46 protein-coding genes (2 of these 46 cut by a window edge) are annotated in these 57,671 nt (G+C 67.7%); 13 read left to right on the top strand and 33 right to left on the bottom strand.

Annotation, left to right across the window (positions count from 1 at the left end; translation table 11 throughout):
• On the top strand, positions 1-727 hold the 3' portion of the coding sequence (locus BST13_RS04240) for a thioesterase II family protein (RefSeq protein WP_245839329.1). 119 nt of this gene lie to the left of the window's left edge; only the last 727 of its 846 coding nucleotides appear in the window; its start codon lies beyond the left edge, outside the window; it ends in the stop codon at positions 725-727.
• 109 nt (positions 728-836) lie between these two features.
• Positions 837-1,721 carry an SDR family oxidoreductase gene (locus BST13_RS04235; RefSeq protein WP_083161367.1) on the top strand — a complete coding sequence of 295 codons (885 nt, stop codon included), beginning with the start codon at positions 837-839 and terminating at the stop codon, positions 1,719-1,721.
• Here the strand turns inward: BST13_RS04235 and BST13_RS04230 are convergent.
• Genes BST13_RS04230 through lspA form a run of 5 tightly spaced genes read right to left on the bottom strand, consistent with a single transcriptional unit; the run spans position 1,714 to position 5,923 of the window.
• Entirely contained in the window at positions 1,714-2,898 is a 1,185-nt protein-coding gene (locus BST13_RS04230) for an RNA polymerase sigma factor (protein WP_425436974.1), read from the bottom strand. The genes BST13_RS04235 and BST13_RS04230 overlap by 8 nt on opposite strands.
• 26 nt (positions 2,899-2,924) lie before the next feature.
• Positions 2,925-3,302, bottom strand: a complete 378-nt coding sequence (locus BST13_RS04225) for a YciI family protein (RefSeq protein ID WP_083160966.1) — start codon at positions 3,300-3,302, stop codon at positions 2,925-2,927.
• A gap of 31 nt (positions 3,303-3,333) precedes the next feature.
• Positions 3,334-4,233 carry an EamA family transporter RarD gene (gene rarD, locus BST13_RS04220; RefSeq protein ID WP_083161365.1) on the bottom strand — a complete coding sequence of 300 codons (900 nt, stop codon included), beginning with the start codon at positions 4,231-4,233 and terminating at the stop codon, positions 3,334-3,336.
• A gap of 53 nt (positions 4,234-4,286) precedes the next feature.
• Positions 4,287-5,210, bottom strand: a complete 924-nt coding sequence (locus BST13_RS04215; RefSeq protein WP_083160964.1) for an RluA family pseudouridine synthase — start codon at positions 5,208-5,210, stop codon at positions 4,287-4,289.
• Positions 5,210-5,923, bottom strand: a complete 714-nt coding sequence (gene lspA / locus BST13_RS04210) for a signal peptidase II (protein ID WP_083160962.1) — start codon at positions 5,921-5,923, stop codon at positions 5,210-5,212. Before lspA ends, BST13_RS04215 begins: the two co-directional genes overlap by 1 nt.
• Before the next feature lie 43 nt (positions 5,924-5,966).
• Here lspA and BST13_RS04205 point away from each other — a divergent pair, with 43 nt between their 5' ends.
• Positions 5,967-6,914, top strand: a complete 948-nt coding sequence (locus BST13_RS04205) for an asparaginase (protein ID WP_095533397.1) — start codon at positions 5,967-5,969, stop codon at positions 6,912-6,914.
• Positions 6,915-6,936: 22 nt separating this feature from the next.
• Complete coding sequence (locus tag BST13_RS04200; protein ID WP_425436973.1) at positions 6,937-7,404, top strand: hypothetical protein; 468 nt, start codon at positions 6,937-6,939, stop codon at positions 7,402-7,404.
• Positions 7,405-7,413: 9 nt separating this feature from the next.
• Here the strand turns inward: BST13_RS04200 and BST13_RS04195 are convergent, their stop codons facing one another.
• Positions 7,414-8,778 carry a DNA polymerase IV gene (locus BST13_RS04195; RefSeq protein ID WP_083160958.1) on the bottom strand — a complete coding sequence of 455 codons (1,365 nt, stop codon included), beginning with the start codon at positions 8,776-8,778 and terminating at the stop codon, positions 7,414-7,416.
• 33 nt (positions 8,779-8,811) lie between these two features.
• Here BST13_RS04195 and BST13_RS04190 point away from each other — a divergent pair, with 33 nt between their 5' ends.
• Positions 8,812-9,030, top strand: coding sequence for an RNA-binding S4 domain-containing protein (locus BST13_RS04190; protein WP_083160956.1), 219 nt, complete (start codon positions 8,812-8,814; stop codon positions 9,028-9,030).
• A gap of 89 nt (positions 9,031-9,119) precedes the next feature.
• On the opposite strand, the gene ileS is transcribed toward BST13_RS04190, so the two are convergent.
• Both ileS and BST13_RS04180 read right to left on the bottom strand, forming a co-directional pair.
• The gene (gene ileS / locus BST13_RS04185) at positions 9,120-12,293 is read right to left on the bottom strand and encodes an isoleucine--tRNA ligase (protein WP_211296003.1); all 3,174 of its coding nucleotides are present in this window, start codon (positions 12,291-12,293) and stop codon (positions 9,120-9,122) included.
• Positions 12,294-12,523: 230 nt separating this feature from the next.
• Positions 12,524-13,081, bottom strand: a complete 558-nt coding sequence (locus BST13_RS04180; RefSeq protein WP_245839327.1) for a hypothetical protein — start codon at positions 13,079-13,081, stop codon at positions 12,524-12,526.
• A 136-nt stretch (positions 13,082-13,217) separates the two neighbouring features.
• Here BST13_RS04180 and BST13_RS04175 point away from each other — a divergent pair, with 136 nt between their 5' ends.
• Together BST13_RS04175 and BST13_RS04170 are read left to right on the top strand one after the other, a co-directional pair.
• Positions 13,218-13,574, top strand: coding sequence for a transcriptional regulator (locus BST13_RS04175; protein WP_064944329.1), 357 nt, complete (start codon positions 13,218-13,220; stop codon positions 13,572-13,574).
• A 45-nt stretch (positions 13,575-13,619) separates the two neighbouring features.
• Positions 13,620-14,357: a hypothetical protein gene (locus BST13_RS04170; protein ID WP_083160950.1), complete on the top strand. Its 738-nt coding sequence runs from the start codon at positions 13,620-13,622 to the stop codon at positions 14,355-14,357.
• A 17-nt stretch (positions 14,358-14,374) separates the two neighbouring features.
• Here BST13_RS04170 and BST13_RS04165 read toward each other — a convergent pair whose 3' ends face one another.
• The 11 genes from BST13_RS04165 to mutA form a co-directional block, all read right to left on the bottom strand.
• Positions 14,375-17,467 carry an MMPL/RND family transporter gene (locus BST13_RS04165; RefSeq protein WP_211296002.1) on the bottom strand — a complete coding sequence of 1,031 codons (3,093 nt, stop codon included), beginning with the start codon at positions 17,465-17,467 and terminating at the stop codon, positions 14,375-14,377.
• A gap of 18 nt (positions 17,468-17,485) precedes the next feature.
• Entirely contained in the window at positions 17,486-19,231 is a 1,746-nt protein-coding gene (locus tag BST13_RS04160) for an AMP-binding protein (RefSeq protein WP_083160948.1), read from the bottom strand.
• Between the two features lie 15 nt (positions 19,232-19,246).
• Positions 19,247-20,614, bottom strand: a complete 1,368-nt coding sequence (locus BST13_RS04155) for a WS/DGAT/MGAT family O-acyltransferase (RefSeq protein ID WP_083160946.1) — start codon at positions 20,612-20,614, stop codon at positions 19,247-19,249.
• A gap of 6 nt (positions 20,615-20,620) precedes the next feature.
• The gene (locus tag BST13_RS04150) at positions 20,621-21,961 is read right to left on the bottom strand and encodes a hypothetical protein (protein WP_083160944.1); all 1,341 of its coding nucleotides are present in this window, start codon (positions 21,959-21,961) and stop codon (positions 20,621-20,623) included.
• A 2-nt stretch (positions 21,962-21,963) separates the two neighbouring features.
• Positions 21,964-23,403, bottom strand: a complete 1,440-nt coding sequence (locus BST13_RS04145; protein WP_083160942.1) for a condensation domain-containing protein — start codon at positions 23,401-23,403, stop codon at positions 21,964-21,966.
• 49 nt (positions 23,404-23,452) lie between these two features.
• The gene (gene pks2, locus BST13_RS04140) at positions 23,453-29,725 is read right to left on the bottom strand and encodes a sulfolipid-1 biosynthesis phthioceranic/hydroxyphthioceranic acid synthase (RefSeq protein WP_083160940.1); all 6,273 of its coding nucleotides are present in this window, start codon (positions 29,723-29,725) and stop codon (positions 23,453-23,455) included.
• 1,081 nt (positions 29,726-30,806) lie between these two features.
• Entirely contained in the window at positions 30,807-32,075 is a 1,269-nt protein-coding gene (gene lipL / locus BST13_RS04135) for an esterase/beta-lactamase LipL (RefSeq protein WP_083160938.1), read from the bottom strand.
• Between the two features lie 74 nt (positions 32,076-32,149).
• On the bottom strand, positions 32,150-32,479 hold the full coding sequence (locus BST13_RS04130; protein WP_083160936.1) for a DUF4333 domain-containing protein: 330 nt from the start codon (positions 32,477-32,479) through the stop codon (positions 32,150-32,152).
• 37 nt (positions 32,480-32,516) lie between these two features.
• A complete protein-coding gene (gene meaB / locus BST13_RS04125; RefSeq protein WP_083160934.1) occupies positions 32,517-33,491 on the bottom strand; it encodes a methylmalonyl Co-A mutase-associated GTPase MeaB in 975 nt (324 codons plus the stop codon).
• Positions 33,491-35,749 carry a methylmalonyl-CoA mutase gene (scpA, locus tag BST13_RS04120; RefSeq protein WP_083160932.1) on the bottom strand — a complete coding sequence of 753 codons (2,259 nt, stop codon included), beginning with the start codon at positions 35,747-35,749 and terminating at the stop codon, positions 33,491-33,493. The genes meaB and scpA overlap by 1 nt, the downstream gene beginning before the upstream one ends.
• A gap of 1 nt (position 35,750) precedes the next feature.
• Positions 35,751-37,607 (bottom strand): methylmalonyl-CoA mutase small subunit, encoded by a 1,857-nt coding sequence (gene mutA / locus BST13_RS04115; protein WP_083160930.1) that lies wholly within the window; start codon positions 37,605-37,607, stop codon positions 35,751-35,753.
• Between the two features lie 137 nt (positions 37,608-37,744).
• Here mutA and BST13_RS04110 point away from each other — a divergent pair, with 137 nt between their 5' ends.
• The 3 genes from BST13_RS04110 to BST13_RS04100 all read left to right on the top strand — a co-directional run bounded on the left by BST13_RS04110 (position 37,745) and on the right by BST13_RS04100 (position 39,677).
• Positions 37,745-38,491: a TVP38/TMEM64 family protein gene (locus tag BST13_RS04110; RefSeq protein ID WP_083160928.1), complete on the top strand. Its 747-nt coding sequence runs from the start codon at positions 37,745-37,747 to the stop codon at positions 38,489-38,491.
• A gap of 71 nt (positions 38,492-38,562) precedes the next feature.
• Positions 38,563-39,198 (top strand): TetR/AcrR family transcriptional regulator, encoded by a 636-nt coding sequence (locus BST13_RS04105; RefSeq protein WP_083160926.1) that lies wholly within the window; start codon positions 38,563-38,565, stop codon positions 39,196-39,198.
• Positions 39,195-39,677 carry a nitroreductase family deazaflavin-dependent oxidoreductase gene (locus BST13_RS04100; RefSeq protein WP_083160924.1) on the top strand — a complete coding sequence of 161 codons (483 nt, stop codon included), beginning with the start codon at positions 39,195-39,197 and terminating at the stop codon, positions 39,675-39,677. Before BST13_RS04105 ends, BST13_RS04100 begins: the two co-directional genes overlap by 4 nt.
• A gap of 9 nt (positions 39,678-39,686) precedes the next feature.
• On the opposite strand, the gene BST13_RS04095 is transcribed toward BST13_RS04100, so the two are convergent.
• Together BST13_RS04095 and BST13_RS04090 are read right to left on the bottom strand one after the other, a co-directional pair.
• Positions 39,687-40,886: an SPFH domain-containing protein gene (locus BST13_RS04095; RefSeq protein WP_083160922.1), complete on the bottom strand. Its 1,200-nt coding sequence runs from the start codon at positions 40,884-40,886 to the stop codon at positions 39,687-39,689.
• Positions 40,887-40,907: 21 nt separating this feature from the next.
• Complete coding sequence (locus BST13_RS04090; protein ID WP_083160920.1) at positions 40,908-41,342, bottom strand: NfeD family protein; 435 nt, start codon at positions 41,340-41,342, stop codon at positions 40,908-40,910.
• Between the two features lie 57 nt (positions 41,343-41,399).
• On the opposite strand from BST13_RS04090, the gene BST13_RS04085 reads away from it, so the two are divergent.
• Positions 41,400-42,254, top strand: coding sequence for a hypothetical protein (locus BST13_RS04085; protein ID WP_083160918.1), 855 nt, complete (start codon positions 41,400-41,402; stop codon positions 42,252-42,254).
• 14 nt (positions 42,255-42,268) lie between these two features.
• On the opposite strand, the gene BST13_RS04080 is transcribed toward BST13_RS04085, so the two are convergent.
• The 9 genes from BST13_RS04080 to BST13_RS04040 form a co-directional block, all read right to left on the bottom strand.
• Positions 42,269-43,276: a ferrochelatase gene (locus BST13_RS04080; protein WP_083160916.1), complete on the bottom strand. Its 1,008-nt coding sequence runs from the start codon at positions 43,274-43,276 to the stop codon at positions 42,269-42,271.
• A 10-nt stretch (positions 43,277-43,286) separates the two neighbouring features.
• Entirely contained in the window at positions 43,287-44,096 is an 810-nt protein-coding gene (gene inhA, locus BST13_RS04075) for an NADH-dependent enoyl-ACP reductase InhA (RefSeq protein ID WP_083160914.1), read from the bottom strand.
• A 58-nt stretch (positions 44,097-44,154) separates the two neighbouring features.
• Positions 44,155-44,919 carry a 3-oxoacyl-ACP reductase FabG1 gene (fabG1, locus tag BST13_RS04070; protein ID WP_083160912.1) on the bottom strand — a complete coding sequence of 255 codons (765 nt, stop codon included), beginning with the start codon at positions 44,917-44,919 and terminating at the stop codon, positions 44,155-44,157.
• Between the two features lie 98 nt (positions 44,920-45,017).
• Positions 45,018-46,025, bottom strand: coding sequence for a VWA domain-containing protein (locus BST13_RS04065; protein WP_083160910.1), 1,008 nt, complete (start codon positions 46,023-46,025; stop codon positions 45,018-45,020).
• A 53-nt stretch (positions 46,026-46,078) separates the two neighbouring features.
• On the bottom strand, positions 46,079-47,026 hold the full coding sequence (locus BST13_RS04060) for a DUF58 domain-containing protein (protein WP_083160908.1): 948 nt from the start codon (positions 47,024-47,026) through the stop codon (positions 46,079-46,081).
• Positions 47,023-48,198 (bottom strand): chaperone MoxR1, encoded by a 1,176-nt coding sequence (gene moxR1, locus BST13_RS04055; RefSeq protein ID WP_083160906.1) that lies wholly within the window; start codon positions 48,196-48,198, stop codon positions 47,023-47,025. The genes BST13_RS04060 and moxR1 overlap by 4 nt, the downstream gene beginning before the upstream one ends.
• A gap of 128 nt (positions 48,199-48,326) precedes the next feature.
• Positions 48,327-49,034: an NlpC/P60 family peptidoglycan endopeptidase RipB gene (ripB, locus tag BST13_RS04050; RefSeq protein WP_083160904.1), complete on the bottom strand. Its 708-nt coding sequence runs from the start codon at positions 49,032-49,034 to the stop codon at positions 48,327-48,329.
• 15 nt (positions 49,035-49,049) lie between these two features.
• Entirely contained in the window at positions 49,050-50,468 is a 1,419-nt protein-coding gene (ripA, locus tag BST13_RS04045; RefSeq protein ID WP_083160902.1) for an NlpC/P60 family peptidoglycan endopeptidase RipA, read from the bottom strand.
• A gap of 200 nt (positions 50,469-50,668) precedes the next feature.
• A complete protein-coding gene (locus tag BST13_RS04040) occupies positions 50,669-51,277 on the bottom strand; it encodes an Rv1476 family membrane protein (RefSeq protein WP_211296001.1) in 609 nt (202 codons plus the stop codon).
• A gap of 271 nt (positions 51,278-51,548) precedes the next feature.
• Between BST13_RS04040 and acnA the strand changes: the two genes are divergently transcribed.
• The gene (gene acnA / locus BST13_RS04035) at positions 51,549-54,377 is read left to right on the top strand and encodes an aconitate hydratase AcnA (protein WP_083160900.1); all 2,829 of its coding nucleotides are present in this window, start codon (positions 51,549-51,551) and stop codon (positions 54,375-54,377) included.
• A gap of 65 nt (positions 54,378-54,442) precedes the next feature.
• Entirely contained in the window at positions 54,443-55,027 is a 585-nt protein-coding gene (locus BST13_RS04030) for a TetR/AcrR family transcriptional regulator (RefSeq protein WP_083160898.1), read from the top strand.
• A gap of 28 nt (positions 55,028-55,055) precedes the next feature.
• Here BST13_RS04030 and BST13_RS04025 read toward each other — a convergent pair whose 3' ends face one another.
• From BST13_RS04025 to BST13_RS04015, 3 genes are all read right to left on the bottom strand, one after another.
• Positions 55,056-55,250 carry a helix-turn-helix domain-containing protein gene (locus tag BST13_RS04025; protein ID WP_083161359.1) on the bottom strand — a complete coding sequence of 65 codons (195 nt, stop codon included), beginning with the start codon at positions 55,248-55,250 and terminating at the stop codon, positions 55,056-55,058.
• 124 nt (positions 55,251-55,374) lie between these two features.
• Positions 55,375-57,003, bottom strand: coding sequence for an ABC-F family ATP-binding cassette domain-containing protein (locus tag BST13_RS04020; RefSeq protein WP_083160896.1), 1,629 nt, complete (start codon positions 57,001-57,003; stop codon positions 55,375-55,377).
• 25 nt (positions 57,004-57,028) lie between these two features.
• Positions 57,029-57,671 carry the 3' portion of an enoyl-CoA hydratase gene (locus tag BST13_RS04015; RefSeq protein ID WP_083160885.1) on the bottom strand. Its footprint extends 188 nt past the window's final position, so only the last 643 of its 831 coding nucleotides appear in the window; its start codon lies off the right edge, out of view — the gene reads right to left on this strand; the stop codon is at positions 57,029-57,031.

Below are 57,671 nucleotides of genomic sequence, written 5' to 3'. Positions count from 1 at the left end.
TCAAGGTGATCAGGGACCGGATGCGGTCGAGACGCTGTACATATTTCCGCACGCCGGTGGCTCGGCGCGGGCCTACGTACCGTTCGCACGTGCGTTCACGTCATCGGTTCGGCGCGTAGCAGTGCAGTATCCCGGCCATGCGGACCGGCACGATGTGCCCGACATCGGTAGTATCCCAACGCTTGCCGGCGACGTGTACGACCTACTCGCAGCCGGAATCACATCAGCGGCACCGCTCGCGTTCTTCGGCCACAGCATGGGCGGCCTGATCGCCTTCGAAGTGGCGCGCAAGTTCGAAGCCAGCGGGAAAACCGTTGCGGCGCTGTTCTTGTCTGCCTCGCCCGCACCTGGGCACGGCGGTTATCAAGAGCTGCACCAGAGCAGTGATGGTGAGCTGCTGAAGATGGTGGCCGACATGACCGGGACCGACACCGAATTCATCGGAGACCGCTTCGGCGCGACGATCCTGCGGACCCTGCGCAATTACGGTGCGATCACCGAATACAACTGCCCGCCCGGCACAACCGTTGCGTGTCCGATCTACGCCTACGCCGCCGCCGACGACACCGCGGTCAGCTACGAGCGGGTGGCGGCCTGGTCGGCTTTCACGACCGCTGCCTTCGACATTCAGGTGGTGGCAGGCGACCACTTCTTCATCACCGATACCGTCGGCGAGGTGGTCGGCGACATCGAGCGCCGGCTGGCATCCGACGGCAACGGTCGATGACGGCCGGCCGGTCGCTCGTGGCTGCCCATGCGCGCAGATGCGCGAATTTCAGCTACCAGTCGTGCAATTCGATCGGCACGCCTGCTGCACCGAGGGTACCTTTCGGCACATGGTGTCGCTGAGTTCGCAAGTCGTTGTCATCACCGGTGGCGCCCGCGGCATCGGCGCCGCAGTCGCGCGCCTGCTGCACAAGCGCGGCGCCACACTGGTGCTCGTCGACGTCGATGCGCAACCCTTGGCAGCCCTGGCGGCAGAACTCGCCGATGATGCGAGAGTCATGACGATGACCGCCGACGTGCGTGACCTGTCCGCGATGCAGGGCGTCATCGACAAGGCCGTCGGACGTTTCGGCGGCATCGATGTGGTCGTGGCCAACGCAGGCGTGGCCAGTTACGGCTCCCTGCTCCAGGTTGATCCCGAGGCGTTCAAACGGGTGATGGACGTCAACGTGCTCGGAGTCTTCAACACCGTGCGCGCCGCCCTGCCGTCGGTGATCGACCGCCAGGGTTATGTGCTGATCGTCTCGTCGATGGCCGCGTTCGCCGCCGCTCCCGGGATGGCCCCGTACAGCACCTCCAAGGCCGGAGCCGAACATCTCGCCAACGCCTTGCGGCTGGAGGTTGCCTACCGCGGCGTGAAGGTGGGCTCGGCTCACATGTCGTGGATCGACACCGACCTGATTCGCGACACCAAGGCCGATCTACCCGTGTTCGGCGAGATGCTGGCCATGGCTCCGTGGTGGCCGGTGAACTGGACCACCTCGGCCGACAAGTGCGCCAGGGCCTTCGTCAAGGGCATCGAAGGCCGCAAGACCCGCGTGTACTGCCCAAGCTGGGTGGGTCTGTTCCGGTGGCTCAAACCGGTGCTGACGAGTTACGTCGGCGAGACCGCGATGCGGCAATCCGCACCGGCGCTGCTGCCCAGGATGGACGCCGAGGTGGCCGCACTGGGCCGCTCGGTCAGCGCGCGCACCGAGGCAACCGACGCTAGCTGAGCCCGTCGAGGATGCGTCGTAGATATGACGCCACATCGGCCTGCGGGGTCAGCTCGATCGCACGGCGATAGGCCCGCACGGCGTCGTCGGTGCGGCCGGCGCGGGACAGGAGGTGCGCCCGCGTCACCCAAGCGGGCTGGAAGCGGGCGACGGCAGGATCGTCGATCGCGTCGAGGCTGCGCAAACCTGCTCGCGGACCGTCGATCTCGCCGTCGAGGGCAGCCAGCGCCACCATGGCCCCCAGCGTCGGCGCGATCCGCACCAGCGCCCGGTGCAACCTGCGCAACGCCGCCTGGTCCACCGGTCGCGCACAATGTGCGGACTGGATGGCCGCCTCGTACTGGAACCGCCCGGGTGATGAGAACCCGTGTGCGCGCGTCAGCATCCGCTCGCCGCGTTCGATCAGCGCCCTGTCCCATCGCGACGCGTCCTGTGCATCGAGCGGGACGAATCGGCCGTCGGGACCATGCCGGGCCACACGGCGCGCTTCGCACAGCGACAACAGTGCCGCCAGCCCGAGCACCTCGGGCTCGTCCGGCAACAGTTCGGCCAGGATCAGAGCGAGGTGCAGCGCTTCGGCGGACAGCGAATCCAGCACCGCGCTCTGCGGCGTGGCCTGCCAGTCGATGGCATAGGCCCCATAGACGGCCTCAAGCACACCGGGCAACCGGTCGGCCAGGTCGGCGCGTTCCGGCAGGACGAACGGGATGCGGGCATCCCTGACCCGCTTCTTCGCACGGACCAACCGCTGCGCCATGGTGGCGGGGGCGACCGCGAACGCGCCCGCGATGGCCGCCGCGTCCACGCCCAGCACGGTCTGGAGCATCAGCGGGGTACGGGCATCCGGCGCGATGGCCGGGTGCGCGCACACCAGCATGAGTTCGAGTCGCCGATCCGGTATCTCGGCCGGTTCGGCGGAGGCTTCCGCGAGATCGTGGTCGTCGGGCAGCAGCCGGGTGAGCCGGTAGGCCGACGACTTCCAGAGGTCTCGCAGTCGGTTACGCGCCACGGTCAGGATCCATGCCTCGGCATTGCCGGGTACGCCGTCCTGCGGCCATCGCTGCAACGCGCGCTCGAAGGCATCCGACAGCGCATCCTCGGCCGACGCGATGTCACCTGTGGGCGCAGCCAGCAGCGCAAGCAGCCGGCCGTAGGAGTCGCGGGTGATCTCCGTCACCCGCGACTGCGCCGGCGACGACTCGGTCAGGGCGTGTACCAGCCGGTTCCGCGGGCATAGGTGACCGCAACAGGGCGGATCTCGACCGAACCCCACTGCGCGGCGGGGCACCGCCCGGCCCACTGCAGCGCTGCGTCCAGATCCGGCACATCGATGACGAACACGCCACCGAGCCGCTCGCGAGTGTCGGCGAACGGGCCGTCCTGAATCTCGGGTTTACCGTTGCGTGCGGTGTATGTGGTTGTCGCCGAAGCAGATTGAAGCACCTGAGTGCCGATGAGCACGCCGGCCCCGTCGAGATCGTCGGCGTAGCGGGCGAACGCTGCCCGCGCCGGCGCCATGTCCTCCTCCGAGAGACCGGCCTCGGGCCCTTCCTGGTAGTGCATGAGCAGGCAGTACTGCATGGTGTCCTCCCGGTGTCGTGGTGTCAGCCTGTCACCGTGATGACGATTCCGGCTCCACCTGATCGACAGTTCCGCGAACCGGATCTCGAGCTCTTCTGCCGAGCGCTCCGGCGGTCATGATGATCAGCGCCAGCCAGATCAGCGCGAACCCGACCCAGCGGCCCAGCGGCATCGGCTCGTGCCCGATGAACACGCCCCACGCCATCTGCAGGCCGGGGTTGAGGTAGAACAACAGTCCCAGCGTGACCAGCGGGAGTCGTTGCGCCGCCGCGGCGAACAACAGCAGCGGGATCGCCGTGACCGGGCCGGCCAGCAACAACAGCGCCGCATGCCCGGCGCCGTTGTTCAGGAAATGCCCCTGCCCGAGCACACCGAGCGCGATCAGGTATCCCGCGGCCAGCGGCAGCGCCAGCAGCGTCTCGACCGCGACACTGACCCGCGGATCGGCCGCGACCACCTTCTTGACCAGCCCGTAGAGGCCGAAACTCACGGCAAGCACGACCGCGATGTAGGGCGGCGCACCGACCTGCGCGGTCAGCACCGCGACCGCGGCCACCGCGATGATCAGCGCCACCGCCTGCCAGCGGTTGATGCGTTCACGGAACACCACGACACCGAGTGCCACGCTCACCAGCGGGTTGATGAAGTACCCGAGCGCGGCGTCGACGACGTGGCCGTTGGTGACCGCGTAGATGTAGGTGCCCCAGTTGACGGAGATGAGCGCCGCCGCGGCCAGCAGTTGCAGCCAGGTGCGGGCGCGCAGCCGTCGCAGATCTCCGAGCCGACGCGCGAGCGCCAGCACCAGGAGCAGGAACACCGCGCTCCAGACGATGCGGTGGGCGAGCACCTCGAGAGCACCGGCAGGCAGCAGGAGCAGAAAGAACCCGGGGCACAGACCCCACCAGATGTACGCAGCTGCGCCGTAGAGCATTCCGGCCCGGAGCTGAATCTGCTCCGCACGTCCGCGCTGCGCGTCACTCACGATCAGTGCCGGCGGAGCACGTCGAGCGCGTGCTGCAGGTCTGCCGGATACGGACTGGTGATCTCCATGCGCCGGCCGTCGGCCGGATGCGCAAAGGCCAGTGACCGGGCATGCAGCCACTGCCGCTCGAGCTTGAGCCGTTTCGCCAGCGTCGGATCGGCGCCGTAGGTGAGATCACCGCAGCACGGATGGTGCAGTGCGGCGAAATGAACCCGGATCTGATGGGTGCGGCCGGTTTCCAACGCGATGTCGACCAGGCTGGCGGCCTGGAAGGCCTCGATGGTGTCGTAGTGGGTGACGCTGTGGCGTCCGTCCTCGACCACCGCGAACTTCCAGTCATGGCCCCGGTGCCTGCCGATCGGCGCGTCGATGGTGCCGCTCGACGGATCGGGGTGCCCCTGCACCAGAGCGTGGTAACGCTTGTCGACGGTGCGCTGCTTGAACGCGCGCTTCAGCGCGGTGTAGGCCCGTTCCGAACGCGCCACCACCATGACCCCCGAGGTGCCGACGTCCAGGCGTTGCACGATGCCTTGCCGCTCGTGGATACCCGATGTGCTGATCCGGAAGCCCGCGGCCGCCAGCCCGCCCAGCACCGTCGGACCGTGCCAGCCGACCGTGGCATGCGCGGCGACGCCCGGCGGCTTGTCGACCGCGACGATGTCGTCGTCCGAGTAGAGGATGGCCATGCCCTCGATGTCGACGGGGGTGTTCTCCACCGGTGCGGGCGCCTCGGGCAGCCGCACCTCCAGCCAGGCCCCGGCGACCAGCTTGTCGGACTTGGCGGCAGGCGCTCCGTCGAGGTCGACGCCACCGTCCTCGGTCAGCGCCGCCACGGCGGTCCGAGACAACCCCAGCAGCCGCGCCAAACCGGCGTCGACCCTCATACCGGCCAGCCCCTCGGGGACCGGCATCGACCGCGTGGCCACTATGACGGATCAGCCTGGCGGCCGACCGGGCTCGACTCGTCGGCCGGCTCCGGTGCGTCCTGGTCGCCGGCTTTCTCGGTCTTGGTGGTGTCGGCCTCGGCGCTGTCGATCTTCGCAGGCTCCGCCTTCGATTTCGCCTCGGTCTGTTGCGCGTCCGACTGGCGCCGGCCGACGGTATCGAAGTCGAAGCCGAACAACGACAGCGCGACCAGCAGGATCGCCCCACCCACCACGGAGGGGTCGGCCACGTTGAACACCGGCCACCAACCGACGGAGAAGAAGTCGACCACGTGCCCGCGCAGCGGACCGGGAGAACGGAAGAAGCGGTCCACCAGGTTGCCCATGGCGCCGCCGAGGATCATGCCGAGCCCTATCGCCCACCACGGCGAGACCAGGCGGCGGCCCATCCAGACGATGCCGATCACCACGCCGGTGGCGATCAGCGTCAGCACCCACGTGTAGCTGGTCGCCATGGAGAACGCCGCACCGGAGTTGCGGACCAGTGTCCAGGTCACCGTGTCGCCGATGATCGAAACCGGCTGGCCGGGCGTCAGGAGCCGCACCGCGAGCACCTTGGTCACGACGTCGAGGAACAGCACCACCCCGGCAACCATCAGCAACAGGGGCAGCCGGCGTCGGGGCGGGGCGGGGGATTCGGCATCCCCGGAAGCCTCGGTCACCGGCTCCGCCGGGGTGGGGGTTTCCTCAGTCACTCCCCCATCATCCCAAAGTGTCGATGCGGAACAATCTAGAGCCGTGCACAAGCCCGTGAATCTGACCGTCATCACAACTGGCGGCACCATCGCCACCAGCACCGACGGCGCCGGGGTGCGACACCCGACCCGCACGGGCACCGATCTCACCGCTGACCTCGACATCGCCGCCGACATCCAGATCATCGACGTGATGTCCACCGACAGCGCGATGATGACGCCGGCCGACTGGGACCGGATCCGGGCTGCGGTCGAGACCGCGGCCTGTGGTTCCGACGGCGTGGTGATCACCCACGGCACCGACACGATGGAGGAAACCGCACTCTGGCTGGAGCTGGCGTATACCGGGGCCGTTCCGGTGGTGCTGACCGGAGCCCAGCGCAGCTCCGATTCGCCGGACTCGGACGGGCCCGCCAACCTGCACGACGCGCTGGTGGTGGCGGGCAGCCCGCACGCTCATGACCTCGGTGTTCTCGTCGCGTTCGCCGGTACGGTGTGGCAGCCGCTCGGGCTGCGCAAGGACTCGACCGTCAACCTCGCCGGATTCACCGGAACCCCGGTGGGTGCGGTGACCGCGGCCGGGTTCGAGCCCGGTGCCGCCAAGGTACGGCCCGAATTGAGCGGTTTGACCGCAGGCAGCGCACCCCGCGTCGACATCGTCGCGGCGTATCCGGGCAGCGACGCGGCCGCCATGGACGCGTGCGTCGCGGCCGGGGCCCGCGGGATCGTGCTGGAGGCGGTCGGGTCGGGCAATGCGGGTGAACCCGTGATCGAAGGGGTCCGCAGACTCACCGCCGCGGGGGTGACCGTCGTAGTCTCCACCCGGGTACCCGACGGGCCGGTCAGCCCGGACTACGGACCGGGCCAACGCCTCCTCGACGCAGGCGCAGTCCTGGCATCACGGCTGCGGCCCGGACAGGCGCGGGTGTTGCTGATGGCGGCCCTGGCCTCGGGACAGCCCGTGAGCGGCATTATCGGCCAGTGGGGTTGACGGCCTGGGTTCAATGGAAGACATGCTGTACCACTTAGCTACGGCTGTCGCAGCCGCAGCACTGGCCGTGGCGGCCTCGCCATCCGCAGGCGCGCAACCGCCATCAGGTGCCGACGACATCGACAGCTATCCGAATGCCCGCGGCTCGTTCTCCTCGGCCGCACCCGGCGACTTCTACTGGATCTTCTTCAAGACCCCGGACGGCAGACACTGCGGCATCGGCCCCAACGGCGGCCCGGTGGGCTGTGACGCCGTGCCGACCGATGCGCCTGCCGGGACCAACCAGACCGTGGTCAACAGCTGGGGACCTGCCGACTACCAGCATTCCGACAACGCCAGATTCACCCGCGATGTCGATGTCCTGCCCGAAGGGCAACGGCTGGAGAACTGGGGAGCCAGTTGCGGCGTCGGGCATCAGGGCACCGTGACGTGTAAGACCTACGGCCAGCACGGCTTCGTGCTGTCGGCCACCTACGGCGTGCTCTGGTAGTCCGGCTCCTCACGTCCGCCCGAGACTCTCGAGATAATCGGCCCAGGCCAGGCTGTCGACCGGGTTGGCCCGGGCGAGCCCAGGGGTGTCCGCGGCGATCGTGCGGGTAGGCCCGGGCCCCGATGCCCGGGTTTCGAAGCGAACCGTCATCACGCCGTGCCCGGCGCCCTGGATCCAGCCGAAACCGTGCTCGGGGTGCACCACGTCGTCGCCGATGCGCCACACCGTCGCAGCCGCGGGACCCGCGTCGACCTGCTGGTGGGTGTCCCAGACCTCCTGCGGCTGCTCCAGATCCGGGAACAAGGACTCCTGCCGGGTGTCCGAGAGTCCTGAAAAGCCAACTCCGACAAGGCGAATCGGACCGACCTCGACCGGGTCGAGCAGCAGCCGGCGGGCGGTGCCGATGAGGGTGGCGGCCTCGGTGGTGGCATAGCCCAGCGTGGCCGACCGGGTCAGCGTGCTCATGTCCGACCGCTTGAGCTTGACCGTGACGGTCCGCGCGCCGCGGCCGTCCTTCTCCAGGCGCCGGTGCGCGTGCTCACCGATGGGGCCTATGGCGTCCTGAAGCTGGGCGAGTGTGGTGAGGTCCTCGGGAAACGTCGACTCGGCACTGATCTGTTTGGCCTCGGCCCGTTCGGTCACCGGCCGGTCGTCGATCCCGCGAGCCAGCTGATGCAACGCGGGACCGACGGTCGCGCCCAGCACGCTGGCCACCTCCGTCTCGGACAGGGCCGCGAATGCGCCGACCGTCTCGATGCCCAGCCGGTGCAGCTTCTCCTCGGCGACCGGACCGATCCCCCACAACCGCCGCACCGGTAACCCGTCGAGCAGCACCCGTTCCTCGTCGCGGCTGACGACCCGCACCCCGTCCGGTTTCGCCAGACCCGATGCGATCTTGGCGATCTGCTTGCCCGACCCGGCCCCGACGGAGGCCACCAGCCCGGTCTGCTCGCGCACCTTGGCCCGCAACCGCTCACAGAACTCCTCGACCTCGGCCGCCGAAGCGCCCGCGAGCTCGGCCGGCTCGCCGAATGCCTCGTCGAAGGACAGCTGCTCGACCACCGGAACCACACTGCGGACCGTGTCGAGCGCTCGGCGGCTGGCCACGCTGTACACCGCGCCGCGTGGCGGGAGCACCACCGCGGGCGCACCGACCAGGCGGCGCGCCTGGTGCATCGGCATCGCCGACCGGGCGCCGTAGCGCCTCGCCTCATAGCTGGCCCCGGCCACCACGCCGCGCCCGCCAAGGCCGCCGACCAGCACAGGGCGCCCGCGCAGCGTCGGCCGGGTGAGTTGTTCGACGGACGCGAAGAACGCGTCCATGTCGAGATGCAGGACCCAGCGTCCGCCCGCCTGGAACCCGCTGCCCGCCATACCTGTCGATGCTATGGCGCTACCCTGACCGGCATGGCATCCGATGAGGTCCCGATCCGTGACGAGTCGATCCGCCTCGGCCAGTTCCTCAAGCTGGCCTCGCTGATTGACACCGGCGCGGATGCCAAAGCGGTGATCGCCGACGGCCTCGTCATGGTCAACGGTGACGTCGAGTTGCGCCGCGGCCGCCAGCTACACCCGGGCGACACCGTATCGCTCGAAGGCCGCACGGCGCGGGTCGTCCGAGGCTGACGCTGATCTCGTTCGCCGAATGTGAACTTGATGTCGAAGAAGTTCTGATTTCTCGCAATCTTCTTCACGCTCGGCATGGTCGCGCGAAATCAGACCTTCGCGATCGCCACCCGGACGCCGTCGCCGATCACTGTGCCCTCCAGCGCCGTGTCCGTGCCCACGAATTCGAAGCTGGTGGCCAAGATCTCACCGGCGATGAGGTCGCGGTGGGTGCCGGCCCAAGCGGCGAACTCCGCCGGCACGGCCATCCGCACCGAGATCCGGTCGGAGACCTCCAGGCCCGTCGTCTTACGCAGCTCCTGAAGCTCGCGGATCCGGTCTTTGGCCCAGCCTTCGGCTTCGAGCTCCTCGGTGACCGTGCCGTCGAGCACGACCAGCCCGGCCCCGTCGGGCAGCGCCGAAGTCCATTCCGGGTCCGCCGCAACCAGTTTGGAGGTGTACTCCGCCGGTTGCAGTACCACCGGTCCCGCGGTCATGGTGCCGTCGGGATTGACCACACCCTCGCCCGCCTTGACGGCCTTGATCGCGGCCTGCACGTCCTTGCCGATCCGTGGCCCGGCGACCCGGGCGTTGACGGCCAGCTCGAACTTGCCGTAAGCGTCGATGTCGTCGGTCAGGTCAACCGCCTTGACGTTCAGTTCGTCGGCGATCAAATCACCGAACGGCGCGAGCGCATCCGGGTTGTCCACGGCCACGGTCAGTTTCGGCAGGGGCAGGCGCACCCGCAGCTTCTTGGCCTTGCGCAGCGACGAGCCCACCGAGCACACCTCGCGCACCTGGTCCATCGCCGCGACCAGCTCGGGGTCCTTCGGCAGCACGTCGGCCTCCGGCCAGTCGGTCAGGTGCACCGAGCGCCCATCGGTCAGCCCGCGCCAGATCACTTCGGTGGCCAGCGGCAGCAACGGCGCGGCGAGCCGGCTGGTCACCTCGAGCACGGTGTGCAGCGTGTCGATGGCCTCGGCGTCCTCCTCCCAGAAACGCGAACGGGACCGGCGCACATACCAGTTCGTCAACGCCTCGGTGAACTGCCGCAGCTCGTCGCACGCCCCGGAGATGTCGCAGACGTCCAGGGCCGCAGTCAGATCGTCGCGCAACTGCGCCAACTTGGCCAGGATGTAGCGATCCAGGACGTTCGTCGAATCAGTGCGCCACGTTCCCTTTTCCGGTGCGTACAGCGCCAGGAAACTGTAGGCGTTCCACAGCGGTAGCAGCACCTGGCGCACGCCCTCGCGGATGCCCTGCTCGGTGACGATGAGGTTGCCGCCGCGCAGGATGGGAGACGCCATCAGGAACCAGCGCATGGCGTCGGACCCGTCGCGGTCGAACACCTCGCTCACGTCGGGGTAGTTGCGCAGCGACTTGCTCATCTTCTGGCCGTCGTTGCCGAGCACGATCCCATGTGCCACGCAGGTTTTGAAGGCCGGCTTGTCGAAGAGCGCGGTGGCCAACACGTGCATGGTGTAGAACCAGCCGCGGGTCTGGCCGATGTACTCGACGATGAAATCGCCCGGGAAGTGGGCGTCCGCGCCGTCGAACCATTCGCGATTCTCGAACGGATAGTGCACCTGCGCGTACGGCATGGACCCCGAGTCGAACCACACGTCGAACACGTCCTCGATGCGGCGCATGGTGGACTTGCCGGTCGGGTCGTCGGGGTTGGGCCGGGTCAGCTCGTCGATGTAGGGCCGGTGCAGGTTCGTCGGGCGTACCCCGAAGTCGCGCTCGAGCTCGTCGAGGCTGCCGTACACATCGATCCGCGGATACGCCGGATCGTCGGACTTCCACACCGGAATGGGGCTGCCCCAGTAGCGGTTTCGCGACACCGACCAGTCACGTGCATTGGACAGCCACTTGCCGAACTGACCGTCCTTGACGTGCTCGGGGTACCAGGTGATCTGCTTGTTGAGCTCGACCATCCGGTCCCGGAACTCGGTCACCTTGATGAACCACGACGACACCGCGCGGTAGATCAAGGGATTACGGCAGCGCCAGCAGTGCGGGTAGGAGTGCTCGTAGGTCTCGTGCCGTAGGAGGATCGCACCGTTGACCCCAGCTGACCCGTCACGGTTCTTGAGATCCCGGATGATCTGCGAATTGGCTTCGAACACATGCTGACCCGCGTAATCGGGTACCGACGCGTCGAACCGGCCCTTGGAGTCCACCGGTGTGACGGCGACGATGTCGGCGGTGTCGGCTGTGGCCTTGTCGTCCTCGCCGTAGGCGGGCGCCATGTGCACGATGCCCGTGCCGTCCTCGGTGCTGACGAAATCGGCACCGAGGACCCGAAATGCGTTGGGCGAGTCCATGAAATACGGGAACGGCGGCAGGTACCGTGTGCCCAACAGGTCCCGGCCCGGGTATGCACCGAGCACCTCCGGCTCCTCACCCAGCTCGCGGGCGTAGGCGGCCAGTCGGGCTTCCGCGAGGACATAGCGTCGTCCCTCCGGACCCTGCACCAGCACGTAGGTGATGTCGGGGTTGACGGCCACGGCCTGGTTGGACGGCAAGGTCCACGGCGTCGTCGTCCAGATCAGCAGGTGCGCGCCCTTGAGCGGGCCGTCGGCCACCGTGAAACCGACGGTCACCGCGGGATCCTGGCGGCTCTGGTAGACGTCGTCGTCCATCCGCAGCTCGTGGTTGGACAACGGGGTTTCGTCGTTCCAGCAGTACGGCAGCACGCGGTTGCCCTCGTAGGCCAGGCCCTTGTCCCACAGTTGCTTGAACGCCCAGATCACCGACTCCATGAAGGTGGGATCCAGGGTCTTGTAGTCGTTGTCGAAGTCCACCCACCGGGCCTGCCGCGTGACGTACGCGCGCCACTCATCGGTGTACTTCAGCACCGAGGCACGGCAGGCATCGTTGAACTTCTCGATCCCCATCGCCTCGATCTGCGCCTTGTCGGCGATGCCCAGCTGGCGCTGGACCTCCAGCTCGGCAGGCAAGCCGTGGGTGTCCCAGCCGAACCGGCGCTCCACCTTGTAGCCGCGCATCGTGCGGTAGCGCGGCACGATGTCCTTGACGTAGCCGGTCAGCAGGTGGCCATAGTGCGGCAGGCCGTTGGCGAACGGCGGACCGTCGTAGAAGACGTACTCCGGTGCGTCGTCGCGGCGCGCGACGCTGGCCCGGAAGGTGTCGTCGCCGGCCCAGTAGTCCAGCACCTCAAGTTCGCGCTCCGGAAAATTCGGTGCGGCGGGCTTGGGATAGGCGCTCACGGTCTTCGTCTCCTGTGCCTGTGCTGGGCCCGTAGGCCCAACTGCGTTCAAGGCACGGGGACGACGTCGCGCAGGTGCGCGAGCGCCGCGGTACCACCCCGCTTGCGCGCGAAACCTCGCGCGCCGCTCAACTTTCGGGCGATGACGGGCCCACCCGCCCGGTTCTACTGAGCCGCGTCGGGCGGACCCGCGCAACCGTTCTTCCGGAGGCTCCCCGGTGATGGCCGGATCGACGCCGCTGCAAGCAGTCTAATGAGCGGTGCAAATCGCCCAGGCGGCCACTAGCCGGAGGTCACCTCGATGAGCGCGAACGGGAACTGCTCGGCCAGTTCTGCCACCGTGGCCGGATCGAAACCGCGGGTGTCGTATGTCCATTCGAGTTGCAGCCCGGCCCCGGAATCCGGCTGCACATGCAGTGACAGCAAATAGCCCGTCGACATTGCGGATCCTCGGCCTGCTGCGTCGTAGCCGAAGTGGACGTCCGCGCGGGAGTGCCCGCGGGATCGGCCCGGCACGCGGGTGACCGTCGTCAGCAGGTCGTACCCGGACAGGCTCCGATGCGCACTGCAGGCCACCGAAGCCCGGCGCACCACATCACCGTCGACGTCGACCTCGAGCACACCGTCGCCGATGGTGCGGGCGATGGTGCGCCCCAGGGCCGCCAGCAGAATCTCCTCGGCACTGCTGCCCATGGCGGCGCGCGCACCGGCCAGCTCTTCACCGAGCACATCGTCGAGTGCGCTCGTCATCGTCGCCATATCGGTTTCGCGCGGAGGCGTCGCGGTGGGGTAATCGGAAAACCAGCTCGTGGTACCGGGGTGCAGCATCGGAGCGACCATGCTGACCACGTTAGCCACACTGTCCCAATTTTGGGAGAGTAGTGCCAAAAGTCTGACATACGTGTCAATAAAGAAATAGCTGTGAGCAAACCGATCGAGGCTGCCCAAAGTCGATGATCGGGTCTATGGTGTGGTGATGCCCCGCACCGATGAGAACGGCAGGCAACTCAAGGCACTGCTGGACTACCTGCTCGACGGCGAGATAGACGCGAAGGCCATCTACACCGCGCTCGGCACATCGAGCAGCACCTATTATCGGCGCATCAAAGAGTCCGACTACCCAAATGCCGAGGAGCTCAGGCAGGTCGCGGACCGTTTCGGGCTCAGTTATCCCGACCTTCAGATCAGGTTCGGACTGATGAGCCGCCAGGAAGTCTGGCACTACATGGAGTCGGCCCCGGTGACCGTCGCGGCGTCCGACACCAGGACGCGAACGGCGCGCCCGGCAAAGTTGTCCGAATTAGCGCCACGCGCCGACGCACCGCCGCTTTAGCCATACAATCAGCTATCCGTTGAATCTCGTCGAAACGACTGTCCGATGTCAGTAGCCGTGCTCATAACGATCACCCTCGGGTGCATTGCCTGGAGCTTGTGGATCCGGCGCGTCACGTGGTCGTGCCGGTGGGAGGTTGCGGCCACCCTCAACATCGCCCTGCAGGGCCTCGCGGTGTTGCTCATGTCGCCGCTCGCCTCGGAAACCCTCGGCCAGGTGCTCCATGAGCTGACCGGAAAGTGGAACGTCGAGGACTACATCGGTCACGACTGCTACATCGTGGCGGCGTCGGCCATCGTCTACAACACCCTGGGCCGGTTGCAGGACGACGACGCGATGCAACGCTCGTTCAAGCAGTACGTCGAGCGGCCCGCGACCCTGTGCATCCCGCTGCTGCTCGCGACGTTCTCGCTCGGCAACGGCGCGAAGATCTATCGCGCCGACTTCTTCACGGTGCCCACCGACTTCTGGCTCAGCGCCTACTGGATCCTGCTGTGCGGCACGCTGACCTACCTGTTGCTCTACGGCGCACGCGCGATGATGGTGCTGCGCAAGGACCCGCGGTCCCGACGGATCGCGAACATCTATCTGATCGCGTCCGTCAGCGGCATCCTGGCCTGCGCGGTGCGCATCACCACCGCATGCTTCCCTGTGCTGCAACCCTGGGAGAACGGCAAGTTCGTGTGGCTGTTCGCCTGCATGTGCGGTGCGGTGTTCGCGCTCGCCTCGGCGCATTCGTGGCGCATCAAGACCCGCTGGCTCTCGATGCACGGCCAGCGCTGAGCGTTCCGACCCAGCGGTCAGCGTCCGGCTGCCGCGTCGGCCAATTCCAGCCGATCGTCGGCGATTGATTCCGGGTCGCTGTTCGCGTCCGCCGGCGCGTCTGCCTGACCGTGGCCATGCCTGCCTTTCGACGGCCACCAGTTGAACTTCCCGATCAGCACCGCAGCGGCGGGCACCGTGATGGTCCGGACCAGGAACGTGTCGAGCAGCAGACCGACCCCGATGATGAAGCCGATCTGCACGATGCTCGCGATGTGGCTGACCGTCAGCGCGAGCATCGAGGCGGCGAAGATGAGACCGGCGGAGGTGATCACTCCGCCCGTCGCGCCAACCGTGCGGATGACGCCGGACGGGATCCCCAGCTTGGACTCGTCGCGTATCCGGGAGATCAGCAGCAGGTTGTAATCGGCGCCGACCGCCACGAGGACCAGGAAGGCCATCCCCGGAACTGTCCAGGACAGCTCCTGTCCGAGGATGAACTGGAAGAACACGACGCCGATACCCAGCGCCGAAAGATAGGACAGCACAACCGAAATCACGAGGTACAGCGGTGCCACGATCGCGCGCAGCAAAGCCACCAGGATCAGGAACACCACGATCAGCGTGACGCACACGATGTAGCGGATGTCAGCGTTGTAGTAGCCACGGACGTCACGGTTGACGGCCGAGAATCCGACCATCGAGATCTTCGCGTCCGACAGCGTCGTGTTCGGTTTGGCGCTCTCGGCGGCGGCCAGGATCTGTTCGATCTGGTCCATCGCCGAACTGCCGAACGGGTTGAGGGCCGTCTGCACCAGATACCGCACGGTGTGGCCGTCGTCGGAGACGAACAGCTTGGCGGCCTTCTCGAACTCGGCCTGGGTCAGGATCTCCGGGGGGATGTAGAACCCCGACATCGGTGGGCTGGCGGCATCGCGCTTCATGCCGAGCAGGAAGGCCGAACCCTGGTCCAGGCCGTTGCCCATGCCCTTGGTCTGATCGACGAGCAGCTGTACCCCATCGGCGAGCTGGCGGCTGGAATCCGCCAGGAGATTGGCGCCGTCGATCGCGGATGAGATCTTCTGCTGCAAACCGGTCGGATCACTCATCCCCAACTGCTGCAGCGCGTTGGTCACCTTGGTCACCGTCGTCCCCAAGCCGCGGATGGAGTCATCGAGGGTGTCGCTGCCGTCGGTGGCCTCCAGCTGCTTGCTCAGATCGGTGAGGGTGTTGACACTGCCGTCGTCGTAGGCGGCGACCACGCGCTGCAGATCGGCCCGCGACGACACGCAGGCCGGGTCGATGTTGCACGCCGGGCTGGCATTGAGTGCCGTGACGGCCGGCATCGCCCAGTTGTAGAGGTCCTTGACCTGGGCGACGTTCTTGTTCAGGGCGCCGCCCAGTGAGCGCATGTTGGTGACGAGCGTGGCCTTCTTGTCGATGTCGGCGAGCGTCTTGGAGCCACCGAACTGCGTCTGCAGGTCGGTGAGTGCGCCCACCAGTCCGCGAACCGAGCCCACCGCGGTGAGCACCTGGGTGCGGATCTCCCCCAGCCCGTCGGCAAGCTGATGGGCACCGCCGGCCAGTTTGTCGAGGTTGGCGTTGTTGCTCTCGATGAGGTTGGAGGCGTCTCGCAGCTTGGCCCCGACCTCGCCGGCCTGATAGGTGGCCTTGGCCTGTTCCAGGACGTCCCCGGTGGGCCTGGTGATGCCGCGAACCTTGTCGATATCGGGCACCTGGCTCACCCTCTGGGCCATCTGCTCCAGATCGGCAAGAGCTTTCGGGCTGCGCAGATCCTGCGGAGATTCGATCAGGATGAACTGCTGCAATGTGCTGCTGATCGGGAAGTGCCTGTCCATGGCTTCGTAACCGCGGTTGCTCGACGAGTCGGCGGGCAGGAGTTTGCGGTCGTCGTAGTTGAACTTGACCATCGCCGCGCAGCCGGCCAACGCGACGAGGATGACCAGGCTCGAGACCAGGTGCAGCACCGGCCGCCGCACCACATGGACTCCCGAGCGACGCCAGAATCGTCCTGTCACGTCCTTGCGGGGCTTCACCCAACCTCGTCGCCCGGCCAGCACCATCAGCGCAGGCAGCATGGTGATCGATGCCAGGAAGCCGAACGCGATGGTGACGGCCAGCGCGGGCCCGACAGTAGCGAAGGCACCGAGGTGGGCGAAACTCAAGCCCAGGAACGTGATCGCCACCGTCGCTGCCGAGCCCGCGATCACCTCACCGATCGACTTCAGTGCGGTGGCGACGGCGATGTCGGAGGTGATGCCCTCACGCAGACACTCCTGGTAGCGACTGAACAGGAAGACCGCATAGTCCGTACCGGCGCCCATCAGCATCGCCGTCATCAAGACGATGGTCTGTGGGCCGAGCCCCAGACCGACCTCGCCCAGGGCCGCCACCACCTGTTGGGCCACCACCATCGAGACGCCGATGGTGAGCAGCGGCATCAACATCGCGACCAGATTGCGGTAGACCACGATGAGGATGGTCAGCACCAGCACCACGGTCGAGATCTCGATGAGGTGCTGATCGCGCGCCCCGACCTTGTCGATGTCGTCGAACGTGGCCGCCGCGCCCACCACGTTCACCGTCAGCGCGGAGTCGCGGGTCGCGTCGTGCACCGTGTCGATGGCGCTGCGGTAGGCCGCCTGACCGGGCCCGGTGCCCATCGTTCCGGACAGGCTGATGGGCAGCGTCCAGGCCTTCTTGTCCTCACTGGTCATCACCTGACGCAGCTCGGGGATGTCGATGAAGTTCTGCGTCGAGGTCACGCTCGAGTTGCCCTTGAGCTTGTCGACCAGATCCCGGTAGGTGTCCTCGTCGGCCGGTGACAAGCCGTTCTCGTCGGTCAGGACGACGACGGCGAAGTTGCCCGCGGCAGCTTCGTGAAAGGCGTTCTGCATGTGTTGGCTGGCCACCAGGACCGGCGAATCGGCAGGCAGCAGGTCCGGTGGGTTCTTCTGGGCAACCACCGCCAAAGGCGGCACCGCCAGCAGCAGTGTCACGGCGAGGCCCACCCACGCCACGATGATCAGCACCGGTCGCCTGACGACCAGCCGACCGAGCGCGGCGAAGAACCCGTCGGCGAACACGCCGCGGGTTCTCAGTCCGCTCAAGAAAGCCAACAAGTTCTGCTACGCGATCCTGACGTCGAGGCGGTTGAACTGGTCGTTGCGGTACTGCTCGGCACACGACGCGCGCCGGATCTTGCCACTGGTGGTGATGGGGATCGCGCCCCTGGGTACCAGCACGAGGTCCGCGGCGCTGAGCCCGTAGGCCTGCGAAATCGCCGAGGCCACCTCGCGTTTGATGCTCAGCAGGTTCTCGGCTGCCGCTTCTTCGGTGTCACCGCGCTTCTTGACCTCGATGATCGCGACGAGTTGCTCGGTGCGGTCGGATTCGACCGCGATCGCCGCGACGCGTCCGCCGGTGATCTCACCGATGGTGGCTTCGATGTCGTCGGGGTAATGGTTGCGCCCCCGCACGATGAGCAGGTCCTTGATGCGCCCGATGATGAACAGTTCGCCGTCGGAGATGAACCCGAGGTCTCCGGTGCGCAGCCACGGTCCTTCCGGCGTGCCCGCTGACGGGCCGGCCAGGGTGGCCCGGAAGGTGTGCTCGGTCTGCTCTGGCTTCTCCCAGTAACCGATGCAGTTGTTCTCACCGTGCGACCAGATCTCACCGATGGCTCCGGCCTGGACCTCGACGCGGGTCTCTGGATCGACGATGCGGACCACCGGCGATTCGGGGGTGCCGTACCCGACCAGCTGCGTGCCGGGTCCGGTGCCGGTCCGCTCGGCGTGGCCGACCGAGAGCTTCTCCGGTTCGAACGTGACGACGCTGGGCGGTCCAGGCTCGCCGGTGGCGACATAGAGCGTCGCCTCGGCCAGACCGTAGGACGGCCGTAGCACCTCTTCGCGGAAACCGAATTTGGCGAACCGCTGCGCGAAGCGCCGCAGGGTGGCCTCGTGGACGCGTTCGCTACCGCTCATTACCGCGAGCACGTCGCCCATGTCCAGTCCGGCCATGTCCTCGTCGGTGGTGCGGGCCGCGGCGAGCTCGAAGGCGAAGTTGGGGCCGGCCGTCAGTGCGCGGGGATACCGCGCCATCAGCGCGGGCCAGCGGGCGGGCTTGGCCAGGAACTGCAACGGTGTGGTGAACACCGTGTGCCAGCCGCCGAGGATCGGGGCGACCACGCCGAGCATCAGCCCCATGTCGTGGTAGAACGGCAGCCACGAGACCACCGTGGTGCCCGGTGGCGGCACCTTGCCGAAGTGCGGGAAGAAGTCGCACATCATCTGTTCGAAGTTGGCCGTCAGATTGCGATTGGTCACCATCACCCCGGCCGGGGTGCGGGTCGAGCCCGACGTGTACTGCAGGTAGGCGGTCTCCGGACGGGACTCGCGGTCGCTGATGGCCTTCACACGGGCGTCGAGATCGAGCGTGTCGACCGCGATGACCGTCGGCTCTGCGCAATCTCCTTGTCGGACCGCGTATTCGGCGACATCGGCGGTGGACGGCGAGGTGGTCAGGATCACCGACGGCCGGCAATCGCCGAGCACCGCCGACACCCGCTCGTCGTGCACGCCGCCCATCGGCACGGACAGCGGGACGGCGATGAAGCCGGCCTGCAGCGCGGCGAGGAACGAGATGACGTATTCGAGGCCCTGCGGAGCCAGGATCACCGCACGGTCCCCGACCGAGCCGTTCTGTCGTAGGACGTGCGCCAGTCCCCGCACCTTGCGGTACAGCTGAGACCAGGTCAGCGGGACGGGTGTGCCCTCGGGATCGGTGTCGTAGTCCAGGTACGTGTAGGCAACGTCGTCGGGCTGAAGGCTGGCGCGTTCCCGCAGCACGCCGATCAGCGTCGTATCGGTCATCGATTTGAGCCTTTCTCAGCTGTTCCAGTCGATTTCGGCGGTGAGATCGAACTCGGCGAGGGTCTTCGCCGCCAGTTCGGCCAGTCTGGCCTTCGAATTGTGTTCGCCCGCTTGGTATCCGGTGATCCCGATGGACACCTTGCCGCCCACACGGGCGGACACCAACACGAGTTGCCCGGCGGCGTCCTCCAGCTCCTGGCGGGTGGTGCCCTGGTCGACACCGCGGAACACGATGTACTCGGCCTCGGTGCCGTCCACCCGTGCCACGTGGGTCGGCAGGTCGCCGAGATTGGAGCACGACACCGGCAGATCACCGGACGCGAGGAAGCCATCCGCGACCCGTTTCAGCAGCCGCTTGGGCACCAGAGGAGTCAGCGGCAGGAGCCGCAGCGTTTCGTCGGGCGTGTCGCGCATGGTCTTGAACGCCTGCCGGATGACGGCACGGGCGCCGGACTGGTCGGTGGTGACCGTCAGCGGGTCGACCCGCGCGGTGGCCAACGACATCGCGTTGGCCCGGGTGTCGCCGTCGGTGCGGTCGTTGACGGCGATCAGCAGTGTGACATCGCCGTCGGCGCCGCAGCGTCGCATCCGCTCCCCGAGCTTCGCCGCGAAACCGGCCAGCATCGAATAGCTGTTCCCGCCGACGGCTTCCGCTCTGGCATTCCAGTCGGCCAGGTCGACGAACACCGAGATCATCGGCAGCACAATCGGTTTGTCGCCGTCGGGTACCGCCGGCCGGGAAACCGCGGGCGCGGCCTCGTCGGGATTCTGCCCGCGCAGCTGCTTGACCGCGTCGACGATGGTGTGGACGACCTCGGGCAGGCTCGATGCGGTCTCGCGGACATCGCGCAGTATCGCCCGCCACCGCGGTCGGGAGTTCGGCGGCGGGTAGCCGAGATCGGGGCGTCTGCCGGCGATCGCGTCGGCGATCACCATCACTCCCCCGACGCCGTCACCGAGGCAGTGCGAGGCCACCACAGTGACCGCGGTCGAGCCGTCGGTCACCGGCAGCACACCGAGATGCCAACCGGGTCCGCTCTCGGGATCGATCGGCAGCTGGGCCCGCTCGTCGAGCCAGTCGGCGATCTGCGCCCGCGACCGCGGCTCCGCGACATCCAGTGGCGCCTGGGGGCCCAGTGCCGATACCCAGCGATACCGCCCGAACGGCAACGGGGAGCGCTCGATTCGGCGGCCGAAGAGGCCGCCGCCGAAGTTCTGGTGGAATCGGCGGAGCCCGTCGAAGTCGATCGGGTGGTCGTACACCCACGTGCACTGCATGACCTGGACCCGGCCGGTGGCGCGCATCGTGCGCACCGCCGCCTCGTCCCACAGCGCGAGGCGGTGCTCCGTCGATGGCCGTGTGGGGGAATGAGATTGAGTCATCAGGACCTACTCGATCTTGCCGGTGAGTTCGAACGCCGCGAGGGTTTCGCCGACCAGCTTGTGCAGCCACGGCGTGGAGTTCTCCGCGCGCGGTTGGTAACCGACGATGCTCAGCGAGATCGTGCCGCCCACCCCGCAGGCGACCACGGTGAGCAGGCCGCAACGCTGCTCGATGGCCTGGCGGGTGGCGTATCGGTCCACGCCGCGGAAGTACAGATAGTCGGCCTCGGTGCCGTCGGCCTTCGCCAGCGCCGACGGGACATCACCCATGTTGGAGCAGGACACCGGCAGGTCGGCCGCGAACCCGAACACGACGTCGGCCATCTTGCGCACCACCCGCTTCGGGATGAACGGGGTCAGCGGTAGTAGCACCAGTGCTTCGTCGGGTGTGTCGCGGGCCGTGTTGATCGCCTGCTTGATGGCGGCGCGGGCCCCGGAGAGGTCTGTGGTCACCCCGGTCGGGTCGACTGCGACGTTGACGAGTCGGACCGCGTTGGCGCGGGTGTCCTGGTCGAGGGTTCGATCGTTCTGCGGGATGTTCAGCGTGACAAGACCATCGGCTGCGCGTACCCGCCCCATCGATTCCGCGAGCTTCGCCGCGAACCCAGCGACCAGCGAATAGCTGTTGCCGCCAAGGGTTTTAGCGCGGAGATTCCAATCCTCGTGATTGACGTATGCGGTGACGGCGGGCATGTACACGCGGTCGTCGGCACCCGCGAGCACGCGGGGCCGCGCCGCGTCCGACCGGGCGATGTCATCGCGTCGCCGACGGGCGAGCGCCACGGCTGCCCGCACCGTGCGGGCCACCTCGGGCATGCCACGCAGCGTGCCGCGCAGGTCCGCCCCGATTGCCCGCCACCGGGTACGCGACCCGGGCAGCGGATGACCGAAGTCGGTCTTGTTGCCGTACACCGCATCCAAGACCGTGAGGATTCCCCCGCCGCCATCGCCGAGGCAGTGCGAGCCCACCAGGCTGATCGCCGTCGAGCCGTCGGTCATCGGCAGCACGCCCATGTGCCACCCGGGACCGTGCTCGGGATCCAACGGCAACGCCGCCCGCTCGTCGACCCACCGACCCAGGTCCGCGCGGTCACGTGGTTCTGCGATGTCCAGCGGCGTCTGGGGACCCGGTGCGCAGACCCAGCGGTGTCTGCCAAAAGGCAAGGGCGAGCGTTCGATTCGCCTACCGAACAGCCCATGGCCCATACCCGCGTGGAACCGCCGCAGGCCGTCGTAGTCGACCGGTCGTTCGTAGATCCACACGCACTGCATGACGGCTTCCTGGCCGGTGGCACGCAAGCCCAGAAACATGGCCTGGTCGGTGAACTCGAGCCGGTTGTCGCGCATGCTCACGCGGTTTTCAGGTCGAAGTCGTCGACATCGGTGAACGGTCGCACCGCGTCGTGGCCCTCGATCACCCGCAGGTACGCCGCTTTCATCGCCTCGAGGTAGCGCAACACCGATTCCCTGGCGATCGGATTGCTCGGGAACGCCGCGGTCACCGTGGTCCGGTCTTCGACGCGGTTGACCCACATGCCGACCTGGTAGGCCGACCGGGAATCGCTGTAGATGGTGCCGCCGAGGCGCTGCCACTCACCGATCACCCCAGGTGAGAGCAGACCGGCATCCAGATACGACAGCATCGGGACACCCGGATCGGGCGGCCGGATGCCGCTCTGCGGATCGGCCAACTCGAGCACCCGCTCGAAGGGCACATGCGCCAGATCCATGCCACCGTCGAACGAGCGCTGCGCGGCCCGGGCCGTCGCCGCGAACGACGCCGTCGACACCGGCACCGTGATGGGCACCAGCCCGGTGAACCAGCCCGTCGTCATGAACTCGGCCTCGGTGCGGCGAGTGGTCGTCGGGGTGATGACGCTGTAGGTCTCGGCGCCGGTCAGCGCGTACTGGGCCAGGGCCCCGCACGCGAAGACCCCACCGCTGAACCGTGCACCCGCCGCCATGCAGGCCGACTCGAACCGGTCCCCCTGCTCCTTGTCGAGCAACTCCACGGTGACGACGTCCCCGGTGTACGGCAACGACGGATCTCCGAGAGGCAACGGAAAGCGTGGCAGCGTCCCGTCATTGGCCTCCAGGAAGCTCATCCAGTCGCGGATCTCCGGTGAATCCCCGTCGAGGCGTGCGGTGAACTCCCGCTGCTGCACGCAGTACCGGTCGTAGCTGCCCGCCTCCGGCAACTGCAGCGGCGCGGCCCCGTGCACCAGCGCGTGGTACATCATGTGGATCTCGACGAAGGCCAAACCCATGAACATGGCATCGGTGTGGACGTGGTCGACGCTGATGTACATCGTGAAATGGCCGGGGCGCTGGATGATTCCGAAGTGGAAGCAATCCCACTGCCACGGATCGGGCGTGGCCAGGACGTGGTCGCGCCACTGGTTCGCCGACATCTCACCGTGCTGGGTCGGCACGAACTTGATGTCACGTGGATTGGCCACCTTGTGGCGGACGATGCGGTCGTCGTCGGTGTACTCGAACCAGCTGTGGAACGTGTCATGGCGGCGCAGGTACGCGTTGATCACGTGCGTCATGGCGCGGACGTCGCACCGGCCGGGGATGTCCCACGCCGGGACGTTGAGCCGGGCCATGTCGGTACCGTGCGCCCGGTGCTTGCGGTAGGCCAGCAGATGTTGCTCCTGCTGATAGCTCACCGGCACATCACTGACCGGAGCCTCGCTCACCTTGGTCACCGACGCCCGCGACGGGTGCCACGACACCACCTCGCCGGGTTCACCGGCCCAGTCGTGGATCGGCTTCATCGCAACCACTGGACATCTCCTGCCTCGAACGGTGTGCGTGCCCCTGCGGCAGCCGCCATCACGACGGGACCGCTACGGGCGACTCGGGGGCCAGGGCGTCGCAGAGACGCTCGGCGAGAACCCGCACGGTGCTGATATCCGTTGCTCCGATTCGGATTCCGGTTTCCGCCTCGATCCGGGTGCGCACCTCGAGGGTGCCGAGCGAATCGAGACCGTACTCGGCCAGCGGGCGGTCGGGATCGACCGCCCGGCGCAGGATCAGACCGATCTGCTCTGCGATCATCCGGCGCATCCGGGCCTGCCATTCGTCCTGGGGCAGCGCGTGCAACTCGGCCAGGAAAGCGCTACCGCCGCCCCGGTTGCCGCCCGTGGACCGGAACGCTTCGGCGAATCTGCTGTTCTGCGCGAACGCAGCGAGCCACGGCGTCCCGACCACCGGTGCGTAACCGCTGTAGGCGCGGTCGTGGCGCAGCAGCGTGGTGAACGCGTGGGCGCCTTCCTCGGGCGAGATCGCGGTTCCCGAATGCTCGGCCAGGCCCATGCCGCGACCGATCTCCGACCACGGTCCCCACGCGATCGCCAGCGCGGGCAAGCCCTGTTTGCGCCGCCAGTGCGTGAAGGCATCCAGCCAGCTGTTGGCCGCGGCATAGGCGCCCTGCCCGGGCGAGCCGACCAGCGCCGCTGCCGACGAGAACGAGCAGAACCAGTCCAGCGACTGCTTGCGGGTGGCCTGATGCAGGTTCCAGGCACCGTAAACCTTGGGCGCCCAGTCTCTTTCGACCAGTTCGTCGGTGATGTTGGCCAGCACGGCATCTTCGACGACCGCGGCACCGTGCAGCACGCCGCGCAACGGCAGGCCGGTGGCGCAGGCCGCCTCCACGAGGCGAACGGCCGTGGCGGGTTCGGCGATGTCGCCGAGTTCGACGGCGACCTCCGTGCCCGCCCGGCGAATCCGGTCGACCACTGCCTGCGCTTCTGGGGTCGGCGCGGACCGACCGTTGAGCACGATCCGGCCGCAGCCGGCGCTCGCCAGCGTCTCGGCGAGGAACAACCCGAGACCACCCAGGCCGCCCGTGATCACGTAGGCACCGTCACGCTGGAACACCGGCGCCTCTTCCGGTGGCACCACGGCCGAGATCTGACCTCCGTGCGGGATGTCGAGCACCAGCTTGCCGGTGTGCTCGGCCGCGCCCATCACGCGGATGGCGGTGGCGCCGTCCTGCAGCGGGTAGTGCGTGGTCTGCGGCAACGGCAGTGTGCCGTCGGCGATCCGCTGGTAGCAGACCTCCAAGAGCCGGCGCACGGTGTCGGGCTCGGTCAGCGCCAGCAGGGCCAGGTCGACGGCGTAGAACGACAGATTGCGGCGGAACGGGAACAGCCCCATCCGGGTGTCGCCGTAGATGTCGCGCTTGCCGATCTCGACGAACCGGCCGCCGAACGACAGCAGTTCCAGACCGGCCCGCTGCGCCGCGCCGGTGAGCGAGTTGAGCACGATGTCCACGCCATAGCCGTCGGTGTCGCGGCGGATCTGGTCGGCGAAGTCGATGCTGCGCGAATCGTAGACATGCTCGATACCCATGTCCCGCAACAGGTCTCGCCGCGATTCACTGCCTGCGGTGGCGTAGATCTCGGCACCGACCGCACGTGCCATGGCGATGGCCGCCAGCCCCACCCCACCGGTCGCGGAGTGGATCAGCACCTTGTCGCCGGCCGACATCCTCGCCAGGTCATGCAGGCTGTACCACGCGGTCGCATGCGCGCTGGGCACGGCGGCCGCCCGGTTCATCGGCACGCTCGGCGGCAGCGTGACAGCGAGATTCGCATCGCACGTGACGAACGTCGACCACGCCCCGTCTGCCGAGATACCGCCCACCCGGTCCCCGACCTGATGAGTGACGACACCCGCGCCCACGGCGGTGACCACACCGGAGAAGTCGGCCCCCAGCTTCGGCAGGCGACCCTCGAAGCTCGGATACCGGCCGAAGGCCACGAGCACATCGGCGAAGTTCAGGTTGGACGCGGTGACCGACACCTCGATCTGTCCGGGGCCCGGCGCCACCCGTTCGAACGCGGCCAGCTCCAGCGACTGGATGTCACCGGGTGTGCGGATCTGCAGCCGCATGCCCTCGCGGGCCGGGTTCACCACGGTGGTGCGGCGTTCCTCGGGCCGCAGCGGGCCCGGAACCAGCCGTGCCACATACCAATTGCCGCCACGCCAGGCAGTCTCGTCCTCGTCGGCGCCCGACATCAGTTGAGCCACCACCCGGGCGGCGTCGGTGTAGTCGTCGACATCGATCTGGCTGGCCTTCAACCGCGGATGCTCCATGCCGATCACCCGGATCAGGCCCCGCAGTCCGGCCTCCTCCAGGTTGACCGTGTCCTCGGCCAGCACCGTCTGCGCATTGCGGGTCAGCACGTGCAGCCGCGGCGGCTCCCCGTGTACCTCGGGCAGTTCGCGTGCGATGTGCACCAGGTGGCGTACGGTGTCGCCGCCACGGATGCCGGACTGCTCATCGGTCGCACCGCTGCGCGGCGCGGTGACCACGAGTACATCGCTGAACGGCCGGGTCGCGAGGTGTTCGCGCAGCCGTTCGGCGCGCGCCCCGTGATCGGAGTGCTGCGGCCACGCCATGGTGGTGACGTCGACATCGTGGGTCTTGAGCGCATCGGCGAGCTTGGTCGCCATCAGGTCGGCAGCGTCGGACGTGCTGATCAACAGCCAGCGTCCCGGATCGCTGAAGTCCTCTTCGGGCAGCTCTTGGCTGCGCCATTCGACGGCCAGCAGGCGTTCGTTCAGCGTGCGCTCACGCTGCCCGCTCGCCGATACGCCGGTGCCGAGCTGCAGCCCGGCGATCGCCAGCAGCACCGCGCCCTGCTCGTCGAGCAGATCGATGTCGACCGATACGCCCGTCGGGGTGGTCTCGGTGATCCGGGCCAGGCAATACCGCACATTGCGGGTTGACCCGTGGGCGTGCAGCCGGCGCACGCCGAGCGGCAGCATCAGCGTGCCGGTGCGGTCGTCGCGCAGCTGCGGATGCGCGCCGACAGCCTGGAAGCAGGCGTCGAGCAGGGCAGGGTGGATGCCGTACACGCCCTGCTGTGACCGGATCGAGCCCGGCAGCGCCACTTCGGCGAGCACTGTATCGCCTTGCGGCGCACCGACATACGCGGCGACCAAACCGGAGAAGGCCGGGCCGTACTGGATGCCGCGGTCGCTGTATCCGGCGCGCATCTCGGCGCCCTCGACCCGCTGCGGGTGGGCGGCGAACAGTGCGTCGACGTCATAGGAGGGCGCGGTCACCGGGCTGTCTGCGCGATGCAGCCGGGCGCCGCAGCGCCGCAGCAGCTCCCCCTCCTGCAGGGTGTCCACCGCGAAGTCGGCGCTTGCGGCTCCGCGCACGGTGGCGGCCGCCGACACCAGCGTCTGCTCCTCGAGCAGCAGCATCTGGTCGAACGTGATGTCGTGCACCTCGGCGGCGTCACCGAGCACGGCGCGCCCGGCGGCCAGCGCCATCTCGCAGTACGCGGCACCCGGAAGTGCGGCGACGTTGTGCACCTGGTGATCGCCCAGCCATGGCTGCGTCGCGGTGCCGACATCGGCCTGCCAGACGTGGCGTTCGGGCTCCTCGGAGAGTCGCACGTGGGCACCGAGCAGCGGGTGCACTGCCAGCACGGCTCCGCCGGGTGCGAGCTCATTGGGATCGCGGGTAAGGATCAACTGCCGCCGTGTCCAGGTGGGCAAAGGCGCGTCGATAAGCCGGCCGTCGGGGTAGAGCACCGAGAAGTCGACGCGCGCCCCCGCGGCATGCACATCGGCCACCACCGGCAGAAGGCCGTCGGGCAGTTCCTGGTCGCGGCGCAGGCTCGCCAGCGCGACGTGCGGGATGTCGAGCGCACGGGCGGTCTGGTCCACGGCGTGGGTCAGCAGCGGGTGCGGTGCGAGCTCGGTGAACACCCGGAAGCCATCCTCCAGCGCGGCCTGCACCGCGGCGGCGAAGCGGACGGTGTGCCGCAGGTTGTCCACCCAGTAGTCGGCGTCCCAGTCGGCCAGGTCCCGCGGGTCGTACAGGGTGGCCGAGTAGTACGGGATGGTCGGCTCGGCGGGGTCGAGGTCGGCGAGCTCGTCGGCGAGTTGGTCGAGGATCGGATCGACCTGCGGAGTGTGGGACGCGACGTCGACAGCGACCTCGCGGGCCATGATGTCGCGGCTCTCCCACTCGGCGACGAGCGCGCGGATCGACTCCTTCGCACCGCCGACCACGGTCGACTTGGGCGATGCCACCACGGCCAGGACCACGTCGTTGACCCCGCGCGCGGCCAGCTCTGAAAGCACCTGCTGGGCCGGCAGCTCGACCGATGCCATCGCACCGGCACCGGCAATGGTCGCCATCAACCGAGAGCGCCGGCAGATGACCTTCACCCCGTCGTCGAGTGACAGCACCCCGGAGACGACCGCCGCGGCGACCTCACCCATCGAGTGCCCGACGACGGCGCCCGGCTGGACGCCGCGGGCCCGCAGGGTCGCCGCCAAAGCGATCTGGACCGCGAACACCGTGGGCTGCACCCGGTCGATCCCGGTCACCACGTCTGCCGCCGTCATGGCCTCGGTCACGGAGAACCCGGACTCCCGGGCGATCAGGGGTTCGAGCTCGGCGACGGCCGCGGCGAACGCGGGCTCGCATGTCAGCAGTTCGGCGCCCATCCCGGCCCACTGCGAGCCCTGCCCCGAGAACACCCACACCGGTCCTCGATCGCCCGGCGCGACCGCGGCCTCGTAGGGCATCTCGCCGTCGGCGATCCCGCGCAGTCCGGTGATCAGGCCGTCGCGGTCCTCGGCGAGCACCGCGGTGCGTACCGGCCGGTGTGCCCGGCGGCGCGCCAGGGTGTAGGCGAGGTCCGCCACGTCGACGTCGGTGCGATCGCTCAACCAGTCGGCCAGGCGCCCCGAGGTCCGCCGTAGCTCGTCGGCCGACGTCGCCGACAGTGCGAACAACGACGAACCGGCAGGCTGCGGGTCCCGGTGCGCGGTGTCGGCGGCGTCGGGCGCCTGCTCCAGCACGGCGTGCACGTTGGTCCCGGACAGCCCGTAGGAGGACACCGCGGCACGACGCGGGTGCGCGTCGGAGCCCGGCCAGTCGACCGTGTTCTGCGGCACGAACAGGCCGGTCTCGATGCGGGCCATCTGCTCGGGCAGCTGGGTGAAATGCAGATTCGGTGGCACCGTGGCGTGCTGCAGGGCCAGCACGGCCTTGATCAGACCGACAGCGCCGGATGCCGATTGGCTGTGGCCGAAGTTGGTTTTCGACGAACCAAGCGCGCACGCCGCAGATGTGCCGTAAACCGTTGCCAGGCTTGCATATTCGATCGGATCGCCAACCGGTGTGCCGGTACCGTGCGCCTCGACGAGCCCGACGGTGGCCGGGTCGACACCTGCCACCGACAGCGCCGACCGGTACACCGCGACCTGCGCGTCGCGCGAGGGCGTGGCGATGTTGACGGTGTGACCGTCCTGGTTGGCGGCGGTGCCGCGGACGACGGCCAGGATGCGGTCACCGTCACGTTCGGCGTCGGCCAGTCGCTTGAGCAGCAGCACCGCGGACGCCTCGCCGGACACGAACCCGTCCGCGGCCACGTCGAAGGCGTGGCAGCGGCCCGTCGGCGACAACATGCCCTGCGCCGAACCCGAGGCCAGCTTTCGCGGCTCGAGCACTATGCACACGCCACCGGCCAACGCCAGATCGCTCTCGCCGTCGTGCAGGCTGCGGCAGGCGTTGTGCACCGCGAGCAGACCCGATGAGCAGGCCGAGTCGACCGAGTACGCGGGGCCGTGGGCACCGAGGTGGTAGGCGATGCGGCCGGAGGCGAGGCTGAAGTTGTTGCCGGTGAAGCCGTACGGCCCCTCGATCGAGTGGGCGTCTGCCGCGAGCAGCTGGTAGTCACCGTGGGTCAGGCCCATGAACACGCCGGTCAGCGATCCGGCGAGGGTCGCGGGGTCGATGCCGGCGTGCTCGACGGCTTCCCACGCGGTTTCCAGCAGCAACCGGTGCTGCGGGTCGATGGCCGTGGCCTCGCGGTCGCTGATGCCGAAGAAGTCGGCGTCGAATCCGGCGACGTCGTCGAGGAATGCGCCCCATTTCGACACCGACCGCCCGGGCACACCGGGTTCGGGGTCGTAGTACTCCTCGGCGTCCCAACGATCCGTCGGTACGGTGGTGACAAGGTCGTCGCCGCGCAGCAGGGCCTGCCACATCTGTTCTGGGGAATCGATACCGCCAGGCAGACGGCAGGCCATTCCGATGACAGCTACCGCAGCGGCTGGTGCCTCAACCACCAATTTCAACCTCTTTCAAGACGTCTACGCAGACAAATCGGGCCGAGCGCCAGTGCTACGACACCGAAGGGCGAAGACGCCTCGCGCTCCGGCCCGGACCTCGCCAGTGAGCGTCCGGCCGACGGAATCGTCGGCCGAACACGTCCGATCGGGGCGAACCGCGCAACTGGGGTTTCCACCCACGCGGTCACCTCTCTCGATACAGGCGACGTACGAACTTCAGAAGTGCCAAAAAACAGTGCTCGATGCGTCAACGTCGACGCACGCTACCTGATCCCGCATTCATTCGGAATGTTGCCAATCCGAGTGCGTAGCGTAGCGCTTCACCTGCGGGCAATGTTGGAAACAATGGATCGCAGAATTGCTTACATTCACCCACGGTGCGCCATGGCGCCGCCGCACGTCGGTCGGCGCAACTCGGCGCAAGTGGCGTGACGACGCCACCATTCCCTCGACGCCGACAATGAAATATGTTGCAGTGTCATGTTTTTCAGAAGCATCTGACCACGACGCGATCTTGTGGAGTCACCCGCTTCAACACCTCGCGAGTGCGCGCGCACGCGTAATTCATGAGCTCCCGACTGTCAACCGAGTGTCTTCTCGGCATCCGAAGCACGGCACCTAAGCAATACTCAGCTTATTCCAAGGAATGTGACAGAAAGTTTGCTGTTCATCTATTCGCAAACTTCGAATTCCGTAGCGGAGCAAATATGCAACTGCTACTGAACGGCTATTTAATGCGCTTGCCTAATTAATAGCTGACCGAACAGTCGACAAGTATGCCTTTCCTCGTTGCGCATGCAATGACCTGTGACAACCGGGCCCCGGCGGCGCCACCCGGGCGTCGCGGTCACCATCGACGTTCGCCATGGCCCACATCCGACCCCACGGCGGATCCCGCGCGCGTAACCCGTAATTAACCCGGAGGGCAAATCAGACCCCCGCAGACGGCATTCGCTCATCCCACGCCCGCCGGACGCCCGGTAAACCTGAAAGTGAGATAGATCACTGCCCGGCGTGCCGCGTTACACCGGCCACCAAGATCGTCAAAACGACAGACAACAGCGCCCGCGGGTGCAGGTCAGCCTGCGGCAGGCTTGGACAGCTCGAACGGGCCCGAGCCGAGGTCGGGCACCGGCTGGTAGCCGCGGCGGCGCGCGGCTGCGATGTCCTTGCGGATGACCGCGTTGAGCGCGACGAACGCCGTCATGTCGAGCACCATCGGGGTGACCAGCCGGTTGTGCACAAACCCGATCGCCAGGCCGCTGGCCGGGTCAGCCCAGCCCACCGAGCCGCCCATGCCGACGTGCCCGAAGCCCGGCATGACCCCGAACGGGACAGAGTGGTACCCGAGATGGAAGGACAGCGGCACGACGAGGTTGCGGTCGGGCCGCAGCGCCGACGGTCCCGTGAGGCGGGCAACGGTCTGCGGGGACAGGAATTCGACGCCCTCGAAGCGGCCCGCATTGGCGATCGCGCCGTACATCCTGGCCAGGCCGCGCGCCGTCGCGACACCGTTGGCTGCGGGTATCTCACTGTCCAGGAATGGGGTCTCCCCCCGGATCAAGGACATCACGCCGGGTACATACATCGAGCCGAAGGCGCCCGAGCGGGCCAGCCCGGCCAACTTGGGCGCGACGAAGTCGAAAAGGTGGTTGGGCCAGCGCCGCTGCGGCGCGAGAATCTGCGCCGCACGAGTGGGGGCACCGACGGGGGGCCTGCCCAGATGCAGGCCGTCGGTGCGCAGGGGCTCGGCCAACTCGGTGCGCATCAGATCCCGCATACCCTGACCCGTCACGGCCCGAGCCAAGCCCGACAACAGCCAGCCGTAGGTCAGCGCGTGGTAGGCCGGCTTGTCGAACAGCACCGCACTGACCGGGGAGGCCGCGATGCGCTCCTCCATCAGCCTCGGGTTCAACAGCTCGGCCAGGCTCACCCCGTTGAGCTGTGACAGACCGGCGCGATGCGCCATGACCTGCCGGACGGTGATCCCGGCCTTGCCGTTCTCGCCGAACTCGGGCCAGTACGCGCACACCGGGGTGTCGTAGTCGAGCAGGCCGCGGTCGACGAGCCGGTGGACGACCGTCGAGGCCATCCCCTTGGTCGCCGAGAACACCATCGCGCCGGTGTCAGCAGTCCAGAACTCGGTGCCCGCCCGATCGGAGAATCCGGTCCACACGTCGACGACGGGCTGACCGTCCTGGACCACCGCCAATGCGCCACCGCCGAACCGGCGGCCGGGGAACAGCTGCGAAAAGGCCCGCACGGTGCAGCCGAAACTGGCGTCCGCAGCACCCTGGACGCCATGCGGGAGCGCGACATTGCGTCCCCGACAGTTTCTGTCCGACACAGCTCCGAATTTACCTGGAACCCCGGCTAACTACTGCCGTGTTACCGATCTGTTAACGCCATTCGGCCCGAACGTCACCCCATCGGCTTGTCGTCGACCTTGAAGTCGATGTTGACCTTGCCGTCCTTCACCGCCTTGACGGTCGCGGTGACGCCGTATTTCGTGCCATTGCCAGCGGTCAGCACGCAATGCTGGGTGGTACCCACTTTGCCCGCTATGCCGTCGTCACATGTGACGGACTTGGCCTTCTTCTTGGCCGCGGCTTCCAGCTTGTCCTTGGCCATGGATTGCAGCTCGGACTTGGAAACCGTCGGCTGGCTACCGCCGCTGCATCCGGTGAGTAGCACGCCGGCCACGGCAGTGCCTGCGACCAGGAGGCGCAGCGTGGAGTTCACACGTGACATTCGGTTCGAACCGCCTTTCGGTTGCTGTCGGTGGCCATCATTTCGCCGCGTCGAGTATCTGCTGCGCCGCCAGCGCCGGTGTCAGTTCGCCGTCGCGCACCTGGCGCTCCACCTCCGCGCGGATGGCACGTACGTCCGGGTTGGACAGCAGCCGGTCGAGCACGGCGTCGCGGACCATCGACCAGGTCCAGTCGACCTGCTGCTCGCGCCGGCGCTTGTCGAACTCCCCCGCCCTGCTGAGCACCTGCCGGTGCTTGAGCACCGTGTCCCACAGCTCGGCCAGGCCGTCGCCGGTCAGCGCGCTCATCGTGAGAACCGGTGGGCGCCAGAGGGATTCGCGAGGATAGAGCAAGCGGATGGCACCGGTGAGCTCACGCGCGGCCTGCTTGGCCTCGACGGCGTGCTCACCGTCGGCCTTGTTCACCACGATGACGTCGGCCAGTTCCAGCACGCCCTTCTTGATGCCTTGCAGCTGATCTCCCGTGCGGGCCAGCGTGAGGAACACGAAGGTGTCGACCATGTTGGCCACGGCGACTTCGGACTGCCCCACCCCGACCGTTTCGACCAGGATGATGTCGTAGCCTGCGGCCTCCAGCAGCACGATCGTCTCGCGGGTGGCCTTCGCGACCCCGCCGAGTGTCCCCGATGTCGGCGACGGCCGGATGTAGGCGTCCGGATGCACCGCCAGCCGCGCCATGCGGGTCTTGTCGCCCAGGATCGAGCCGCCCGTGCGCGTCGAGGACGGGTCGACCGCCAGCACCGCCACCCGGTGGCCGGCCTCGATGAGGTGCATGCCGAGGGCTTCGATGGTGGTCGACTTGCCGACACCCGGCACCCCGGTGATCCCGACATGCATCGCTGTGCCCGCCGACGGCGTGAGTTCGAGCAGCAGCTGCTGGGCCTGGTCGCGATGATCGGCCCGGGTGGATTCGACCCGGGTGATGGCCCGCGCCAGCGCGGCGCGGTCACCATCGCGGATCGCGGCGGCGAGATCCTTGATCGAGTCGGCCACTAGCTCAGCTGGTAGCCGAGCCGATCAGCCAGCTTCTGCAGCAGGCCGATGGCCGCGTCGGCGATCACCGTGCCAGGCGGGAAGATCGCGGTTGCGCCGGCCTGGTACAGCTCGTCGAAGTCACCGGGCGGGATGACGCCGCCGACCACGATCATGATGTCCGGTCGCCCCACCTCGGCCAGCGCATCCCGCAACGCAGGCACCAGGGTGAGATGCCCGGCGGCCAGTGACGACACCCCGACGACGTGCACATCGTTGTCGGCGGCCTGGCGGGCCACTTCGTCAGGGGTCGAGAACAGTGAACCCACGTCCACGTCGAAGCCGATGTCGGCGAACGCCGTGGCGATCACCTTCTGTCCGCGGTCGTGGCCGTCCTGGCCCATCTTGGCGACCAGGATGCGGGGCCGGCGTCCGTCCGCCTCGGCGAACTTCTCCACCAATTCCGTTGCCCGGCCTATTGACGTCACGTTGCCACTACTTCCCACCTCGTCGCGGTAGACGCCGGCGATGGTGCGGATCTCGGCCCGGTGCCGGCCGTACACCTTCTCCAGGGCGTCGGAAATCTCACCGAGGGTGGCCTTGGCGCGCGCAGCGTCGATGGCCAGGGCGAGCAGGTTGTTGCCCAGCCCGTCTTCACCGGCCACACCCGATTCGCTTGCGGCACGGGCGAGTTCGGCCAAGGCGGCCTGGGTGGCCGCCTCGTCGCGCTCGGCGCGCAAGCGCTCGAGTTTGGCGATCTGCTCGGCACGCACGCGCGAGTTCTCGACCTTGAGGACCTCGATCTCCTGGTCCTCGTCGACCTGGTACTTGTTGACGCCGATCAGAGGCTGGGCACCGGAGTCGATGCGGGCCTGCGTGCGCGCCGCGGCCTCTTCGATGCGCAGCTTCGGAATGCCGTCGCTGATGGCCTGCGCCATGCCGCCGTGTTCAGCGACCTCCTTGAGATGAGCGCGGGCCTTCTCGGCGAGCTGGTGGGTCAGCCACTCCACGTAATAGGACCCGCCCCACGGATCTATCGGCCGGGTGGTGCCCGACTCCTGCTGCAGCAGCAGCTGAGTGTTGCGCGCGATGCGCGCCGAGAAGTCGGTGGGCAGTGCCAGTGCCTCGTCGAGCGCGTTGGTGTGCAGCGACTGGGTGTGCCCCTGGGTAGCGGCCATCGCCTCGATGCAGGTTCTGGCCACGTTGTTGAACACGTCCTGGGCGGTGAGCGACCAGCCGGAGGTCTGCGAGTGGGTGCGCAGCGAGAGCGACTTGTCGTTCTTGGCGCCGAACTCGGCAACCAGTTCGCTCCACAGCAGCCGGCCCGCGCGCAGCTTGGCCACCTCCATGAAGAAGTTCATGCCGATGCCCCAGAAGAAGGACAGCCGTGGCGCGAACTTGTCGATGTCCAGTCCGGCGTCAAGGCCGGCCTTGATGTACTCGACACCGTCGGCCAGGGTGTAGGCCAACTCCAGATCGGCGGTGGCACCGGCCTCCTGGATGTGATAACCCGAGATCGAAATGCTGTTGAACTTGGGCATTTTCGCGCTCGTGTAGCCGAAGATGTCGGAGATGATCCGCATCGACGGCTTCGGCGGGTAGATGTAGGTGTTGCGGACCATGAACTCTTTGAGGATGTCGTTCTGGATGGTCCCGGCGAGCTTCTCCGGCGGCACCCCCTGCTCCTCGGCGGCCACCACGTACAGCGCGAGGATCGGCAGCACCGCACCGTTCATGGTCATCGAGACGCTGACGCTGCCCAGGTCGATGCCGTCGAACAGCTGCCGCATGTCGAGGATGGAGTCGATCGCCACGCCGGCCATGCCCACGTCGCCCTGCACCCTCGGGTGGTCCGAGTCGTAGCCGCGGTGCGTGGCCAGGTCGAAGGCCACCGACAGGCCCTTCTGGCCGGCCGCGAGGTTGCGCCGGTAGAACGCGTTGGATTCGGCCGCGGTGGAGAAACCCGCGTACTGACGGATGGTCCACGGCTGGTTGACGTACATCGTCGGGTACGGCCCGCGGACGAACGGCGGGGCACCCGGGAAGCTGTCCAGCGGGTATCCGGCCTCGACCACGGCGTCGCGGTCGGCGGCGATGTAGACCGGCTTGACGTCGATGCCTTCCGGGGTGGCCCAGGTCAGCTGCTCGGGAGCGTACCCGTGGGCCGCTGCGGCCTCGGCGACATGTGTTTGGACGGCCTGCGGGGTGGCGGGCTCGCCGGTGCGCTCGCCGTGTAGCGGTACGTCGGCGAAGCTGCCGATTCCTGTCGTCGCGGTCATATCAGGCCCCCAGTCCGGTGAGCAGGTTCGACAACACTTCTACCGCATTGATCTTCGCGGTCACGTACCCGTCGGGTTTCGAGTCGGCTTCCGCGACAGCCTTTTCCGGCCCGGCCAGCAGAACCTGGCTCACCCCGGCCGCGCGTGCGGCCGCCACCACCGCGCCCGCCTCGGAACCGTACCGGGCATCGGTGCCGCACAACACCGCGATGCTCGGGGAACCGGCCTCCGCGACCGCCTTGCCGACGCTCGAGGCCTCGACAGTGCCGGGGTTGACTGCCTCGATCCCGCCCGAGGCCAACAGGTTGCTCGTGAAGGTGGTGCGGATGTTGTGCTCGGCCAACGGGCCCAGCGGCAGCAGCAGCACCTGCGGCCGGGCTCCGGTGCGAGCCAGTAACGCGTCCGAACGGTCGCGCAACGCCTCGAACCCGGCCGCGTAACGCGCCCAACCCACGACTGAATCTGCTTGTGCGAGTGGAGCTTCGGCGAGGTTCGGGAACTCGTTGACACCGGTGATCGCGGTGCGGCGATGCGCGATGTCGTCGGAACGCCGCGCGGCCACCTCGGCGATCTCGGCCTTCAGGTAGTCCTGCGCCGCCACGAATCCACCCCGGGATTCGATCTGCTGAAAATGCGTCCAGGCCTGCTCGGCGAGATGGGCGGTGAGATCCTCGACGAACCAAGAACCGCCCGCCGGGTCGAGCACCTGCCCCAGGTGCGACTCCTCGAGGAGCAGCAACTGCGTGTTGCGGGCGATCCGCCGGGCGAAAGTGGTTGAGGTGCCGTCCAATCCGCCGGGAATCGCGACATCGAACGGGTGCACTGTGATGGTGTCGGCCCCGCCGACACCGGCGGAGAACGCGGCCAGCGTGGCGCGCAGCATGTTCACCCAGGGGTCCCGCTGGGTCATCATCGGCAGTGACGTGACGGCGTGCAGCGTGGCGGCGCCGCAGTCGGGAGCACCGACCACCTCCGCTACCCGGGCCCACAGCTGCCGGGCCGCCCGCAGCTTGGCGATGGTCATGAACTGATCGTCGTCGGCGGCGTACCGGAAGCTGATCTGCCGCAACGCTTCGTCGGCCGCGATGCCGCCGTCACCGAGGATGCGCAGATAGGCCACGCCCGCGGCGACCGAGCCGGCAAGCTCGAGGGCGGCACTGGCCCCGTGGTTGTGGAAGGCCGGGCCGTCGACGGTGATCGCGCGTACCCGGCCCGCGTAGCCGGTCAGCGTCGCGGCGGTCGCGACGACATCGGCCTCGGTAGCCGTGTCGCGCCCGGAAAAGGCTGCGGTCAGTGGGTCGGCGCCCAGATCGACCGACAACCGGGCCCGCTGGTCGTCGTCGAAGTCCGCCAGCAGAGCGAGCACCTTCTCGGCGGTCACGCGATAGTCGGCGCCGGCGGTCTCGAACACGATCGGCACGAGGTCGAGGAACACTCCGTCGAGCAAGCGGTCGACGTCGGTTGCCGCGACGCCGTCCGGGCCGCCGATACGCAGCAGCAGGGCGCTGACGCCTTCGGTCAGCGCGAGCAGCATCACGCCGTTGACGGTCTCGACGCCGGAGCCGGGGACGATCGGGAACGGTTCGGCGACGCGCCAGCCGGCCTTCACATCACGGCGCGCGTCGCCGCCACGGATGAAGGGCCACTGGCCGGGCAGCGACGGCTCGGCGACGGTGTCCAGGCTCGTGTAGAGCGGACGGATGGGGAAACCTTCATAAGTGGCCGAATCCAGGAGCCGCTCCGGCTCGGCAGGCAAATCGGCGCTGTCCCCCCGTCGGCTCTTGGCGAGGACGCCGGCGACCGCCTTGCGCCACTGATCACGGTCGGATTCGACCGCACTGGACCCCTGTAACGACACCGCATCTCCTGTTGTCGCAGCGTGTGACCTAGTCACTTGTTTCTCAGGCTAAATGATCACTATCACGGCTCTGTCCGCCGGGCAGCCGACGCGGGCGCGCGCGACTGGGAGATGTTCGCCCGCGGCCCGTAGTCTTGATGAGCGTGAAACCCGTCGTCAGCACCCTGCGAACCGTGCGTGCCGCGGTGATGACGACAGTGCTGCAGCTGCCGCCGCGCCGTATCGTCGCCATCCTGGCCGCAATTGTGATTCTTGTCGCAGTCGCACTTCTCGTGCCGTTGCCCACTGCGCTGCAACTGCGCGACTGGGCCGGCTCTGTCGGTCCGTGGTTTCCACTGGCCTTCCTGGGCGCTCACATCGTGGTGACGGTCTTCCCGTTTCCCCGTACGGCCTTCACGCTGGCCGCCGGGCTGCTGTTCGGTCCGGCATTGGGCGTGGCGATCGCCGTGGTGGCCAGCACCGTGAGTGCGGTCATCGCGTTGTTGCTGGTCCGGGCAGCTGGCTGGCAACTCGACCGGCTGGTGTCGCACCCGAAACTCGACGCGGTCGACGCACGGCTGCGCCAGCGGGGCTGGCCGGTAGTGATATCGATGCGGTTGATCCCCGCCGTGCCCTTCTCGGTGCTCAATTACGCAGCCGGGGCGTCGGCCGTGCGCGTGGTGCCTTACACACTGGCCACCGTCGTCGGGCTGCTTCCCGGCACGGCCGCCGTCGTCGTCCTCGGGGACGCACTGACCGGGAATATCAGCCCCTCGCTGTTCCTGGTGTCGGTGAGCACGGCCGCCCTCGGCGTGGCCGGGCTGATCTACGAGGTGCGAAGCCATCGCCGGGCTCAGCACAGCGCCGTGTCGAGCGACGCGATCGACACCGTGACCGGCGGCTGAACACACCCGGTCGCGGATGACCGCGTATTCCGGCCTGCCACCGAAGTAAACAAATGTTTACAATAGTAAACATGGGTTCACTACCGGCGGATGACCGGACAGCGCGCGCACGCATACGCGACGAAGCCCTGAGACTCTTCGCCGAACGGGGCGCCGACGCGGTCACGATGCGCGATATCGCCGCGGCCGCAGGCGTGTCCCCCGCGCTGCTGATACGGCACTACCGGTCCAAAGACGGGCTGCTGGCGGCGGTCGACGATCACGTCGTGGCCACCCTGGAGGCATTGCTCACCGAAGCGACCGGCCGGCCCTCCGACGACGCCCTCGCACCGTCCGCCGTACCGACGTTGGTGGACTCGCTGGCCACGCATTTACCCGCCGACTCGCCCGTGCCGGCGTACCTGGGCCGGCTGCTGACGACGGGCGGCACCGTCGGGTCGAAAGTGTTCGCCCGGCTCTACGGAATCAGCCGAACCGCCCTGGACGCCATGGTCGCCGGCGGTGTCGCCGATGCCGGAGCCGATCCCGCGGTGCGTGCCGCGGTGTTGATGGCCAATGACCTCGCGGTCCTGATCTTGCGACCACGCCTCACCGAAGTGTTGGGCGTCGACCCGCTGGCACGCGACGGGATGTCGCGTTGGGCGGCGGAGGTTTTCGCGATCTACCGCGACGGGCTCAGAGCCGGACCGGAAGGAGAAACAGAATGACCGCGAACACTTTCGCCGATCTGGGCGCCCGCATCCTGCGCAATCGCCGCCTCATGCGCGCCCCGATCTGGATCTACCGCATGCGCGCCGGAGCGCTGCTCGGCCCGCGGGTGCTGATGCTCGAACACATCGGCCGCACATCGGGCCGAGCACGTTACGTCGTCCTCGAAGTCATCGACCACCCCGCCGCCGAGAGCTACGTCGTCGCCTCCGGTTTCGGCGCAAAAGCCCAGTGGTTCCGCAACATTCGCGCCAACCCTGCGGTCCGCGTCTGGATCGGCAGCCACTCGCCCAGGCCGGCGGTCGCGCACGTGCTCGACCAGCAGAGCACAGACCGGGTACTCACCGCCTACCGGCTGGGCCGCCCCAAGGCATGGGAGCAGTTCAAGCCCATCCTGGAATCCACGCTCGGCCAACCGATCACCGACACCGAAGCCCCACTGCCAATGGTCGAACTGCGCCTGCAGTCCCGGGCCTGACGACGTCCGTCAGGCCCGGTGCGCGCCGCCGGGCAACCCGCCCTGCGGATACGGCCCGTCCAGCGACGGTGCGGGCGGGACGGCCGTCGGGGCCCCCAGCGGCGGTGTCGTCGCTCGGGCTTCGGCCTCGGCCTTGGCGACCGCCTGCGCGATGGCCGGATCGGTGTCGGTCGAGAACCACTCGGCGACCTCTTCGCTGTCGTCCTCGGGCTTCGGCAGATCCTCCTCCACCGGGGTCGGCGTGTACCGGAACACCCCGTCCTCGCCGGGCGCACCCAGCATCTTGGTGAATCCCTGTAGCGCCGAGCCGAAGTCGCTCGGCACGATCCACACCTTGTTCGCCTCGCCCTTGGCCATCTGCGGCAAGGTCTGCAGATACTGATAGGCCAGCATCTCCGGGGTGGGGCGGCCCGCCTTGATGGCCGCGAACGTCTTCTCGATGGCCTTGGCCTGGCCTTGCGCCTGCAGGTACTGGGCGGCCCGCTCACCTTGGGCGCGCAGCATCCGGGACTGCCGGTCGGCCTCGGCGGCCAGGATCGCGGCCTGCTTGGCGCCCTCGGCCGCCAGGATCTGCGACTGCTTCTGGCCCTCGGCCTGTTTGATCGACGATTCCCGCACACCCTCGGCCGTCAGGATCATGGCCCGCTTGTCGCGGTCGGCCTTCATCTGCTTTTCCATCGACTCCTGGATGGACGGTGGCGGGTCGATGCTGCGCAGCTCGACCCGCGCCACCCGCAGACCCCACCGGCCGGTGGCCTCGTCGAGCACACCGCGCAGCTGCGCGTTGATCGAGTCGCGTGAGGTCAGTGTCTGCTCCAGCGTCATACCGCCGACCACGTTGCGCAGCGTGGTCGTGGTCAACTGCTCGACACCGACGATGTAGTTGCTGATCTGGTACACCGCGGCCTGCGGATTGGTCACCTGGAAGTAGACGACCGTGTCGATGTTCAGCGTGAGGTTGTCCTCGGTGATCACCGGCTGTGGCGGGAACGACACCACCCGCTCACGCAGGTCCACGCGGGCCCGGATCCGGTCGATGAACGGCACCAGCAGCGTCAGCTGGCCGCTGACCGTGCGGCTGTAGCGCCCCAGCCGCTCGATGACCGCCGCCTCGGCCTGCGGAATCAACGCGACGGACTTCGCCACCACGATGATGGCGAACACCACCAACACCACCAGGAAGACCAACCCGGCTATAGCACCGTCCATTTGGCAGACCCCTTCGTCGTTTTACAGTGACCTGAACACAACTGCGGTCGCACCGTCGATCTTCACGACGGTCACATGATCACCCGGTTCGAACACATCGTCGTCGTTGAGCGGCCTGGCCGTCCAGACCTCGCCGTCGAGTTTTACCTGGCCTTCGTGCCGCGCCACCCGGTCCAGTACCAGCGCGGACTTGCCTTCCAACGCCTGGACCGGGTCCGGAAGGCCGTGCCCGCTGAGCAACCGCCTGCGCAGCGCGGGCCGTACCAGCACCAGCAACAGCACCGAAACCACCAGGAACACTGCGCCGTCGGCCCATACCGGCCAGTCCAGCAACGCACTGGAGCCCGTGGCCGCCAACGCTCCGCCGGCCAGCATGAGCAGGAACATGTCGCCGGTCAGCGCCTCCGCCCCGGCCAGCCCCAGCGCCACGATGAGCCAGATCAGCCACACAGGCATGCCACCACCCTAGCGAATACCGCCGTTGCGGCGGCCGACTATTACACTGCCAGCATCATGTGGTGTCCAAGTGCAACGCTGTCGGTGTGGGCCAACGCCTGGCTCGCGGGTGCCGCCGCGCCCGACGACGTCCTCGACGCGTTATCGCAATGGGCTCCAACGCATTCTGTGACCGCCTACGATTCGTCGGCGGCGGTCCGCACAGGCCTGCCCTGGCCGGAGTTGGAGGACTCCGGTTCGGTGTCGCTGCTGCAGACGCTGCGCACCGCCGCGGGAAGGTCGGTACGGACCCCCACCATCACGGTCGCCCAGCCGATACCCGGTGACGTCCGCGGCCTGCCCGCGGGCACCCAGTTCCAACGCGACGCCGTGACCGTCGGTGAGGCCGTCATCGTCAGCCACGACGAGTTGCCCGGCGTGGGCCTGGTCCCCGAGTTCGAGTACTTCGAATTCGATGAGACAGAAGACAATTCGATGTTCGACCCAGAGCCCCGCGCACTGTCTTGGACGGTGTACTCGGTCCCGACGCTGCCGCCCCCCGAGCAGTTCGAGCTGGGCACGGCCGAGTACGAATTGCGTTCCGCCGTCCGGTCGGCCGCCGAGACGCTGGGCGCCCTGCGCTCCGGGGCGGGCATGGAGGTCGAGGACCCCCGCGGCATGGTCGAGCAGATCCTGGACGCCACGCGACTGCACCGCATCCCCGACCATGCCCCTACACGGGCCATCCGCGTCCTGGAAACTGCCGCGCACGTCGACGCGATCGTCACAGTGAGCGCCGGGCTGACGCCGATCGGGCTGCAGACCTCCTCGGAGGTCCAACTCGCCGGCGACACGCTGCGCCCGCTGAACCAGGTGGTGCGGGCCGCGAGATTGGCTGCGCTCGGCGCAATCATGCAGTCCGCCTGGCGCTGAACCGATGGTCCCGGTCAGCCCGCGCCGTCGCAGCAGTGCGGCGAACAGGGCGCGCCGTCGATGCTGAACCCGTAGCCGGGCACCGGATCCGGCCCCGCCACGCGCAGCGGTTCGCTGCCGTCGCGCAGTTCGGCGATCAGCCCGGCGGCCAGCTTGGCGTAGCGCCGGTCGGCATTCGGCGTGGCGGCGCGAGCCAACGCGATGCCCGCAGCATCGGCCTGCAGTCGCAGTTCGTTGTCGAGATCCCACACCACCTCGATGTGGTCGGCGACGAAGCCGATGGGGCACACCACGACAGCCTTGACGCCGCGCTGCTGCAGCGCCGAAAGATGGTCGCCGACATCGGGTTCCAGCCACGGCACCTGCGGTGGGCCGGAGCGCGACTGCCACACCAGGTCATAGTCGTCGACGCCTGCGGCGTCCGCGACCAGCCGCGCGGCGTAGGCCACCTGCCTGCTGTAGAGCCGAGGCCCGCACCGTTCGTCGGCGGCGATCGGGATGGAATGCGCGGTGAATACGACACGCGCGTCGGCGGGCAGCGAGGCCGCAGCTTTCGTGACTGCCTCGGCGTACATCTCCACCAGTAGCGGATGATCGAAATACTGTCGCAGCTTCACCAATTGCGGCGCGTCGGGTCCGGCCGCGGCCCGAGCCCGGGCAATGTCCTCGATGTACTGCCTGCAGCTCGAGTAACCGCCCCACGCCGACGTGGTGAACACCGCGGCCCGCCGAACACCGTTGTCGCGCATGGCTGCGACGGTGTCCTCCACATAGGGATCCCAGTTGCGGTTGCCGAAATACACCGGCAGATCGGGCATCTCGGCCCGCAACTGTTCGATCAACGCACGGTTGATCCCGTTGATCGGTGACACGCCGCCGAAATGCAGGTAGTGCTCGGCGACCTCGTCGAGCCGCTCCGACGGGATGTTGCGCCCGCGCGTGACGTTCTCCAGGAATGGACGTACCTGCTCCGGTCCTTCGGGCCCGCCGAAGGACAGCAGCAACAGGGCATCAAAATCCATCAGTTCGGGATCACAACAGCTGGGTGTGGGCGCCACCGTCGGCGTAGACGACGGTGCCGGTGGTGGCAGGCAGCCAGTCCGACAGCAGGGCGCACACCGTCTTGGCGACCGGCGTCGGATCCTTCATGTCCCAGCCGACGGGAGCGCGCTGATCCCAGCCCTCTTCCAGCAGCCGCATCTGCTCGCCGGCCTCGGCGCCCAGCGCCCCGCCGACAATGGCGCTCATCGCGAGCGTGCGGATGGGCCCGGCGGCAACCAGATTGGAGCGGACTCCGAACGGGCCGGCCTCGCGGGCGACGAACCGGTTGACCGATTCCAGCGCGCTCTTGGCGACCGTCATCCAGTTGTAGGCGGGCATCGCGCGGGTCGGATCGAAATCCATGCCGACGATGCTGCCGCCGCGATTCATGATCGGCAGCGTCGCCTTGGCCAGCGAGGCGTACGAGTAGGCCGAGATGTGAATGCCCTTGGCGACATCCTCATACGGCGCGTCGAAGAACGGATTGACGCCCATGCCCGACTGCGGCATGAAGCCGATCGAATGCACTACGCCGTCAAGCTTGTTGCCCTCACCGATGACACCGGTGATCCGCTCGGCCAGGCTGTCGAGATGCTCGGAGTTCTGCACGTCGAGTTCCAGCAGCGGAGCCGGGTTGGGCAGCCGGTCGGCGATGCGCTGGATCAGCTTCATCCGGTCGAAACCGGTCAGCACCAGCTCAGCCCCGGCCTCCTGGGCCGCCTTGGCGATGTGGAACGCGATGGACGAATCGGTGATGATCCCGGTGACCAGGATCCGCTTGCCTTCGAGCAAACCTGCCATGAGTGGGACTCCTTCTTGGGCGAAAAGTTGAAAGTTCTGGTAGGCCAAAGGCTTTGGCTCAGTGGCCCATGCCCATGCCGCCGTCGACCGGGATCACGGCACCGGCGATGTAGCTGGCGTCCTCGGATGCCAGGAAGCTCACCGCACCGGCGACCTCCTCGGCGGTGCCGACCCGCTTGGCGGGGATGAATTCCAATGCGCCGGCCTGGATCCGCTCATCGAGGGCGCGGGTCATCTCGGTGTCGATGTAGCCGGGCGCGACGACGTTCGCGGTGACCCCGGCCTTGGACAGTTCACGCGAGATCGAGCGGGCCATGCCGATGAGACCTGCCTTGGCGGCCGCGTAGTTGGCCTGGTTGCCGATGCCCCACATGCCCGAGACCGAGCCGATGAAGATGATCCGGCCGAAACGCTTGCGCTGCATGCTGCGTGAGGCGCGTTGCGCCACCCGGAACGCACCGGTGAGGTTCGCGTCGATGACCTCCGCGAAGCGGTCCTCGGTCATCCGCATGAGGAACGCGTCCTTGGAGATGCCTGCGTTGGAGACCAGTACCTCGACGGGGCCCTGGTGCTCCTCGACCTCCTTGAAGGCGCGGTCGACGGCGTCGTTGTCGGTGACGTCGCACACGACACCGAACAGCCCGTCCGGGGCGCCGGACCCACGGTGGGTGACGGCCACTTTGTGTCCGTCGGCGGCCAGTCGCTGGGCGATCGCCAGGCCGATGCCCCGGTTGCCACCGGTCACCAGGACCGAGCGGGAAACGAACGCGGGACGGCCGGGCGTGGTCTCGGTATCGGCTTCAGCGGCAACCGTGTCACTCATGCTGGTCAACTTAACGCGTCGGTACTGCTTCGCCGAAATCGACACCGGGGCTGGCGCACGCGCGTTCGCATCGCCCGGGTGCCGATCTCGACGTTCATCTAGCTGGGCAACCGGCGGTTGATCATCAGCCCGGCGAGGGCGGCGAGCGCCAGCACCAACGCCCCGAGCCGCAACCAGCCGAGGCTGGCATCGCCCTTGATGGTCTCGTAGCCGATCTGCTGCTGCAGCGACGTGAAGACTGCCTTGAGCTGCTCCAGGTTGGCGGCGTTGAACGCGTCCCCACCGGAGAGCTGCGCGATCTTCTTGAGCGTCTCGTCGTCGACCGGCACCGGCTGGCGCTGATCGTTGATCTCGACATAGCCGTAGGGCGTGCCGAACGACACTGTGGAGATGGGTACGCCCTGATCCTTGGCGGTGCGGGCGGCCGTGTAGGCGCCCTTGGGGTTGTCGGGGTTCGACGGCACCGTCTCCTTGCCGTCGGACATCAGCACGATGCGCGCCGGCGGCGGCTCGTCGCCACCGCCGATCACCGCGCCAACCGTCGCGATCGCCTGCAAGGCGGTGAAGATGCCCTCGCCCGTCGCGGTCCGGTCGGCCAGCTGCAGCTTGTCCAGCGCGTTCTTGGTCGCATCGCGGTTGGTGGTCGGCTGGACCAGCACAGTCGCGGTGCCTGCGTAGGCGATCAGACCCAGGTTGATACCGGGCGTCAGCTGGTCGGCGAACTGCTTGGCGGCCTCCTGGGCCGCGGCCAGCCTGCTCGGCGCGACATCGGTGGCCCGCATGGACTGCGAGACGTCGATCACCAGCATCACCACGGCCCGGTTGCGTGGGATCCGCACATCGTGGGTCGGGCCTGCCAGCGCCACCGTGAACAGCAGCAACGAGACCACCAGCAGGATCGCGGGCACATGCCGCCAGCGGGTCGGCTGCTTGGGCGCCACGCTCTCCAGCAGCTCCATGTTGGCGAACCGCAGGATCCGCTGTTGACGGGCACGCTGGACGATGACGTACAGCGCCGCCAGCGCCACCACCACGAACAGGAACAGGAACCACCACGCGTGCGCGAAGCCGGACAGGCTGATCGGCCCGAGTATCGGTAATGTCATGTGCTAGTTGTCATTTCAGTTTCGATGGTCGTCGGCCAGACGTCTTTTCTTCGCTACCGGGCGGCGAGCGCGCCGCGGCGCCGATTGGCCACGAACCGCACCACGTCGGCGATCCAGTCCCGGTCGGTGCGCAGGCTCAGCAGCGGGGCATCGCACCGCCGCAGGGTCCGGGCCACCTCCTGGCGATGGGCCGCCGCGGCTTGCTCGAAGTCGCTGCGCAGCTGGGCGTCGATGGTGAATTCGCGGGTGACGCCGGTTTCTGTGTCCTGCAGGATCACGTCCCCGACCTCGGGCAGTTCGATGTCCCGTGGGTCGAGCACCTCGATGCCGAGCACCTCGTGACGGCCCGCGATGGCCCGCAGTGGACGCATCCAGTTGATCGGCCCCAGGAAGTCGCTGATGATCACGGCCATGCCGCGTCGCCGTTCCGGCCTGCGCAGCGCGTCGATGGCCGCGGCCAGATCACCGCGGACGCCGGTGGGCGCCTTGGGCATCGTGGCGATGGCACGCAGCATCTCCTGCTCGTGCATGCGGCCTGACAGCGCCGGGACCCGCCGCACCGATTCGCCGTTGGCGATGATCGCGCCGATCCGGTTGCCGCCCCCGCTGTTGAGGAAGGTGATGGCCGCGGCCGCCGCGACGGCGAGATCACGCTTCTCGCAGCCGGCGGTGCCGAAGTCGAGGCTGGCCGAGACATCGACCACCAGCCACGTCTCCAGCTCGCGGTCGGCGATCATCTGCCGGACATGCGGCATCGTGGTCCGCGCCGTCACCGACCAGTCCATGCGGCGCACGTCGTCGCCGGGTTGGTAGATGCGCGACTCCCCCGGCTCAGAACCCGGGCCGGGAATCAGCCCGAGGTGGTCGCCGTGCAGCACGCCGTCGAGCTTGCGGCGGACTGTCAGCTCGAGCTTGCGCAGGGCCGCCGACAGGGCGGGGTCACGGATCTCGCCGCGCTGCAGCGACGGGAGGTCGACTGAGCGGCGGCCCGGAGCCGTCACCGACCCGCGGCCGCGGCGGCAGCGGCGGGCACCGCGGGTGCAACCGAATGTCCTTGCTGCGGAAGGGCATTCACCTGCGGCAGGGCCACTGTCTGCAGGATGCGGTTGACCACGGTCTCCGACGAGATCTCGTCGGCCAGCGCGTCGTAGGTGAGCACCAGCCGGTGCCGCAACACATCGGGGATGACCTCGACGACGTCCTGCGGGATGACGTAGTCACGGCCGCGCACCAGTGCCAGCGCACGCGCCGCGGCGATGATGCCCAGCGACGCACGCGGCGAGGCACCGTAGGCGATCCACGCCTTGGCATCGGGCATGCCGAACTTCTCGGGCTCGCGCGTCGCGGTGACGATGCGCACCACATAGTCCACCAGCGCGTGATGCACGAACGTGTTCGCGGCGACATCCTGCAGACGCAGCAGGTCGCCGGTGTTGAGGATCTGCTTGGGCTCCGGGGGCTTGACGCCCATCCGGTAGATGATCTCGCGCTCTTCCTCCGGCGACGGGTAGTCGACGTTGAGTTTGAACAGGAAGCGGTCACGCTGCGCCTCGGGCAGCTGGTACACGCCCTCCTGCTCGATCGGGTTCTGGGTCGCCATCACCAGGAACGGGCTGGGCAGCGGGAAGGTCTTGCCGCCGATGGAGATCTTGCGCTCGGCCATCACCTCGAGCAGCGCCGACTGCACCTTGGCGGGCGCTCGGTTGATCTCGTCGGCGAGCAGGAAGTTGACCACCACGGGGCCGAGCTCGATGTCGAAGTCTTCCTTGCCCTGGCGGTAGATGCGGGTACCGATGATGTCGGTGGGCACCAGGTCAGGAGTGAACTGGATGCGGGCGAACGTGCCGCCGACCACCTTGGCGAAGGTCTCCACAGCCAGCGTCTTGGCGACGCCGGGCACACCTTCGAGCAACACGTGGCCCTTGGCGAGCAGGCCGACCAGCATGCGCTCGACCAGCTGATCCTGGCCGACGATGATGCGCTTGACCTCGAAGATCGCCCGCTCCAGGGTGTGCACCTCACCCTGCAGGCCGCCGTTGTTCGACGCCGGGGCGGCGTGCGCGCCGGGCTGCGCAGCAGCGGGCGCAGCCGGGGAGCCGGGAGGATAGCCCGGCGCCGGGCTCGAGCCGGGGTAACCTCCGGCGCCCTGCGGCGGTCCACTCGGTGACGTCATCAACTTCCTCCCACAGTGTTCGTCTGCAAACGCATCAATACCAATAGCCGGGCAGCCGGGTGCCCGTGGTCAACTATTCCAGGCACTTCCGAATCCGTCGACGCTGCCCGGAAGAGTTCAGGTTCCGCTCAGGATTCGATGATGCGGGACAGATGGGGCGACATGCCCGCGGTCCGCACCGGGCTGACGGTGACCTTGCCTGCACTGCCGGAGGCCTCGAGCATCTTCCCGCCCCCGAGATAGATGGCGACGTGCTGGCTACCGCCGGGGCCGTAGAAGATCAGATCGCCACGCTTGGCCTGCGACGGCGGGATGGCACGGCCGGTGTTGTACTGGTCGCCGGAGTACTTGGGGATCTGCACACCCACGCCGGCGAAGGCGTAGCGGGTCAGGCCCGAACAGTCGAAGCCGATCTTTCCGGCGTCGTAGTCCACGCCGGGGCCGGGCCCGGTCAGCGTGCCACCACCCCAGGAATAGGGCACGCCCATCTGGCTGCCTGCGCGGCGGATGGCGTACTCGATGGCCTGCGGGCCCCGCACCGCGCCTGCGGGCAACGGCGATGCCGCCGCCGTCTTCGGCGCCAGACCGATACTCTGCAGGAACTGCTGCCCGAGACTCTGGGTGGTCTGCAGCGCGATCTGGCTGACCTGGAAGGACGCGTTGGCGATCGCCACCGGATCACCGGGGGCCCCGGAGCTCACCACCTTCGGCAGCGTCGGGTCCCAGGCGCCGTCGTCGGGTGCGGCCGCGGCAGGCCACGCGCCCCCGACAGCGAGCGCGATTGCGACCGCCGTCGAAGCCAGGATCCTGGTGGGGCGAAATGACTTGGAGCGCAATGCAATCCCTACGATTCAGTATTCGATGTAGCGGACGACGTACGGTGTCATGCCGCTGGTGCGAACGGGTGAGACCTTGACCGTCGACCCGGTGTACGGCGCTTCGAGCATCTGGCCGTTGCCGAGGTAGAGCGTGACGTGCTGGGCGCCGCCGGGGCCGTAGAAGATGACGTCGCCGCGGCGCATCTGCGAGGACGGGATCTTGCGGCCTGCGTTGTACTGCGACCCCGAGTAGTGCGGCAGCTTGATGCCGACGCCTGCGAACGCGTACAGGATCAGGCCCGAGCAGTCGAAACCGACGGTGTCGGCGCCAGAATCGATTCCTCGGCTTGGGCCTGCGGCGTTACCGCCGCCCCACGAGTACGGAACGCCCATCTGCGACATCGCGCGCTGGATGACGTACTCGGAGGCCTGCCGCCCGTAGACCCGGGGAATGGCGCCGTTGGTGTAGCCGGTCGGCGTCGGCAGGATGCCCAGCTTCTGCAGGAAGCTCCGGCCCATGTTCTGGGTGACCTGCGCCGACGTCGACGAGATGCCCAGCACGGTGTTGATGATCGCGATCGGATCGCCCTGCACGAACGCGCTCGGGATCGCGGGAAGCGTGGGGTCCCACTGGCTATCCCAGTTGGCCGGCCGCTGCCCCGCCGCCCCAGGGGCGCGGTCCCAGTTGCCCGGGTTCGCCTGCGGCAGTGTCGCGTTGGGGGCGCCGCCCGCCGGTGCCGACATGGGCCGCGCCTGGTCGAGCTTGGCCTGGGCCGCGGCCCGTTGCGCCGTGAGCTGCTGCAGCTGATCGCGCTGGGTGCCGAAAGTCTGCTGGGCGTCCTTGAGCGCCGACACCGCCGAATCCTGGCTGGCCTGGGCGTCACGGGCGGCCTGGTCGGCCTTCTGCTTGGCCAGCCGTGCGGTCGACTCGCGGTTCACCTGCTCGGTGCGGGCCCGCTGCAGGTCGGCCATCACCTGGTCGGAGCTGACGGCAAGCGTCTGGCTGGTGGCGGCCGCGTCGATCATGTCGGCGGGGTCGGTCGCGGTCAGGTACGAGCTCGACGGGCCGTTGACGTAGCTGGCCGCGGCGAAGGTGTCGAAGCGTTTCTGCGCGGCGGCGATGGCGGCGTTGGCGTCGGCGATGCCCTGCTGACTGTCAGTCACTTCACGGTTGGCCGCGTCGGCGGCGTCGCGCGCGTCCTGCACCGCGACGATCGCCTTGTTGACGCTCTCCTGCTGCGTCTGGATGGCTGCGCCCAACTCCTGCAGCTTCTGGTTCGCGTTGGCCACCGCGGCAACGAGGGTCGCGACGTCTTCCGGACCGCCCGGCTCGGCCACTGCCGCCGGGACGCCCCCGGTAAGTGCCGTGGCGAGCAGCATCCCGACCGCCAGCGGTACGGCACAGATGCGGCCGTACAACTGCGACCTAGAGGCGCGAAGGGAGCGTCTCATGCGACTCAAGTCTCCTTGGGCTCAACGACGGCGTACCGGCAGGTTTGCTCGCAGCCTTTGCGCAGAAGTCACACAAAGCACAACTACAACAATGGGTACCTTTTGCACCGTACGTCACAGGAGAAGCCAAAGAAACTTTAGTCACAAATTACAGATATGTAATTGCGAATAGTGTGACCGTTTAGTGATATTCGCGGAATTTACGAACTTATGTTCGATGGATCCGCAGGCTCCGGACGCGGGTCGGTCCCGATGGCCGACGCCGCGGCACGTTTGCCACGAACCTGCAGGACGCGGGTGATGACGGCGGCCGCGACCACCCCTAGCGTCAACACGATCGTCAGGGTTGTCCACGGGAAAATCGGAGTCGTTATCTGATCGACGAAATTCCGTGCCGACTGCACCGGGTTGCCCGTCTTGGCAACGTCTTGTCCGGCCTCCAAAGTGACCCGATCTATCGACTCGCTGTAGGTGCCGGCAAATGACGGACTGATGGCAATCACCGTCGACCCGGGATTGGCCTGACCGACCTCGGTGGCGATGTCCCGCAGCGGGGTGTCGATGAACGGATTCTTCGGCACCACGATGACCTTCAGGTCGATGCCCTCCTGGCGCGCATCACTGACCACCTGGCGAAGCCCCGGCACATCTTCGGCAGGTGCGCTGACCCCGTCGTCGGCGACGTCGGCCTGTACGGCCGCCATGCAGTGGGCGACGCCATCGGGTTGCGTCGGGCTCAGTCCCACGGTGTCGCACACCTCGACCGGAATGAAGGCAGGCAGAAACGGGATGACGTGCGGTCCAGTCACAGGGGCACGGTACGCCGTGTCGCTGTGCCGCCGAGCGGCGACACGGCTGACACGCCCGATGTGAGACACCCCGGTAAATTTGGGCGCCCTCGGTGCGACTCGGCCGACGCCGCCGCGCACAGGTGGCCGAATCCGGGCGTCCGGGTAGCACCGCGGAAACAACAAGAGAAGACTGTTACGCGCCCTGCGGCGTATTGCAGGACAAGCGTACTGTTAACATCGGAACGCCGCCGACACAGCCCGTCGCGGCGAGATCAAGCCGGGAGTTGATGTGAGCAGCGAGAATACGGAAAATTCGTCCCTTAACTCATTTGGTGCCCGCGACACGCTGACAGTCGGGGACCAGAGCTACGAGATCTATCGTCTGGACGCGGTACCCGGTACCGAAAAGCTGCCGTACAGCCTCAAGGTGCTCGCCGAGAACCTGCTGCGCACCGAGGACGGCGCCAACATCACCAAGGATCACATCCAGGCCATCGCCAACTGGGATCCCTCGGCCGAGCCGAGCATCGAGATCCAGTTCACCCCGGCCCGCGTGCTGATGCAGGACTTCACCGGCGTGCCGTGCATCGTCGACCTGGCCACCATGCGCGAGGCCGTGGCCGCCCTCGGCGGCGACCCGGACAAGGTCAATCCCCTCTCGCCGGCCGAGATGGTCATCGACCACTCGGTGATCCTCGACGTGTTCGGCAACGCAGGCGCCTTCGAGCGCAATGTCGAACTCGAATATGAGCGCAACTCCGAGCGCTACCAGTTCCTGCGCTGGGGTCAGGGCGCGTTCGACGACTTCAAGGTCGTCCCGCCGGGCACCGGCATCGTGCACCAGGTCAACATCGAGTACCTGGCCCGCGTCGTCATGGTCCGCGACGGCAAGGCGTACCCCGACACCTGTGTGGGCACCGACAGCCACACCACCATGGAGAACGGCCTCGGCGTGCTGGGCTGGGGCGTCGGCGGTATCGAGGCCGAGGCCGCCATGCTGGGCCAGCCCGTCTCGATGCTCATCCCCCGCGTCGTCGGCTTCAAGCTGACCGGTGAGATCAAGCCCGGCGTGACCGCCACCGACGTGGTGCTCACCGTCACCGACATGCTGCGCAAGCACGGCGTGGTCGGCAAGTTCGTCGAGTTCTACGGCAAGGGCGTGGCCGAGGTGCCGCTGGCCAACCGCGCCACCCTGGGCAACATGAGCCCCGAATTCGGTTCCACCGCAGCGATCTTCCCGATCGACGAGGAGACCATCAACTACCTGCGGCTGACCGGGCGCAGTGAGCAGCAGCTCGCACTGGTCGAGGCCTACGCCAAGACGCAGGGCATGTGGCACAACCCCGATCACGAGCCGGCCTTCTCCGAGTACCTCGAGCTGGACCTGTCGACTGTGGTGCCCTCGATCTCCGGCCCGAAGCGCCCGCAGGACCGCATCGAGCTGTCCGACGCCAAGAACGCGTTCCGTAAGGACATCCACAACTACGTCGAGGAAAACCTGCCCGTCGAGCACACCCAGCTCGATGAGGCCATCGAAGAGTCCTTCCCGGCCTCCGACCCGGCCAAGCTGACCTTCGCCGACGACGGCGCCGTGGACGTGCGTCCCTCGGCGGCCAACGGCTCCGCGGGCCGGCCGTCCAAGCCGATCACCGTCAAGTCCGAAGAGCGCGGCGAGTTCGTGCTCGACCACGGCGCCGTGGTGGTCGCAGGCATCACCTCGTGCACCAACACCTCCAACCCGTCGGTCATGCTCGGCGCGGCCCTGCTGGCCAAGAAGGCCGTCGAGAAGGGCCTGTCCACCAAGCCGTGGGTCAAGACCAACATGGCACCCGGTTCGCAGGTGGTCACCGACTACTACAACAAGGCCGGCCTGTGGCCGTACCTGGAGAAGCTGGGCTACTACCTCGGCGGCTACGGCTGCACCACCTGCATCGGCAACACCGGTCCGCTGCCCGACGAGATCTCCAAGGCCATCAACGACAACGATCTGTCGGTGACCGCCGTGCTCTCGGGTAACCGCAACTTCGAGGGCCGCATCTCCCCCGACGTGAAGATGAACTACCTGGCCTCCCCGCCGCTGGTGATCGCCTACGGCATCGCGGGCACCATGGATTTCGATTTCGAGACCGACCCGCTGGGCCAGGATCAGGACGGCAACGACGTCTTCCTCAAGGACATCTGGCCGTCGGCTCAGGAGATCGAGGAGACCATCGCGTCGTCGATCAACCGGGAGATGTTCACCGACTCCTACGCCGACGTCTTCAAGGGCGACGACCGCTGGCGTTCGCTGGCCACCCCGGAGGGCAACACCTTCGCGTGGGACGAGGCCTCGACCTACGTGCGCAAGGCCCCGTACTTCGACGGCATGCCCGCCGAGCCAGAGCCGGTCAGCGACATCAAGGGCGCCAGAGTCCTTGCCCTGCTGGGCGATTCGGTGACCACCGACCACATCAGCCCGGCAGGCTCGATCAAGCCGGGCACCCCGGCCGCGCAGTACCTCGATGCCAATGGCGTTGAGCGCAAGGACTACAACTCGCTGGGGTCGCGACGCGGCAACCACGAGGTGATGATCCGCGGCACCTTCGCCAACATCCGGCTGCGCAACCAGCTGCTCGACGATGTGTCCGGCGGTTACACGCGTGACTTCACCCAGCCGGATGGCCCGCAGGCGTTCATCTACGACGCCTCGGTCAACTACAAGAAGGCCGGTATCCCGCTGGTCGTCTTGGGCGGCAAGGAGTACGGCTCCGGCTCATCGCGTGACTGGGCCGCCAAGGGCACGGTGCTGCTCGGCGTCAAGGCCGTCATCACCGAATCCTTCGAGCGCATCCACCGCTCCAACCTCATCGGCATGGGCGTCATCCCGCTGCAGTTCCCGGCAGGTGAGTCGGCCGCGAGCCTCAAGCTCGACGGCACCGAGACCTACGACATCACCGGCATCGAAGCGCTCAACGAGGGCAAGACGCCGAAGACCGTGCACGTGACGGCCACCAAGGAAGACGGCAGCAAGGTGGAGTTCGACGCGGTCGTGCGCATCGACACCCCCGGTGAGGCCGACTACTACCGCAACGGCGGGATCCTGCAGTACGTGCTGCGCAACATGCTGAAGTCCAAGTAGCTCCTGGCCGGAGAAACCAAGTCAGCTATGGCGCTACGACACGCGCCTGCGCGAGGAGTGAACCAGTGCCCCGGGTGACCGACGACCATCTGGCGGCCCGCCGCCGCCAGATTCTCGACGGCGCCCGGCGCTGCTTCGCTCAGTACGGGTACGAGAGTGCGACCGTGCGACGGCTCGAACAAACCATCGGGCTGTCGCGCGGCGCAATCTTTCACCATTTCAAGGACAAGGACACCCTGTTCTTCGAACTGGCCCGCGAGGACGCCGAGCGGATGGCCGACGTGGCTGCCCGCGAGGGTCTGATCCAGGTGATGCGTAACATGCTGGCCGCGCCCGAGCAGTTCGACTGGCTGGCGACGCGGCTGGAGATCGCCCGAAAACTGCGTAACGACCCGGCTTTTCACCAAGGCTGGGCAGAACGATCGGCCGAGCTGTCTGCTGCCACCACTGAACGATTACGGCGGCAGAAGCAGGCCGGACGCTTGCGGGACGACGTCCCGAGCGCGGTGCTGCACATCTACCTCGATCTCGTGCTCGACGGGTTGGTGGCGCGGCTGGCCTCCGGCGAGGACCCCAAGAATCTCAATGCGGTCCTCGACCTGGTTGAGGCATCGGTGCGGCAGCAACACCCGGCCTCAGCCGATCACTGAAACCGGCCGCGCCGCAACGGTTGTGGGCTCAGGCGCGGGCCCTGGTGCGGTGATTGGGCCCACCCCTGCTGCGCATCGTGGTTCCCGATTCCCGTAGCAAGCTGTGTATCGAACCGTAGGACCGACCGGTCGTCGCAACCAGCGAGCGGATGCTGGCGCCCTTCTCGTAGGCGCTGCGCAACTCGGTCAGCAATTCGTCCCGGGTCTTGTTGGTTTCCTTCATCGACATCTCCCCGCTGTGGATGTCCCGACGGTTACCCAGACTAGAAACAGGTCACACGTCGGCGGGCGAAATTGGCCAACGTCTTAGGATTTGGCGTCGATCCTGTTTTGGCGAGCGCAACAACTCAGGCGAGCTCGATGAGGTCGCGGTACTCGGCCGACCAGAAATCCTCGGTGCCGTCGGGCAGCAGCACCACGCGCTGCGGATCGAGCGCCTCGGCCGCGCCGGGATCGTGTGTCACCAACACCACAGCACCCTGATAACTGCGCAGCGCGTCGAGCACCTGTTCACGCGACGCCGGGTCGAGGTTGTTGGTGGGCTCGTCGAGCAGCAACACATTGGCCGTCGAGGCGACCAGGCCCGCCAACGCCAGGCGGGTCTTCTCGCCGCCGGACAGCGTGCCCGCCGGCTGTTCCAGCTGCGGCCCGGTGAACATGAAGGCGCCCAACAGACCTCGCAGATCCTGCTCCCCCGTGTCGGGTGCCGCGTGCCGGATGTTCTCCCACACCGTGGCGTGATCGTCGAGAGTGTCGTGTTCCTGCGCGAAATAGCCGAGTTTGAGGCCGTGGCCAGGCTCCAGGGCACCCGCATCGGCGGTTTCCGCACCCGCCAGCAGCCTCAGCAGCGTGGTCTTGCCTGCACCGTTGAGCCCGAGCACCACCACCCGCGACCCACGGTCGATGGCCAGGTCGACACCGGTGAAGATCTCCAGCGACCCGTAGGTCTTGGTCAGCCCCTTGGCCACCAGCGGCGTCTTACCGCACGGCGCCGGGCTCGGGAATTTGATCCGAGCCACCTTGTCGGCAACCCGTTCGGCGTCCAACTCGGCGATCATGCGCTCGGCGCGCCGCAACATGTTCTGTGCGGCAACGGCTTTGGTGGCCTTGGCGCCCATCTTGGCGGCCTGGGCGCGCAGCGCGCCCGCCTTCTTCTCCGCATTGGCACGTTCCCGACGGCGCCGCTGCTCGTCGGTCGCGCGGGCGTCGAGGTATTTCTGCCAGCCCATGTTGTAGACATCGGCCTCGCCGCGCACCGCGTCCAAGAACCACACCCGGTTGACGACATCGGCCAGCAACTCGACGTTGTGGCTGATGACCACCAGACCGCCGGAATGGTTCTGCAGAAAGGTCCGCAGCCACCCGATCGAGTCGGCGTCGAGGTGGTTGGTGGGCTCGTCGAGCAGCAGCGTGGTGGCCGAACCCGAACCGGTGTCAGACGCCGCGAACAGAATGCGGGCGAGTTCGACCCGTCGCCGCTGACCACCCGACAGGGTGCGCAGCGGCTGCGTCAGGACGCGGTCGGGCAACGCAAGGCTCGCGCAGATGCGACCCGCCTCACTCTCGGCCGCATACCCGCCGAGGGCGGCGAAGCGCTCCTCCAGCTGACCGTACTTGCGCACGGCCTTGTCGCGGGCGGCGTCGTCGGCCACCTCGGCCATCAGCGCCTGCTGCTTCTCCAGATCGGCCAGCAAGGTATCCAGCCCTCGCGCCGAGAGCACTCGGTCACGGGCCAGCACGTCGAGGTTGCCTTCGCGGGGATCCTGTGGCAGGTAACCGATTTCGCCGGTACGGGTGACGGTGCCGGCATACGGCTCGCCCTCACCGGCGAGGATGCGCATCGTGGTGGTCTTGCCCGCACCGTTACGGCCGACCAAACCGATCCGGTCGCCGGGCTGGATCCGCAGTGCCGAACCCTCGATGGACAGCAGTGTGCGCGCGCCGGCGCGGACCTCCAGGTCCGTTGCGGTGATCACGCTACTGCCTCCCTGCCTGTCGTTCTTATTTGTCGTCGGTAAACACCGGTGGGCGCCCCTCCACGCGCGCAGCCACCGCTTCCTCGAAATTTGCGGTGAGCAGGCGTACGAAGAGTTGCCCGAGGCCTTCGGCCTGCATATGCCCCTCAAGGCTAGCGGCGTCCAGTCCACTCCAAAGTGTCCGCTTGGTCAACTCGATTCCCGGCCGGGAGAACGCCGCGATGCCCTCGGCCATCGTGTAGCAGGTCTCCAGCAGCTCGTCCACGGGCACCGAGCGGGACACCAGACCGATGCGCGCGGCCTCTTCGGCGTCGACGTCGCGGCCCGTCAGCATGATCTCGAAGGCCCGCGAGGCGCCGATCGCCCGAGGCAGCAGGTACGACAGGCCCAGCTCGCTGGCGGTCAGTCCGTTGTTGATACCGGCGGCCCGGAAATACGCGCCGTCCGCCGCCACCCGGATGTCGCAGGCCAGCGCCAGGCACAACCCGCCACCGATCGCGGCCCCATTCACCGCCGCGATGACGGGCTGATGGAGCCGTCGCAGGCCCAGGATCACCTCGTCGAGTACTTCCATGGACCGCAGCGCGAACGTCGGCCTGGTCAGACCGTCGACGTGCGGCACGGACCCTGCCGACTTGTGGTCGGCGCCCGACGAGAAGCCCCGGCCG

The organism is Mycobacterium aquaticum (assembly GCF_002086485.1).
GTDB lineage: Bacteria > Actinomycetota > Actinomycetes > Mycobacteriales > Mycobacteriaceae > Mycobacterium > Mycobacterium aquaticum.
The sequence above is the reverse complement of the archived record's forward strand: the minus strand, read 5'-3'. Positions and strand labels throughout refer to the sequence as shown.

Excerpts from the sequence above, each read along its gene's own strand:
- BST13_RS04180 (WP_245839327.1), bottom strand. The coding sequence starts at position 13,081 with ATGGTCGCTCCGATGCTGCACCCCGGTACCACGAGCTGGTTTTCCGAT.
- BST13_RS04235 (WP_083161367.1), top strand. The coding sequence starts at position 837 with ATGGTGTCGCTGAGTTCGCAAGTCGTTGTCATCACCGGTGGCGCCCGC.
- BST13_RS04090 (WP_083160920.1), bottom strand. The coding sequence starts at position 41,342 with ATGCCTGTGTGGCTGATCTGGCTCATCGTGGCGCTGGGGCTGGCCGGG.
- BST13_RS04095 (WP_083160922.1), bottom strand. The coding sequence starts at position 40,886 with ATGGACGGTGCTATAGCCGGGTTGGTCTTCCTGGTGGTGTTGGTGGTG.
- BST13_RS04225 (WP_083160966.1), bottom strand. The coding sequence starts at position 3,302 with ATGCAGTACTGCCTGCTCATGCACTACCAGGAAGGGCCCGAGGCCGGT.
- BST13_RS04190 (WP_083160956.1), top strand. The coding sequence starts at position 8,812 with ATGGCATCCGATGAGGTCCCGATCCGTGACGAGTCGATCCGCCTCGGC.
- BST13_RS04025 (WP_083161359.1), bottom strand. The coding sequence starts at position 55,250 with ATGAAGGAAACCAACAAGACCCGGGACGAATTGCTGACCGAGTTGCGC.
- BST13_RS04160 (WP_083160948.1), bottom strand. The coding sequence starts at position 19,231 with ATGACCGATACGACGCTGATCGGCGTGCTGCGGGAACGCGCCAGCCTT.
- BST13_RS04175 (WP_064944329.1), top strand. The coding sequence starts at position 13,218 with ATGCCCCGCACCGATGAGAACGGCAGGCAACTCAAGGCACTGCTGGAC.
- BST13_RS04110 (WP_083160928.1), top strand. The coding sequence starts at position 37,745 with ATGAGCGTGAAACCCGTCGTCAGCACCCTGCGAACCGTGCGTGCCGCG.
- BST13_RS04155 (WP_083160946.1), bottom strand. The coding sequence starts at position 20,614 with ATGACTCAATCTCATTCCCCCACACGGCCATCGACGGAGCACCGCCTC.
- rarD (WP_083161365.1), bottom strand. The coding sequence starts at position 4,233 with ATGCTCTACGGCGCAGCTGCGTACATCTGGTGGGGTCTGTGCCCCGGG.
- BST13_RS04100 (WP_083160924.1), top strand. The coding sequence starts at position 39,195 with ATGACCGCGAACACTTTCGCCGATCTGGGCGCCCGCATCCTGCGCAAT.
- BST13_RS04200 (WP_425436973.1), top strand. The coding sequence starts at position 6,937 with ATGCTGTACCACTTAGCTACGGCTGTCGCAGCCGCAGCACTGGCCGTG.
- scpA (WP_083160932.1), bottom strand. The coding sequence starts at position 35,749 with ATGACCGCGACGACAGGAATCGGCAGCTTCGCCGACGTACCGCTACAC.
- BST13_RS04080 (WP_083160916.1), bottom strand. The coding sequence starts at position 43,276 with ATGGATTTTGATGCCCTGTTGCTGCTGTCCTTCGGCGGGCCCGAAGGA.
- BST13_RS04085 (WP_083160918.1), top strand. The coding sequence starts at position 41,400 with ATGTGGTGTCCAAGTGCAACGCTGTCGGTGTGGGCCAACGCCTGGCTC.
- inhA (WP_083160914.1), bottom strand. The coding sequence starts at position 44,096 with ATGGCAGGTTTGCTCGAAGGCAAGCGGATCCTGGTCACCGGGATCATC.
- ripA (WP_083160902.1), bottom strand. The coding sequence starts at position 50,468 with ATGAGACGCTCCCTTCGCGCCTCTAGGTCGCAGTTGTACGGCCGCATC.
- fabG1 (WP_083160912.1), bottom strand. The coding sequence starts at position 44,919 with ATGAGTGACACGGTTGCCGCTGAAGCCGATACCGAGACCACGCCCGGC.
- BST13_RS04065 (WP_083160910.1), bottom strand. The coding sequence starts at position 46,025 with ATGACATTACCGATACTCGGGCCGATCAGCCTGTCCGGCTTCGCGCAC.
- BST13_RS04105 (WP_083160926.1), top strand. The coding sequence starts at position 38,563 with ATGGGTTCACTACCGGCGGATGACCGGACAGCGCGCGCACGCATACGC.
- BST13_RS04170 (WP_083160950.1), top strand. The coding sequence starts at position 13,620 with ATGTCAGTAGCCGTGCTCATAACGATCACCCTCGGGTGCATTGCCTGG.
- BST13_RS04150 (WP_083160944.1), bottom strand. The coding sequence starts at position 21,961 with ATGCGCGACAACCGGCTCGAGTTCACCGACCAGGCCATGTTTCTGGGC.
- BST13_RS04130 (WP_083160936.1), bottom strand. The coding sequence starts at position 32,479 with ATGTCACGTGTGAACTCCACGCTGCGCCTCCTGGTCGCAGGCACTGCC.
- BST13_RS04195 (WP_083160958.1), bottom strand. The coding sequence starts at position 8,778 with ATGGCGGGCAGCGGGTTCCAGGCGGGCGGACGCTGGGTCCTGCATCTC.
- moxR1 (WP_083160906.1), bottom strand. The coding sequence starts at position 48,198 with ATGACGTCACCGAGTGGACCGCCGCAGGGCGCCGGAGGTTACCCCGGC.